The sequence below is a fragment of the Alcanivorax sp. genome (genome assembly GCF_051117345.1).
Taxonomy (GTDB): domain Bacteria; phylum Pseudomonadota; class Gammaproteobacteria; order Pseudomonadales; family Alcanivoracaceae; genus Alcanivorax.
In genome coordinates, this window is sequence record NZ_JBNPEC010000120.1 from 1 (window position 1) to 46,178 (window position 46,178).

Sequence of the window (46,178 nt, forward strand, 5' to 3'; positions counted from 1 at the left end):
CGTTCGGTAGCTGCGACGGATGATCTGATTCAGGACGGTTGCAACCTGGCCAGAATCACCCGCGCCCGCTCGGTCTGACTGTCACCGATGCCGGCATCGGCCATGCGCCTGTCCAGACTATCGATCTGACTCTCGCCAGTCTGCCAGTCACAGTGGATCTCACTGTGCCACAACAAACGGCATTCTTCCTGCCGTTGTTGGATTTGCTGCAGCGTCTGTTTGCTGTCGCTGAGTCGTTCGGCAAGACCGCGCCCCTGAGCATGCCGATTCTGACTCTGCCCACACAGGGCGTCCTGGGTTCTGGCCAGGGACTGCTCGTGGCGCAGGGTTTTCAGCTGGTCCGCCGCTTGCTGGATGAAGCGCTGGTATTCCGCTTCCTGCTGGTTGAGGGCAATGCCCTGTTGTTCCAGACGAGCCTGTTGCTGTTCCAGATCCGCCAGCCGTTTGCCGATATCCAGGGCCAGCGTTTCTTCGCTGGCAGCCAGGGCCTGACGGGCACCGTTTTCGTAATAGCCTATCTGACCGAGCAGCTCGTCGCTGCGACGGCGGTTAAGCTTTTGCTCGGCCATCAACCGCGCCAGCTGCCGGCGGGCATCACGCAGGGACTGTTCGGTTTCATAGAGCTGCTGGTCGAGCAACAGCATGTCGTTGGCATTGACGATCTGTTCCATGCTGACACGGGCCTGGCCGCGCATCAGGGTTTTCAGTTTATTCCAGGCGGTCGCCATGAGCATTCTCCTCGGGATTGTTATCGGTCTAATCCGTGTATTCCTTGAGCAGGCGTTCGGTCTTCGCCTCACTGATGCGGTTGATCAGTCGCCGTGCCTCGTGGTCGTCGCGCAGGGTCTTGGCTAGGGTGATGGTGGAGCCCACCACGAACATGATGCCCATCACCAGGTAGCCCTTGATCCACAGGTCAGTGGGCAGCCAGACGATGCCCAGAATCATCAGACCCAGGCTGATGCCAAAGGCCGCCTTCACGTAGAACAGCCAGCCGCCGGAATGGCGTTGAATCGCGCTCTCGTCCATGGGTGTTCCCTCTCGGTCTCTATCGTTGTTTGTTTAACGATGTTTAATAAACAGCATTGCTAAACATTGTTCAACAAACAGGGTGTTACCGATTATGTGGCGAGGTGTTCAATAGCAGGAGAGAGCAATAAAGCCAGGAAGGTCAGGCGCCTCCGGGGCGACGGCCCACCGGTCGGGCCGGGTTGCCGGCGACAATGGTCCAGGGTTCCACATCCCGGGTCACCACGGCACCCATGCCAACCACCGCATGGTCGCCAATGGTAACGCCATCAACAATGCCGACCCGGGCCCCGATCCACACATCCCGGCCGATGCGGATACCCTTCGAAGTCACCGGCTGCTCACGAACCAGACGGTCTGCGTCGAGACCGTGATTGAAGGCATAGAGGGTGCAGTAGGCGGCGATGCGGCTGTCGTCGCCGATGTGGATCCCGGCGGCCCCGCCATCCAGGGTCACATGGTGGTTGAGGCTGACCCGTTCGCCCAGACGGACCGGGCCATGAATAACACAATCTGCAGCGATCTGGCTGCCATCAGCCACGATAATGTCGCGACCCGGCTCAGCCAACAGTACCGCCTGGGGCGCCACAAAGCAGTCCTCCCCGAAGCGAACAGTCTCCAGCGCCATCAGGCTCTGCTGGATATCCCGCTGCCAGGGCTCTGCCCAGGCCCGGTGCTTCGCTTTCAGGCGACCGTACAACCAGGGCATGTAGGCCAGGCGTTTCTTGTGTTGTTCGCGGTAGTCGGGGTGAGTCATGGCACTCTCGATATATCCTAGGAGCGGCGCTTGAGCCGCGAATCTGCCTGCAGAGACCTCGCAAGTATGGTTCGCGGCTCAAGCGCCGCTCCTACAATTAACAATACGAGTTTAGCAGCCAGCCTGGAATGCAGTAGCATTGGCCGCAAATCATAAGGAGTAAGTGGCATGAAACAGCTTTGGGTTCTGGTGGGGCTACTGGTATTGAGCGGCTGCAAGACCATGGAAGGCGCGATGCCCTGGGTGGACATGGGTAACCAGATGGCCAAGAACGCCGGCTATGACACCGACTCGAAACTGGCCTCAGGCATCAAGGAAGCCCTGATCACCGGCACCGACCGGGCCAGTACCCAGCTCTCCCAGACCGGTGCGTTCAATCTGCAACTTCCCGCCGCCGCCCAGCCGGTGGCTGATACCCTGCGCCAGTTCGGCTTCGGCAGCTATGTGGACAAGGTGGAAACTGCCATGAACCGGGGGGCGGAGCAGGCGGTGGCGGAAGCGGCGCCGGTGTTCAAACAGGCCATCTCCAATATGAGCGTCAACGATGCCCTGGGGATTATTCGCGGCGGCGATACGGCGGCTACCTCCTATTTCCGTGGGCAGACCGAGAGCAGCCTGCGCCAGCGCTACCAGCCGATTGTGGAAGACAACCTGAAAAAGACCGGCTTCTACGACCAGTACAAGAGCCTGCTTGCGGTGTACGATAAGTTGCCACTCACTAACAAACCCAATATGAACCTGGAAAGCTACGTCATCGACAACAGCATGGACGAGCTCTATACCCGCATCGGCGAGCAGGAATCTCTGATCCGCCAGAACCCCATGCAGCAGGGCAGTGCGCTGATCGGCGCGGTGTTTGGTTCAGGCCAGGGCGAGTAAAGCGGGGGTTTTCGGTAGGAGCGTTGGCGATAACCCGTGGATCATGCTGCCCCTAGCTGTTTTGAAGCCGCTGTAGGAACGTAGCGTAGCGGAGTAACGCACGTAGTTCCGTGCGGCCCGAAGGGTGAGCGAAGCGAATAACTCCTCTCGAGGGGCGAACCACGCGTCAGCGTGGAAATCGCCCGCAGGGCGATCAGGAATATCAGAGCTTGGCAGGCTCCATCGGGGGGCCGCCAGCGACGCTCCTACAGAAAAAGTTCGTTACGCCACCTGCGCCGCCGTGAGCCGCGCAAACCGACCCAGGATGGTGCTGGCATCGTCGCATTCGCGCACTTCCGGCAGATGACTGTCCACCTGTTGCTGGGTGAGGCCCTCACCGCGCAAGGCCTGCAAGTAGGCGCGCATCACATCGGCGCTGAATTCCGGATGAAACTGCACTCCCCAGACCCGGTCCCCGTAACGGAAGGCCTGGCAGGCGTCGTGGCCGTTGCTGGCCAGCACCATGGCGCCGGGCGGCGGAGTCAGTACTGACTGACGGTGCACCACTTGTGCCCACGGGTGTCCGGCTATGGCGCCTAACAGGGCATCCTGTCGACCGGCGCCGGTCAATCGCAGGGCCACGGTGCCCACTTCCAGACCCATGGGGTTATCCGCCACTTCGCCACCCAGGGTGCGAGCCAGCAGCTGGTGACCAAAACACAATCCCAGGACCGGCACCTGCACAGCCTCGTGGACCAGGATGTATAACCAGCGCATCAACGTCCGCATCCATGGCGCCTGATCAGTCACCATGGCGTGAGAACCGGTAATGACCACACCCGCCAGTTCGCTCAGGGCAGGCAACGGCCCACCCCGTTGCGCATCAATCACCATGACACCGGTGGCCGACCCCAGTCCCCGGTGTATCCAGGCCTCGAAGTCACCGTAATGGGCGCTGATCTGCGGGAAGGTGCTGCCGGTCTTGATGATGGCGATGGGTTTGCTGTGATTCATGGCCTTTCCACCGTACTGTCCTTGTCTGGTTTCCTTTATACAGAGCAAGGGCTGTACCAACTTTTCAGGTGCTCTAAGCCTCTTTGTAGGAGCGTCGCTGGCGGCGCGATAAAAGACCAGGATCAAAAGCATTTTCACCACAGAGGACACAGAGATCACAGAGAAAAACCCGTCTTTTCCTCGGTGATCTCTGTGTCCTCTGTGGTAAATCCGTCTTTTCAGGTTTTGGGTTATCGCGCCGCCAGCGACGCTCCTACGGAAAAGGTTAAGGCGTTATCGGAGATCCCGATGTCGCGGGCAGGTGGTGAGGTGATCGTTGACCATGCCGGTGGCCTGCATGAAGGCGTAGACGATGGTCGGGCCGACAAATTTGAAGCCGCGTTTTTTCAGGGCCTTGCTCATGGTCTCTGCCACCGAGGTGGAAGCGGGCACCTCCTGCATGGTGCGGAAGTGATTGATCTGCGGGCTTCCATCGACAAAGTCCCAGAGAAAATCACTCAAGGTCAGGCCTTCATCACGCAGGGCCAGATAGGAGCGGGCGTTGCCGATGGTGGCAGCCACTTTCAGACGGTTGCGAATAATCCCCGCATCCTGGAGCAGGGCGGCTACCTTGTGGTCGTCGTAGCGAACGATCTTTTCCGCGTCGAAACCATCGAATACCTTGCGATAGTGCTCGCGCTTGCGCAGCACGGTAATCCAGCTCAAACCGGCCTGGGCGCCTTCCAGATTCAGGCATTCGAACAGGGCCCGGTCGTCGTACTCGGGGACACCCCACTCATGGTCGTGGTAGTGCTGGTAGAGCGGGTCATCCCCGCACCAGGGACAGCGGTCGTTCATCGCTTTTCTCTTCGGTTGTGTGGCAGTCAAAGGACGCTTCGTAATCGGCCAGGGTCTGGCCCGCGCGTACCGGGTAGCTATCTTCCAGGGTCTGCAGGATAACGATGCGGTCCACCCGGAAATGGCGGAAGGCACCACGCAGTTCGCACCAGCCCGCCAGGGTCCAACAGTGGCCCCAGAAATACAGCCCCAGGGGCCAGATCACCCTTTTGCTGTGCTGCTCTTGCAAATCCCGGTAATGCAGACGCACCTTGGCCCGTTCAGCGATGGCCTGCTGCAGCGGATCGAGCATGGCGCCAAGCATGCGCCGTTCCGGTAGCGGCGGGGCGCTCACCGGTGGCGTCATGGCGCGCAACTGGGCCGGCACCGCCATGGCCAGTTTTTCCTGCACCGCCCGCAGGGCTTGTGCCTGGCGCTGACCGGCCCAGCCCTGGGCCATGGCCAGGCCGGTGAGCAGGGCCTGCCATTCTTCCACGCTGAACATCAGCGGCGGCAGCTGGTAGCCCTCCAGCAACGCATAGCCTTTGCCCGCCTGGGAATAGATGGGCACGCTACTGGCGGAAAGGTGATCGATATCCCGATAGATGGTCCGTTCCGATACCGCCAACCGCTGCGCCAGTGCCTGGGCGGTGGTCCACTGGCTGGCTCCGATAATCTGCACGATCTGAAACAAGCGTTCCGCGCGTCGCATGATCCTTCCCTGTTATCGCACTGGTTATGCCTCTCTGGCCATCGACATTACCCGAGCCGGCCTGGTGCGTCATTCTACCGGTTCACTCCTGACACCCTGCTGTCAGTAGGGGTCCGGCCAGCGGTATCACCGGCCCGGTCGGCCCGGTATACTTGGCGGCTTTCGCGGCAATCGAACTCGAACAACAGGATTCAGCATGGCGGAACAACCGCAGACGGACATCATGACATTCCAGGGCCTGATTCTGGCCCTGCAACAGTACTGGGCCGAACAGGGGTGCGTCGTTGTACAGCCCCTGGATATGGAAGTGGGCGCGGGCACCTTTCATCCCTCCACCTTCCTGCGCGCCATCGGCCCGGAAAACTGGAACAGTGCCTATGTGCAGCCTTCCCGCCGGCCCACCGACGGCCGCTACGGGGAAAACCCCAACCGGCTGCAGCACTATTACCAGTTCCAGGTGGTACTGAAGCCGTCCCCGGACGCTATCCAGGAGCTGTATCTGGGGTCCCTGCGCATGCTGGGTTTTGATCCGCTGGTCCACGATATCCGCTTTGTGGAAGACAACTGGGAATCACCGACCCTGGGTGCCTGGGGTCTGGGCTGGGAAGTGTGGCTGAACGGCATGGAAGTCACCCAGTTCACCTACTTCCAGCAGGTGGGCGGCATCGACTGTTACCCGGTCACCGGCGAGATCACTTACGGCCTGGAACGTTTGGCCATGTACATTCAGGGGGTGGACTCGGTCTACGACCTGGTGTGGTCCGATGGTCCGTTCGGCAAGGTCACCTACGGTGATGTGTTCCTGCAGAACGAAATCGAGATGTCCACGTTCAACTTCGAACACGCCAATGTGGACGAGCTGTTCAAGCAGTTCGACCTGTTTGAGGGCGAATCCACCAAACTGATCGAGGCCGGTCTGCCGTTGCCCGCCTATGAGTATGTGCTGAAAGCCTCCCATACCTTCAACCTGCTGGATGCCCGCAAGGCCATCTCCGTCACCGAACGTCAGCGCTTTATTCTCCGTGTGCGCACCTTGGCCCGGGCCGTGGCCCAGGCCTACTTCGACAAGCGTCGTTCGCTGGGTTTCCCCATGGCGGATGCCGCCATCCGCGAGGAAGTGGAGACGGAATTGAAAAAGCAGGATGAAAAGGCCGCAAAACAGGCCGCCAAAAAGAAGGGGAAGCAATAATGTCCCGGGATTTGCTGATTGAACTTGGCACCGAAGAACTCCCCCCCAAGGCGCTGCCCACTCTGAGTGCGGCGCTGACGGAAGAATTTGTCCGCCAACTGGATGAAGCTGGCCTCAACCACGGTGAGGTAGAAAGCTTTGCCGCCCCGCGCCGTCTGGCCGTGCTGGTGCGTGGCCTGGATGACAAGCAGGCGGATCGCGACATCGAACGCCAGGGCCCGGCCGTGCAGGCCGCCTTCGACAAGGACGGTAACCCCACCAAGGCTGCGCAAGGGTTTGCGTCCTCACTGGGTCTGACCGTGGACCAGCTGGGTCGTCAGGACACCGGCAAAGGGGAGCGCCTGGTGGCGCAGATCACCGAGAAGGGCAAACCCGCCGCCGAGCTGATTCCCGACTTCTTTGCCCAGGCGGTACAGAAGCTGCCGATTCCCAAGCGCATGCGCTGGGGCAAACGCAAGGTGCAATTCGTGCGCCCGGCCCACTGGCTGGTGGCCCTGTTCGGTGACGATGTGGTGCCCTTCGAGCTGCTGGATCTGCAATCCGGTCGCACCAGTTACGGCCACCGTTTCCATGCCCCCGGCGCCATCGAGCTAGCGACTGCCAGCGAGTACGCCGAGCGCATGGAAAAAGACGGTCATGTGATCGCTGACTTCGCCCGCCGCAAGGCCCTGATTGAAGAACAGGCCATCGCCGCCGGTGAGGAAGCGGGCGGTACCGCGCAGATCGACCCGGACCTGCTCAACGAAGTCACCGCCTTGGTGGAATGGCCTCTCGCCCTGATGGGCAGCTTCGACCAGGATTTCCTGCGTGTGCCCCAGGAAGCCCTGATCAGCGCCATGGAAGAGCACCAGAAATATTTCTCGGTACTGGATGCCAACGGCAAGCTGATGCCGCGCTTCATCACCATCAGCAATATCCAGTCCAAGGACCCCCATCAGGTGATCCACGGCAACGAGAAGGTGATTCGCCCTCGTCTGGCGGATGCGGCCTTCTTCTACGACAACGATTGCAAGAAGACCCTGGCCCAGCACGGCAAGGGGCTGGCCAATGTGGTGTTCCAACAACAGCTGGGCACCGTGGCCGACAAGTGCGCGCGTATTGGGGCACTGGCTGCCATTATCGCCGAGCAGATCGGTGGCGATGCCGAGCAGGCAAAGCTGGCCGGCGAGCTGAGCAAGGCTGACCTGAACAGCGAGATGGTCGGTGAATTCGACACCATGCAGGGCATCATGGGTTTCTATCTGGCGCGCCTGGAAGGCCAGCCGGAAGAGGTGGCTCAGGCGCTCTACGAGCAATATCTGCCACGCTTTGCCGGCGACAAGCTGCCGCAGAGCAAGACCGGCATGGCCGTGTCGCTTGCCGACAAGATCGATACCCTGGTGGGCATCTTCGGCATCGGCCAGAAGCCCAGCGGTACCAAGGACCCCTACGCCCTGCGTCGCGCCACCCTGGGTGTGCTGCGTATCATCATCGAAAACCAGCTGGATGTGGACCTGCAGCACCTGCTGGAGAAGGCCGGTGACCAGCTGGAGCTGCGCATCAACCGCGCCGAGGCTGCGGAAGCGTTCGAGTTTATCAAGGGTCGCTACCGGGCCATCTACCAGGAGCAGGGCATTGCTACCCCGGTGATCCTGTCGGTGCTGGCCATCGACGATGCCTGCCGCAAACCGCTGGATTTCGATCGCCGGGTGAAAGCGGTTGCCGCCTTCCAGCCACGGGAAGAAGCCCAGGCCCTGGCCGCCGCCAACAAGCGGGTGTCCAACATCCTTGCCAAACTGGACAAGGCACCGCCGGAAGAAATCGACGGCGCCCTGCTGGAAGACGAGGCCGAGCAGACCCTCACCAACCTGGTAGTAGCCAGCTACGAGCAGTCCGAGCCGCTGCTGGAAAAAGGCGACTATCAGGGCGTGCTGGAAATGCTGGCTGAGCTGCGTGAGCCGGTGGATGCCTTTTTCGACACCGTCATGGTAATGGCGGAAGATGAAGCGGTGCGCAACAACCGCCTGGCCCTGCTGGCCTTCCTGCGCGACCTGTTCCTGAATGTGGCGGATATCAGTCTGTTGCAGGAGTGAATTGGCGCTTGCACGCAACACGCTTCACGCAAGTACGCTAGAAAACAAGGGCCGCTTTATAGCGGCCTTTGTTGTTTTTAAAAACGAAACAATGCTTTCCTGTAGGAACCCGGCCAATACCAGCAGAGGGCAAACACAGTGACGAGGTACGAGTAACGAGTTTCGAAAACCGGGGTTCGCTCCTCGCAACTCGTCACTCGCGACTTCCCCCATCGCCAGCAGGCTGGCTCCTACGGTTATTGCAGACAGGGATATCCATGAACAACCTCATCATCCTCGACCGCGACGGCGTCATCAACGAAGACTCGGACGCCTATATCAAGACCCTGGACGAGTGGATTCCATTACCGGGCAGCATTGACGCCATCGCCCGCCTCAGCCGGGCAGGCTATACCGTGGTGGTGGCCACCAACCAGTCCGGTATTGCCCGGGGCTATTTTTCGGTGGCGACGCTGGACACCATGCATGAACGGCTGGCGACTCTGGTCCGTGAAGCGGGCGGAGAGATGGGCAAGGTGTTTTATTGTCCCCACGGACCGGACGACGGTTGCGACTGCCGCAAACCGGCCCCCGGCCTGATCGACCAGATTGTTACCGAGTATGGCGATGTCACCGGCGCGCCCCTGATTGGTGATAGCCTACGTGACCTGGAAGCCGGGGTAGCCCGTGGTTGCCAACCGGTACTGGTATTAACCGGGAAGGGCGCAAAGACACAGGACAAGGGCTTGCCGACTGCGCTGGGTCATGTCGAAATCTACGATTCCCTGGCGGATTTTACGGATCATATTTTGAAGGATTAGGCATGACCCAGCACACGCATTATTCGCTGTCGATCAAGATCCGCAGCGTGCTTTTTTTTGTGCTGTATAACCTGGCCGGCATTATTCACAGTGTCTTCTGCGTCCTGATTGGCCCCTTCCTTCCCTACCGCCGTCGCTATAATTTCGTCAATCTGTGGACCGGCTTTGCCATGTGGCTGCTACAACGACTAAACGGCGTGCGCATTCAGGTGGAAGGGCGTGAGAATCTACCTTCCGGGGCTTTCGTGGTATTGGCCAATCACCAGAGCAGTTTTGAAACCTTTTATATGCAATTGCTGATCAAGCCACAGGCCACCGTGCTCAAACGCGAGTTACTGTGGCTGCCTTTCTTCGGCTGGGGCCTGGCCCTGCTCAAGCCCATTACCATCAATCGCAGCAATGGCAGTGCGGCACTCAAATCCGTACTGCAGCAAGGCAAGCAACGCTTGCAAGCGGGTATCCCCGTAGTGATTTACCCGGAAGGCACTCGTCAGGCACCGGGTACCCTGGGCAAGTTCAATCATGGTGGCTCCATGCTGGCCTGCCAGTCTGGCGTCCCGGTTGTGGCCATTACCCATAACAGTGGCAATTGCTGGCCAGCGCGTTCCTGGATGCGTTTACCCGGTACGATTACCTTGCGCATCAGCCCGCCGATTAGCAGTGACGGTAAAAAGGCAAAACAGGTTACCGAAGAAGCTGAAAACTGGATTCACCAGCATTACCCTCAATAGTTTTTAAAATCGTTTTTAAATTGCCCATCTGCCACGAGTTTAATTGCCTTTCCCGGGTAAAATAACTAGAGTTTGTGCCGCTGTTAATCATCGATAACAAGGGCTACTCAATGAGCATTAATCTTGATGAACTTTCCGTTGATGAACTGGAAAAACTGATCAAGCAAGCAGAAACCGCACTGGACAAGAAGCGCAAGGCAGAGCTGAAGAATGCTCAGGCGGTACTTGAGAAAATGGCCAAGGATCTGGGCGTTTCTCCGGAAGCATTGCTGAAGGATACCGCCAGCAAAAAGAAAACCACCCGCAAAAAAGCCGCCAAGAAGAAAACCGGTGTGCGTCGTCCGGCCAAGGTGAAATACCGCGATCCGAACGACAGCAGCAACACCTGGACCGGTCGTGGCAAGCGCCCACTGTGGCTGCAGGGCGCACTGGAGAAGGGCGCCAAGCTGGAAGATTTCGCGGTCGAGTAAACGACAACGTTTACCCAATACGCGACAAAAAAAGCGAACCCTGACGGTTCGCTTTTTTTATGGGCGGGCTTATTCCAGGTTACCCCCTTAACCCCGCCGGTAACCGGTTATTCGGCAATGTGCCTTCCTGGCCAACCGATGCCGTGAGCGCCTGACAGGCCGGAATCAATACCGTCACCATTGCCAATAGCAACAGGCCAGTGATACCCGTCAGCGGCAACTGGCTTAACAGGTTTGTCCTGCGACGCTTATGGCTGCAGTCATCCTTTTCCTTTTTCACCATGCGACTCCTTTCATCCCTAATCACCATAGAGGTTTTACCGGTCCTCACATTGCCGCCATATAGCAGCGGGCAGTCCGGGCAAAGAGAGTCCGGATAATTCTCGACACCTTTGTTCGGCCACCAGGGGCGCCGGCCATCATGAACGCCAGTTATGCTTACAAACTACACGCACACAGTTACAAATTGAATATTGTTCATAGCAGCTTTTACGATTGCAGACGGCGATCAGGAAGAAAGGGAAGCGAGGAGGGCGAAACAAAAAAGGGGCCAAACGGCCCCTTTTCCTTTTTCGTTACGACAAAAATGACTCTGTATCAGACATCCAGATTGGAGACCTGAAGCGCATTGGACTCGATAAACTTCCGACGCGGATCCACATCATCACCCATCAGGCAGGTAAAGATCTGGTCTGCGGCGATAGCGTCCTCAATGGTGACCTGCAGCATACGCCGGCTTTCCGGGTCCATGGTGGTTTCCCACAGCTGCTCCGCGTTCATTTCCCCCAGCCCCTTGTAGCGCTGGAAGCTGGTGCCACGGCGGGCCTGAATCATCAGCCAGTCCAGGGCGTCGGCGAAGTGCCGGATAGGGCGCTGCGTTTCGCCACGCTGGATATAGGCATCGGCGGCCAGCAGGCCTTCCAGGGTTTCCCCCAGTGCCTTGATCTTCTGATAATCCGGCGACTGCAGGAAATCCAGAGTGACACGGTATTCACGGGGTACACCGTGAGCGAGTACTTGCACACGTGGCAAGTACAGGCCACGTTCCTCGTCCCGAGCAGCGGTAATGGTAAAGGTCTGGGTCGCATCGGTAATGGCATCTACCCGTTTACCGAGAACCTGACACCAATCTTCCATGCCCGCCTGATCCTTCAGGCCTTCTTCGCTGACCGAAGGCATATAGATCATCTGCTCAAGCACTTCCTTGGGGAAAACCCGGGACTGACGATCAACGATCTTCATCACGTTGCGGTATTCCGCGATCAGTTTGGCCAGGGGCTCACCGCTGATTGGCGGCGCATCGTCACCGGGATAAAGGGCGGTTTTTTCCAACGCCAGGGTGGTCAAGTACTCCTCCATGGCCGGATCATCCTTCAGATAGGTCTCCTGCTTGCCTTTCTTGACCTTGTAGAGTGGCGGCTGGGCAATGTAGATATAGCCCCGTTCAATCAGCTCAGGCATCTGACGGAAGAAGAACGTCAGCAGCAGGGTGCGGATGTGAGAACCATCCACGTCCGCATCGGTCATGATGATGATGCGGTGATAGCGGAGCTTTTCAACGTTGTATTCGTCGCGGCCGATCCCGCAGCCCAGAGCGGTGATCAGGGTGCCCACTTCCTGGGAAGAAAGCATCTTGTCGAAACGTGCCTTTTCCACGTTAAGGATCTTGCCCTTGAGCGGCAGGATCGCCTGATTCTTGCGGTCGCGGCCCTGTTTGGCAGAGCCCCCCGCAGAATCACCCTCCACAATATAGAGTTCGGAGAGGGCAGGGTCTTTCTGCTGGCAGTCCGCCAGTTTGCCGGGCAGGCCGGCAATATCCAGGGCACCCTTACGACGGGTCATTTCCCGCGCCTTGCGCGCCGCATCCCGGGCACGGGCCGCATCGATGATCTTCGCGGAAATAGCCCTGGCTTCCTGGGGATTTTCCAGCAGATAATCCTGGAACAGCTCACCCATGGTCTGTTCGACCGCACTTTTCACTTCGGACGAGACCAGCTTGTCTTTGGTCTGGCTAGAGAACTTGGGATCCGGCACCTTCACGGAAATCACCGCGGTGAGGCCTTCACGGGCATCATCACCGGTGGGGTTGGCCTTTTCCTTCTTGAGCAGCCCTTCCTTCTCCATATAGCTGTTCAGCGTACGGGTGAGGGCAGCGCGGAAACCCGCCAGGTGAGTACCGCCATCCCGCTGGGGGATGTTATTGGTAAAGCAGAACAGGTTTTCCTGGTAGGAATCGTTCCACTGCATGGCCACTTCCACAGCGATGCCGTCTTCTTCCCGGTCGAACTGGAAGTGGAACACCTGGTTCAGGGGCGTCTTGTTTTGGTTCAGATAGCTGACGAAGGCACTCAAACCGCCGTCATACTCGAACACATCCTCTTCACCATTACGTTCGTCCAGCAGGTGAATACGCACCCCGGAGTTCAGGAAGCTCAGTTCCCGCAGACGCTTGGCCAGAATGTCGTAGTGAAACTTGATATTGGTAAACGTTTCCGGAGAAGGGCGGAAGTGAATGGCCGTCCCGCTACTGTCGGTATTGCCCACCACTTCCAGCGGCATCGCTGGTACACCGTGGCGGTAGAGCTGCTCGTGGACCTGGCCGTTACGGCGAATGGTCAGCTTCAGCTCTTCAGACAAGGCATTCACGACGGAAACGCCCACACCATGGAGGCCGCCGGACACCTTGTAGCTGTTGTCGTCGAACTTACCCCCGGCATGCAGCACGGTCATGATCACTTCGGCGGCGGACATGCCTTCTTCTTCGTGCATGTCCACGGGAATACCCCGGCCATCGTCCTGGACGGACACGGATTCATCCGGGTGGATAACCACCTTGATCTCGGAACAGTGACCAGCCAATGCTTCATCGATGGAGTTATCCACCACCTCGAAGACCATATGGTGCAGGCCAGTGCCATCATCCGTATCCCCGATGTACATGCCAGGGCGCTTGCGAACGGCGTCCAACCCTTTCAGCACCTTGATGCTGGATGAATCGTAATTTTTCTCCGCCATGGTATTTCCTTATTCACTCCCGGTGAGGGGCCGAAGCTGGCCATGTTCCACGTGGAACATTTTGCTCTCGATCGCCCGTAACGCTTGGTTCTGTTGCACCACAGCCTCCCATTGGGGCTGATCCAGTGCAGTAATCAGGGTCTGGTGACCGGTGGAGGCCAGATACCCCAGCATCTGATTACGGTGTTCTTCGTCCAGCTCTGCGGCCAGATCGTCTACCAGCAGGGTACACACTTTCCCCGCCTGGCTGATCAAGGGCAACTGAGCCAGCACCAGGCCATAGGCAACCAGCTTGGCCTGGCCCCGGGAAAGGCGATCTCGCGCCACCACTCCCCGGGTTTCAATACGAATATCGCTGCGATGAAACCCTGCCTGACTGAACCCACGCCGGATGTCGTCCGGACGGAGGCGAGACAGGGCATCTGCATAGCTCTCGTCTTTATGCAGTCCCGTCTGTAGCTGCACCCGGATTTTCAGCTCCGGTGCCAGATGAGACAACACTGTATCCAGCCCTGCCTGCAGGGCTTGCAGATAGCTACGACGCAACCCTTCGATTCTATCAGAAGTCTGCGCCAGTTGCTGGTCCCAAAACCCCAGTTCACGGGGGTTCGGACGCCCGGTACGGAGTAGGGCGTTCCGTTGCTTCAGGGCCGCAGAAGCAGTGCGCCATACCGGCATGAATTCATGTTCCACGTGGAACATTCCCCAGTCCATAAACCGCCGACGCAGGGCTGAAGCCCCAAAAACCAACTCCACCGACGTGGGGTGCAGGGCCAGGACAGGCAGCAGGCCGGCCACTTCACTCAGAGCCTTCGGGGTCTCCCCGTTGAGTTTAATGGCATCAATACCACCCGGAGTACGGCGAACGCCCAAGCGATGGCTCTTCTCGCCGGCCGCCACTTCTGCATACAGGGTGGCCGCTTGCGCACCGTCTCGGACCAGCCGGGACAGCCTGCCGCCACGGAACGACCGCCCCCCGCTACCAATGAAATAGATGGCTTCCAACAGGCTGGTCTTGCCACTGCCGTTATCACCAAGAATCACATTGAGGGAAGGGGAGAGGGCAATATCCAACTGGCGGTAATTGCGAAAATCTCCAAGCTGGAGACGGCTCAACATAGAAAGGAATCCACCCACAACAACCAGGGAAGCCGCCACAGCGGCAAGAAATGACTGCACCGATTGTAGCCCAGGGAGAGCGCAGGGGCGATGATACTAAAACCTGTTTCCACCACAGAGGGGCAGAGATCACGGAGGAAAACCATTTTCGCTCCAGAGACCACAGCATTCATTGGAAAAGCGTTTACTCTCAGTGTGCTCTGAGTCTTCTGTGGTAAATCATTCTGGGCAAAAAAATACCCGGCGCGATGGCCGGGTATTTAGGAGGAACAAGGAAGGGCTGCGGATCACAGCCGCATGGGCATGACAACATACAGGGCTGCCTTGCTCTCCGGGTCCAGCACCAGGGCACTGCTGTTGCTGTCACCCATTTCCAGCTCCGCCTGGGTACCAGCCATGGTGTTAAGCACGTCTAACAGGTAGCTGACATTGAAGCCAATCTCCAGGGGCTGACCATTGAAGTCCACGGATACTTCCTCTTCCGCTTCTTCCTGCTCCGGGTTGTTGGCCACGATACGCAGGCTGCCTTCAGACAGCTGCACCCGCACACCCCGGTATTTCTCATTGGACAGAATCGCCACCCGAGCCAGGGCCTGGCGCAGAGTTTCCCGGTCAGCAATGATGGTGCGCGAGCCTTCCTTGGGGATCACCCGGTCGTACTCGGGGAACTTGCCATCTACCAGCTTGGAGGTAAAAGTGATGGCGCCCACCACGATGCGAACATGGTTGCGGCCCACGGTCAGGCGGGCATTTTCACCGGCATCGCCCAGAATGCGAGACAACTCCATGACGCCTTTACGCGGCAGAATCACTGAGGCCTCTTCCACCGGCACATCCAGTTCCGCATCGCACAGGGCGAGACGGTGGCCATCGGTAGCCACGGCGCGAAGACGGCCCGGCTTCAGTTCGAACAGCATGCCATTGAGGTAATAGCGCACGTCCTGCTGGGCCATGGAGAAAGCGGTACGATCAATCAGGCTGCGCAACACGCCTGGCTGAATATCCAGGCTGGAACCGGCAGCGTCTTCTTCCAGGTTGGGAAATTCGGAAGCGGGCAGGGTAGAGAGGGTAAAACGGCTGCGACCAGAACGAACCAGCATGCGCTCACCATCCACCTCGAAACGGATGTCAGCTTCCGCCGGCAGGCTCTTGGCAATATCCACCAGCTTGCGGGCCGGCACCGTGGTTTCCCCGGCCTGATGCTCCCCCTCCAGGGGCAGGCGAGCCACCAGCTCCAGCTCCAGATCGGTGCCTGTCATGGAAAGCTGACCATCTCCCACTTCCAGCAGGACATTGGACAGCACCGGCAGGGTCTGCCGTTTTTCCACCACTGCAGCCACCTGTTGCAGGGGCTTGAGCAGTTGTTCTCTATTGATTGAGAATTTCATCGCGCTTTCCCGTTCTGGTTATTTGGGCCAGAGGCTCCCAGGCCCTTCCTTTACTATGCACCGAACCAGCCACTGGGTCGGGCTTCCCCGTCAGGACGTCAGCGTCCGTAACAGGCTCTGATAGTCTTCCTCGATTTCCGGATTGGATTCCCGTAGCTGCAATACCTTGCGACAGGCATGCAACACGGTGGTGTGATCACGGCCACCAAAATTTTCACCGATCTCCGGCAGGCTGTGGCTGGTCAATTCCTTGGACAAGGCCATGGCCACCTGGCGCGGTCTCGCCACCGAACGGGTCCGCCGTGGAGAGAGCAGGTCATTGATCTTGATCTTGTAGTACTCGGCCACCACACGCTGGATATTGTCGATGCTGATCTGCCGCGCCTGCAGGGCAATCAGATCCTTCAACGCTTCCTTGATCAGGCCGATATCGATCTGTGCACCGGTAAACCGCACATGAGCAATCACCCGGCGCAGCGCCCCTTCCAGTTCCCGTACATTAGAACGGATTCGTTGCGCAATAAAGAAGGCTGCATCATTGGGCAGATCGACCTTGGCTTCTTCCGCCTTCTTTTTCAGGATCGCTACCCGGGTTTCCAGCTCCGGCGGCTCCATGGGCTGGGACAGCCCCCAGCCAAACCGACTCTTGAGCCGCTCCTCGAGACCATCCACTTCCTTGGGAAACTTGTCACAGGTAAGAATGATCTGCTGGCCATTTTCCAGCAGCGCATTGAAGGTGTGGAAGAACTCTTCCTGGGACTGCTCCTTACCTGCAAAGAATTGAATATCATCAATCAGTAGCGCATCCACCGAGCGATAGAAGCGCTTGAACTCATTGATGGTCTTGTTGCGCAGGGCCGAGATCATGTCCGCCACAAAACGCTCACTATGTAGATAAACCACCTTGGCGTTGGGATTGCGTCGTAGCAATTCATTGCCCACCGCATGCATCAAGTGGGTCTTACCCAGGCCCACGCCCCCGTACAACAGCAGAGGGTTGTAGCCGTGGCTGGCCGGGTTCTCCGCTACCTGTTGGGCCGCCGCCGCCGCCATGCGATTGGACTTGCCTTCCACAAACGTAGCAAAGGTGAACCCGGTATTGAGATTGCTACGATGTTTGCGGGCACCTCCCAGCGCCGTAGGCTGCGGTTTACTCTCTGCCAGCTCCGGTGTGCGCATATGGCCAGAAGATGGCGTAGCGGGGCTCGCAGGGGCGGGAGATGATGACTGGGCTGACGGCGCAGGCATCCGGCTGGAGCCTACCTCCAGTCGCAACTGGGGAAGTGCGCCGGTTTGTAGCTCGCCCAGCACCTCGCCGATGCGGTCCATGTACTTGTCACGAACCCAGTCCACCACAAACCGATTGGGTGCAAACAGCGTCAGCTCGGCGCCATCGGCAGATGCAGCCACCTGTAATGGCCGAATCCACATATTGTACTGCTGTGACGGCAACTCATCCTCGAGTCGAGTCAGGCAGCGTTGCCAGAGCTCTTCAGACACGCACACGCCTTATTATCCTGAAACGATACTGTGCTCCGCCTCCCTCCACTGAGGCAGGAAGAACAAGAACACGGGGCCCGACCGCGACAGAAATCACAGTCCAGCGGCACTCTCAGGCCCTGAATCGTCTTTTATGAACTGAATGAAAATTCGGTCAATGAACCGGAATCGAGCCCGTCATTCTACCCCCTCCAAGCGATAACTATCCACAGGACAGCCAGGATTTTTCCGGCTTTATTTCTGTGGATAACTAGGGCCATAACCCTGTGTGGGGATACAGGTACAACCCGGTGGACAACTACAGGAACAACTTATACCCACATTTAATGACAGCTCGTCCCCTGCTCGTCCCCAGTACTTACACACAGTGGTACGCAAGTTATCAACGAGCTAAATTGTTGATTCAAATGGATTAAATCCACTTACCCACAAAAAACGGCTTCCCCTATAATAACCACTACTACAAAAAACATTTAAATATTTAAGTTCTATTAACAGTTCTCTCCAGCACGCCTTGAACTTGCCTGAAAAGCCGATTGACAGGGGATTTCGCTTTCCCTAGACTTGCCGGCCTTCCAATTGCTGTCTCATTCCATGGGGAAGACACCATGAAACGCACATTTCAGCCCAGCGTACTCAAGCGCAAACGTGCCCACGGTTTCCGTGCTCGCATGGCGACCAAAAACGGTCGCAAAATCCTGGCCGCTCGTCGTGCCAAGGGTCGTAAGCGGTTGGCTGCCTGAGCCAACCGTTTTACTCTGCCCTCCTGGCTGAGGTAACAGTGCCAACAAACCGGGCTTTTACCCGCCAGCACAGACTTCTCACCGGACCCCAATATCAGACCGTATTCGACCACTCCAGATGGAAGGTGGGGAATGCGGCGTTTCTGCTGTTGGCTTGTCCCAACCAGCAGGCTCTGCCCCGGTTGGGATTGGTGATTGGTCGCAAGCGCGCCAAACGTGCCGTCGACCGTGGCTGCGTCAAACGCAGAGCCCGGGAACAGTTCCGCTTGCGGCAGGCGCAGCTGGCAGGTCTGGACATTATTTTGCTGGTTCGCGGACGTGTGGATCACCCGGACCCTGCAGAAGTCACCGACCAGCTTGGCAAGCTATTCGACAAGCTGCTTGCTAAGTGCGGGCAAGCTTGAGAAACTGCGGCCCGTTTTTCTCGCCACAGAATAGTCTGTTATGGAAATCCAGCGCGCCCTTGTAATTACCGGCATTGCCATCGTTTCCTACCTGATGATTCAGGCCTGGCAACAGGATTATGCCAACCCGACCCAGCCAGCCCCCGTTGAGGAGGTTGCGCAGAGCGCGCAAGGCAATGGCGACGGACTCGACCTGCCTTCCCCCCAGGCAGACGATGTGGATAACGGTATTCCCTCTGCCCAGACAGAGCAGGTTGACGCCCCTTCTTCCGAATCCACTGAAACCACAGCTCGCCAGGAACGCATTCGGGTCAACACCGATGTGCTGCGGGTGGAAATCGATCCTCAGGGTGGCGATATCGTTCGCCTGGCATTGCCTGAGTACCCTCATCATGTGGATACCCCGGACCAGCCCTTCGTGTTGCTCGAGCAGGATGCCAGCCGCACCTATGTGGCCCAGAGCGGTCTGATTGGCAAGAACGGCACCGATTCCAGCGCCGGCCGTCCACGGTGGAGTGCAGCCAAACAGAGCTACCAGCTGGATGAAGGCACCCAGGAACTGAACGTGGACCTGACCTTGCGTCAGGATAATGGCGCCGAGCTGGTCAAGCGTTTCACCTTCGAGCGTGGCAGCTATCTGGTGCGTGTCAGCCATATTGTTCGTAACCAGGGCAACAGCGAGTGGTCCGGTGCCTTGTATGGCCAGATCAAGCGTGATGGCAGTGAAGATCCCGGCCTGTCCAATAGTGGTTTTATTCCCATGCCCACCTATCTGGGTGGCGCCTACTGGGACAGCGAAACGCCTTATAACAAACTCGATTTTGAAGAAATGGCGGAAAACCCGCTGGACCTGACGGTCCAGGGTGGCTGGCTGGCCATGGCGCAGCACTACTTTGTGTCTGCCTGGATACCCGATGCCCAGCAAAAAAACCATTACTCCAGTGTGCATCTGGAAAAGCGCGGCCAGTACCTGCTGCGCTTCGTATCGCCCACCATCAAGGTGGCACCGGGTGAAGAGAAAGTGCTCTACGCTGAGGTCTATGCCGGTCCCAAGCAGCAGGACAAGCTGGAAGCGATTAGCCCCGGCCTGAACATGACCGTGGATTACGGCTGGTTGTGGTTTATTTCCCAGCCGATCTTTGCCCTGTTGGTATTCCTGCAGAGTGGTGAAGTGTCCGTGTTCGGCATGGATATCGACATTGGAATGGGCGTCGGTAACTGGGGTGTGGCGATTATCCTGCTTACGCTCACTATCAAGGCGATCTTCTTCAAGCTCAGTGCCACCAGCTATCGCTCCATGGCGAAAATGCGCAAGGTGGCGCCGGAAATGCAGCGCATCAAGGAGCAGAACAAGAACGACAAGCAGAAAGCGCAGATGGAAACCATGAAGTTGTTCCAGCGCGAAAAGATCAACCCGCTGGGTGGTTGTCTGCCCATGCTGGTTCAGATGCCGGTGTTTATCGCGCTTTACTATGTGCTGCTGGAATCCGTGGAACTGCGCCAGGCACCGTTCTTCCTGTGGATCAACGATCTGTCGGTGATGGATCCGTACTTTGTGCTGCCGATCCTGATGGGCGCTTCCATGTTCCTGCAGACCCGTCTCAACCCGACCCCGGCTGACCCCATGCAGGCCCAGGTGATGAAGTGGATGCCGGTGGTATTCTCCGTGTTCATGCTGTGGTTCCCGGCGGGTCTGGTGTTGTACTGGCTGACCAACAACATTCTTTCCATTGCCCAGCAGTGGGTGATTACCCGCAAGATCGAAAACGAGGGATAACGGCCTCGAACCGCTGTTCTTCACAAACCGGCCGGGATTTCCCGGCCGGTTTTGTTTTATGCTGATGCTCCTTTTCCGGCCTTTCAGAATCACCTCATGTCGAATACTGCCCAGGACACCATTGTTGCGATTGCCACGGCGCCCGGGCGGGGTGGTGTTGGCGTGGTGCGTCTATCAGGGCCTCACGCTGAAGATATCGCTGGCAAGCTGGTGGGAGGTCGCTCACTGACCCCGCGAATGGCACATTTCGCCAGATTCAGGGATGCGGATGGCGAGGTTATCGATGAGGGGTTGGTGATTGCCTTTCCCGCGCCTCATTCCTTCACTGGTGAGGATGTGGTGGAGCTGCAGGGCCATGGCGGCCCGGTGATTCTGGACATGCTGGTGGCGGCCTGCATTGCCGCTGGCGCCCGCCAGGCCCGTGCCGGGGAGTTTTCCCAACGGGCGTTTCTTAACGACAAGATGGATCTGACCCAGGCCGAGGCCATTGCCGACCTGATTGATGCGGGTACCAGCGCTTCAGCTCGCGCCGCCCTGCATTCCCTGCAAGGGGTGTTCTCCGACGAAGTGAATCGTCTGGTGGAAGACCTGATTGGCCTGCGCATCTATGTGGAAGCGGCCATCGATTTCCCGGAGGAGGAGATCGACTTTCTTTCCGACGGTAAGGTAGCTGGGGATCTGCGCGACTTGCGCGCGCAGTGCCAGCGGGTACTGGAGGAAGCGAACCAGGGGCGCCTGGTGCGGGAGGGCATGACCCTGGTGATCGCCGGCAAACCCAACGCCGGCAAGTCGTCCCTGATGAACGCCCTGGCGGGGTTTGATGCCGCCATCGTCACCGATATCGCCGGCACTACCCGGGATGTGTTGCGTGAAGCCATTCAGCTCGATGGTATGCCGCTTAACCTGATCGACACCGCCGGGCTGCGTGACAGCGCTGACGTGGTGGAGCAGGAGGGGATCCGCCGTGCCTACGCGGAAATGAGGAAGGCGGATCGTTTGCTGGTCATGGTGGATTCCCGTGAGGGTGAGGTTAATCCACAAGATATCCACAGCTTGTTGCCGCAGAGTCAGCAGCAACTGGAAAACCTGGATCTGCCGGTCACCGTCGTGCTCAACAAGGCCGATTTGTCCGGCATGGCCACCGGCCGTCGTGATAACGGCAGCTTTGTGATCTCTGCCACCACCGCGGATGGTCTTGCTGATCTGCGCGAACACCTGAAAGCCGCTGCCGGCTATCAGGGGGAAGGGCAGAGCCGCTTCTCCGCGCGCCGCCGCCATATCACTGCCCTGGAGCTGGCTTTGGATGCCCTGGACAAGGGCGAGCAGCAACTGCATGGCCATGCCGCTGGCGAATTGCTGGCCGAAGACCTGCGCGCCGCCCAGAAGGCTCTGGAAGAAATTACCGGTGCCTTTACCGCGGATGATCTGCTGGGTCGGATTTTCTCTTCCTTCTGTATTGGTAAATAAAAGAACGCCATCACCACCATGGATTTAAGGTGGAACGCTCTCCGTCCGCAATAGTTACTCACAACCTTCCCGGTTGGCCAAATATCCCCATTCCTGACCAAAGCGCTCATCGCAGAAATGAGCGGCCAAGCCCTTTCAAATCAAAAGCCTATCCATGGGGTAAACACATAGTTTTGTTTTGAGCATTGAGTTGCATAACAGTTGCGCTAGGTTTGCTGGTGACTGACTGGTCATAAATGTGAACGGCTGTACATAAAACAATAACAACGCAATGAGGTGAGCATGCTCACCAGACTCAAGCATAGACACTGCATCAGCTTATCCCGGGTTTTGCTGGCTTTCCTTGCGGCTGTCCCGATGCCAGGTATGGCTGCACTGGAATCCCTGGATGAAGAAAGCCTCTCTCAGGTGACCGGCACGGGGCTGGCTATTGGTTTCGAGGATTTCCGCTGGCTGATCAAGCCCACCAGTTATTTTGAACAGGTGGGTTCTGATCCAGCAGGGAACACCACGTTGCAACGGGGAGATCTTCGCTGGTATGGGGTGAACATTTCCGGTGCGGGCGCCGGGGGTTTTCATTGGGATGAAAGCGGCGGAAATTTCGGTACGTCTTGTGATGCCTCCAGTCTGGGTTGTCCCCGTGGTGGGCTAATCAGTGATTTTGCTCCCCATGATAATCCTTACCTGTTACGGGCTTTCTCTCCCAGTGGTGTCAGCTACGATGGTTCTATTCTCAACAATGACCCCAATAACCCAGACAAGACGATCTATGAATATCTGGCGCCCAGTGCGCAGCCGGATTACACCTTTTCTTTCTGGGGGGAACTCGAGGTAGGGCGCACCGGTAATAACGATAACCTGACGGTGGGTACCCGCGATCTGCTGAAAACCCAGACCATCATCCGGGGTAATGCGGCCAATTCTGCCTTCCGTCTTTTCCAGTTCACCCAGCCGGGTAACGAAACCTTTGCCATTCTCTATCACAGTCGCCTGCAGGGAGACTTTCGATTTTCTGCTGCCCAACATGATGGTCCAGGTGCTAGCGATGTGGTGGGGCAGCCGGTGAGGTTTGATGCCCTTGAAGGTCTGCATTTTAAAAATGTGGACGCGTACGTTCCGCTGGGACAGCTTTACTATCAGGCGCTGACGCTGAATACAGTACCGTCACAAGACGGTAATTTCATTCTGGAAATTCCGCGTCTTCCCGATGTTCCTACTCATACAGCGGTTCATGATCATTTCTATTCCCTGGCGGTACCGGACAGTCCTGATGCCGGTTACATCACTGCCCGGGCAGCGTTATTGACCAATACCCCGGGGGCCACGCCATCCCATACGGTGGATGATTCCTACTTTGTCACCCATGGCTATTCACGTTGGGGGGACTGGTATCCCTGTCGAGGAATGGGTTGCCCGCCTATATCGACAACGCCTTCGCCGAATCGCAATGCCTACAACGATACCGATGACGGGATCTTCTTTCGAAAGTGTGAAAGCTGCGAGGACTTCGATGCGTTCGCTTACATGATCACGGCCGTGGATGTGCGGCCAGGGCAGGATCAGTACTCCTGTCCGGGAGGTAGCAATTGTGGTGATTATGCGCCGCGTGGGGGAACCGGTGGAGTTGCCGATCGCTACTATCGTCAGGCGGTTAACTGCACCGCCAATAATGGCAGTGACTATCAATGCGGGTATGGCGGTAGTTACAGCGTCAATGCAGGGGCTGATTACACCACGGTGAACAAGACCAATCCATCCACGCTGTTGGGGGTACCAGGTACCAATACTCTTCCTGTCATCCGCACCGGTGCAGCAAACCTGGGGGATGCCCGGGCCGAAGGTTTACAGGTGAATTACATGAAATTCACAAGCTATGGCGCGGGAAACTAGGGAAAGATGATGATAAAAAAAATAACAGCATTCCCTGAAAGAAATGGCTTTCTGGGAGCGATTTTACTCTTCTTCTGTGTAACACACGCGTTTGCGTTTAATACGGCTGGAATGAGCCCGCTTGATGATGATCAGATGAGATCGGTAACCGGACAGGGGCTGATTGTTTCCGACAAGATATCCGGTAGTGCATTAGCCAATCCGAATGCTTATTCAACACCATTCGAGTTTTACCGAATCGGTCTGGATGGTGAGCTTCAGCTTAATCTTAACGTTTCAAAGTTGCAGTTGGGATGTGGGGGTATCAACGACCATCTTTCCGGTCATGCAGGGTGCGATATCGATATTGATTACCTTAGCCTGATGGGACGAAAAGGAACCGATATCGGTGATCCTGGCAGTCCATTCACACTGGACAGACCTTACATAGAATTCGCGGTAAAGAATGATGATTCAACGACACTGCGTGAAATTGCCGGTATAAAAATAGGCGCCCAATCTGCTGACGGTGCGATCAGCGCAGGGCGCCGTTACTATTCAAACAACGCTGTCAATCAGGAAAATACCGCTTTCGCGACAACCTGTGATACAGCTGCTGTGACGGGCTCAGGTGTAGTCGGTTGCCATTCCGGGATAAACAGCGTCAGCGGTTTTCTGGGTTCAGAGCTTTCACTGACCATGGATATCGAAGCCAGGTTGCTGAGTATCTTTACAATAAGAGCAACAGGTTGCACTGGCAGAACCAGTATTGGCCATGATGATTGTGGTAATAATCTTGGTGATGCTCTATTTGTGGATCTGGCAGGCACCAGGATGCAAACACTAGGCTTACAAGCTGCTGAATTGAAGACGAATAATCTTGAGTTCCTGGGCGGAAATTGTGGCTTTTTCAACCCTCTGGCCTGTGCCGCCGAAGCAGTAATGGACACGGTTTTTGCCAGCCTCAACACAGATCTTCGTAACGTACACAAGCTGACATTTGAAGAGGCTTCCGACTTTTTCCTTTCTTTTCAGCGAGAGCCGATCGCTTACCCCAGGTACAGCAAGATGACGCCCATACAAGAGCTGCCCCCCGGCGCTTTTGATATCTGTGCCACAGGGAATGCCACCCCCCGTTGCTCAAGTGGTTATGCGGTGCCAGCAAATACCGGTTGGTGGCTCAATGCACCGTCAGTAAAACTGCTGGATGTGTACAACCCCAATGCAGATCTGGGTAACCGCGGCATTGATGAGGCCATTGCCTTGCTGGGAGCGCCGGGCTTGCTACTGGAGCATCCGGAGTTTGATCTGGCGCCCAAACAAAACTGCTACGGCAGCACAATGTTTTGCTGAAAGAGGAAAGGAGATGTCCGGCTACGAAACGTCATCAAAAAATATCACTCCTTTTATCCTGGTGTTGTTGGTGCTGTTCGCTTGGGGTTATCCGATTAAGGGGAAAGCGGATGCCATGACACCAATGGACGACAATGAGCTGCAGTCGATCAGTGGTGGCGATGCCATTCAGCTAACCTTGCGGTTGCGCAACAATGTGGGAAAAGACAACACACCGGATATGGCCTGCGGCGGTACCCCTGATCCCTGCAGGCTGGGGCTGGAGTTTGTGGCACGTGAAGGAAACTGGCTGGTGTTGAAGGATTTTTACGGCAGTCTGGCGATTGAAGATGCCCGACTGGAGGGCGCCTTTCTCAGTAATACCGGTTCCAGTTACCGGGACCTGAGTCGTTTTGAAGATGCGGACGGCAACTGCCTGCTTTCCCCCTGTAACCCGGATGGCCTGCCGGCAATCCAGCTTGATTACCCCTTCGCCAAGGGGCCGGGTGAATATCAGGACATGCGGACCTTTCTGAATATCGGGCGCTTGGCAATAGAAGTTGACGATGGCTCCACCCCCGGGTTCATGCTCGATAACAATCCCGGTAGTGCACTGGCATTCCGTATGAGTGATTCGGCCAGCACTAACGGGGACATGCAGATGCGTTTTGACGGGAGGGCGTTTCTGTATGGTTTCTGATAACCGACCTCTGCTGATTCTGACGCTATTGCCACTTTCTTCTGCGGCCATTGCCATGACACCGATTGATGACAGTGGTCTGGCTGATATTCGTGGTCAGGACGGACTCACCGTCAATTTGCAAAGTAGCGGCGCCATCCAGGCCCAACAGCTGAACTGGATAACAGATAGCGGCAACGCACAGGCTGGAACCTGTAGTGGCGGCGTCACCGATCAGCATGCCTGCACACAACTGAATGGTCTCACCCTGCAGGGAGACGGCAACCCGCTAAGCGCACAACTGCAACTGGATGTGGGGAGTGATGGCAACGTTCCTCTGTTGGCATTGCAGTATGGCTGGCAACCTTCCTTGTTCACCCTGGACGGGATGACCCTGCAAACCGGGACCAATCCTGCTTATGCGGGGCACTCTCTGGGCCAGGTCGGGTTGTATTCGCAAGGCAACCTGACGCTGGTGAACCAGGGGATCTTAAGCACGAATGGCCAGCATGCCAGTCTGGACTTTTCCATGACCGGTGACTGGATATACCGACAGGGCGGAGCCGGTAGTGCGGAGATGAGCATTGGTAATCTGATGGTACAGAACCGGTTTACCAACGGCCCGGCCGGGGGGCATGTGCCCGCCAGGGGCACTATCGGGATCGACAACAACGGCTTGTTGCTGGAAGCGGATCATACCTATACCGCCTTGCAATTCGACCTGATGTACAAGGCATCGCCGGGGAATTTTGATCGCTCGGGGCGCCAGCCGCTACTGCACGGTGCCTGGCTCGGCGGCCTGAAAGATGCCCGGGTGCAGGTGTCTGCCGGTGGGCTCGGTTACGGCTATATTGGGACCTCGCCCAATGGCCATTGGGATTACGCCGGGACCAATACGACCCGTTCCGAAGGGCTGACGATTCAGACCCAATGGGATTACGACACGGATTTCCAGCTTCGACTGGGCCATGCGGACGGTGACCGTACCCGCATGGAGCTGGTGAACTGGCGCCGACTGGGCAATGGCCCCGGCCCCATGTTCGCACTGGATGCCATTCTGGATGTGGTGCAGAACAACACCGGGCCGGCAGGCCTGTGCTTTGGGGGCGGCTTTAGCAGCGGGCAGCCGGATAGCGGGTTGTGTACCAGTGCGGGGGGCGTGTTTCACCCTACCCGGGTAGCGGCCGGTGAATCGGCCTTTGCCGTCCTGCTGCGCAATGGTCATCTGCATGCCTACAGTGAACAGTTGACGGTCACCAACCCCACCAGTGGCTGGTCGGATAGCTATGACTGGGGGATTGTTCTCACGCTGGGCAAGCTGGATGCGGATATCCTGGCGTATCCCCAGGGGCCCACCGGCAATGTGGGGCTGCGGGCAGACGCTACCGTCATGGTGCAATCACCGGGATTCTGGGACGCGGCCAATAGTGCAGATCCGTTGGTGCGTGCGGCGGCGGCGGATAACTGGCAAACCCATTCCCATTTTCTGTTCGCCGATACCTCCAGCGAGGTTGCGGTGGGCCTGTTGAATAATGACCTGTTGTGGGAAGCGCGGGACCTATATCTGACGCTCGGCGATACCGATCCGGCATTTCCGGATCTGGCCTCAGGGATCATGCTGCGTACCGATACCCTGTCTCACTATCAAGTACGAGGCCTGCTGGGGGCGGGTAGTCTCAGCGATCTGGGTGGAGCCACTGCCAATGTGGCGCTGTGGGATTTCAATTTGTCCGCTGACCAGTTCCGTTTCGTACTTTACCCGGCCACTGCCGATGGTCTGGCAACCCTGGGCTTTGATGGCTATATGAATCTGGACGGCAATGCGTATTTGTCACTGGCAGAGGTGTCCAGCCCCCAGTCAGCGTTCCGGCTATCCAATGTCAGCGGCAGCATCGGCTGGCGTAACGGCAATGTGGTGCTCAAATCCGGTGATCAGAACAGTGACGGCTTGCCCAGCCTGACCATCGAAAATGAATTGTTGCTGGGGCAGAGTGCGGACTTTGGTCAGAGTGGTGGTGGTAACCCGCTGGTGGGACAGGTGGGATTCGGCGATCAGCAGTATGGTCGCATCGCCATGCCCGGTGGCACCTGGCACAGTGAAATCATTGCCAAGGTGCCGCCACCCTAGGTCAGCACAAAATGCGCCACACCCTGATCCAGAAAACGGATCAGCATACGGTAGCTGTCCAGATCAAAGCTGGCATTCGCATCCGGCGTAATTGCGGCGGATTCTGGTTGACGCTGCAGGGTGGTGAGATGACACCACTGATCAATCAGATGGTAGTCGGTTTGTTGGCGGCTCTCTTCACGAATCACCAGCATTCCAGAGTAAGGCCAGGCATGGATATGCTGGTCTTCAAGCGTTTCCTGCAACCGCTGGTTATGGCTGTCTCTCGTTTTCCTGCCGCAACAGGCGCCTTTGCAGCGGCCCAGCTGATAAGCAAAACAGGCGCCCTGGCGCCCCGCTTCCAGCCCGCAGATCCGCGGGCAAAGCCCGGCGTCGCGCACTTTGCTGTCCAGCAGGTTTTTTGCCTGGCGGGGGCTGCGAAACAGGCCATAACTGTCCTGTTGCCAGCCGTCGTCATCCACCAGCGGCCGGTATAAAACCGGAACCAGAAAACCGTGAATATCGGTTTCCAGCCGCCAGGTGTGTAGTTGACGATAACGTCGCTGGCGGCGGTTGAAGATGGGTTGGCGTTGCTTGATTTCCCGGTTTTCCAGCAGCAATGCGCCCAGTTCGCCGGCGGTGACCTGATGCTCGATGCGCCGAGTGAGGTGACATAGCCGCCCTTCCTTCTTATCCCGATGCCGGGCCGAAAAATGGCTTTTTACCCGTTGCCGCAGGTTGATGCTTTTTCCCACATAGAGCAGTTCGTCCTGCTCGCCAAAAAACCGGTAAATGCCGGGGAGGGCGGGTAGGTCAGCAAACAGGGCTGGATCGACAGCAAAGGAATCAGGATGTGCGCGCATGCCTTTAGTATCCATAGACAAACGCCATGATGTGGTGAAAGCGGGATGGATGAACTGACATTTTTCCCGTGCCATGATGGAGAAAATTCATTGCCAGGAGGCAACCATGAGCGGCCACGACACCGACACCCGTATCGAAACCGATTCCCTGGGCGAGGTGCAGGTGCCCAAAGCCGCTCGTTGGGGCGCCCAGACCCAGCGAGCGGTGGATAATTTTCCCATCAGCGGTCGCCCGTTGCCGCAGCGCTTCATTCTTGCGGTGGTACGTATCAAGCGCTGCGCAGCGGAAGCCAATCTCAAGCTGGAACAATTACCGGCGGACAAGCAGGTCGCCATTGTCGGTGCCTGTAATGATCTGCTCGATGGCCACCATCTGGATCAGTTTCCGGTGGATATTTTCCAGACCGGTTCCGGCACCAGCACCAACATGAACGTAAACGAGGTGATTGCCCACCTGTGTGCAGACGCCGGGGCCGAGATTCATCCCAATGATGATGTGAATCTGGGGCAGAGCAGCAACGACACGATTCCCACCGCCATCCATGTGTCCTCGGTACTGGCTGTCACCGAACAATTACTCCCCGCTCTGGAACATCTGATCGCGACCCTGGGGCTGCGTGCCCGCGAAAGCCGCGAGTTGGTCAAGACCGGTCGTACCCATCTGATGGATGCCATGCCGGTGACCGTGGAACAGGAAATGCAGACCTGGGTGCTGCAATTGCAGGATGCCAGCAGCCGCCTGACCCGGGCCCGGGATGAACTGTTGGCCATTCCGCAGGGCGGCACCGCGGTGGGCAGTGGTATCAATGCCCATCCGAATTTTGCCACCACCTTTGCGGATCAACTGGCCGATGAAACCGGCCTGGCTTTCCAACCCTTGCCGCATCCCTTTGTGGCCCAGAGCGCCCTGGATGGGCCGCTGAATCTGTCCGCCGCCCTGCGCGGGCTGGCAGTGGTGCTGATGAAGATCTGTAACGACCTGCGCTGGATGAACTCCGGGCCCATTCATGGCCTGGGCGAATTGCAGCTACCGGCCACCCAACCCGGTTCCTCGATCATGCCCGGCAAGGTGAACCCGGTGATCTGCGAATCGGTGACCATGGTGGCGGCCCAGGTGATGGGGCTGGATCAGGCCAATGCAGTGGCGGCCCAGAGCGGCAACTTCCAGCTCAATGTGATGCTGCCGCTGGTGGCCAGCAACCTGCTGGATATGACCGCCTGGCTGGGCAACAGCTGCCGTAACCTGGCCGACCGGGCCATCACCGGTATGACCTTCAATGAAGACCGCCTGGCAGAGGGCGTGGGCAAGAACCCGATTCTGGTCACCGCCCTGAATCCGGTGATCGGCTACGAGAAGGCCGCGAAGATTGCCAAGGAGGCCTTCGCCAGTGGTCGCCCGGTGATCGATGTGTCCGAGGAACAGTGCGATCTGTCACGGGACGAGCTGGAAAAACTGCTGGACCCGAAAACCCTGACCCGCCCCTGAATGGGTAGGGTGCACTGAGCCTCAGCCGAACTGCACCATTGACCACTCCCCGGTGCAGTTCGCCTGCGGCTCAGTGCACCCTACCTATCCTTCAACGCTTGGTGCTTTTATCCCTAGACACCGCGTCTACACCGAGTAGTATTTTGTTACCTCAGGCGCAGCTGAACGGATGACCCGTGCGGGGGACTGTGTCAGTCTTGAACGCCTTACATACTCACAGGTATGGACGTGTTGCCACGCCCATACCGGCAGAATAACAAGGTAACGGAGCCACTATGAGCAGTAACCTCACCATCCAGCGTACCCCCTCCGCCGTGGAACCGCCGCTGGTGATCAACCGTATTCTCGAAGCGGGCGTGCAAAAGGCGCCGGAACAGACCATCACCTACGGGGACCGGGATTTTACCTACCGGGAATTTGAAGAACGGGTACACCGTCTGGCCGGTGCCCTGGCTGCCCAGGGCATCAAGCCCGGCGATACCGTGGCAGTGATGGACTGGGACACCAACCGTTACCTGGAAGCCTTCTTCGCCATCCCCATGATGGGTGCGGTGCTGCACACCGTGAATGTGCGCCTGAGCCCGGAGCAGGTGCTCTACACCATCAACCACGCCGAGGATGACGCCATCCTGGTGAACAGCGAATTCCTGCCGATCCTGGAAGCCATCAAGGATCGCATCGAGCCGGTGAAGACCTACATCCTGCTCGACGACGACGGTGTAAAAAGCAGTGATGCGCTGCCCCTGGCTGGCGAGTACGAAGAGCTGCTGGCCAAGGCACCGGCCCGTTTCGAATTCCCGGAGCTGGACGAAAACACCCGCGCCACCACCTTCTACACCACCGGCACCACCGGCCTGCCCAAGGGCGTGTACTTCTCCCACCGTCAGCTGGTGCTGCACACCTTCGCCGGCCGCTCCTCCATGGCCGGTGTGGGCCAGGGGCGTTTCAACGAAGACGACGTCTACATGCCGATCACCCCCATGTTCCATGTGCATGCCTGGGGTATTCCCTACATGGCCACCCTGATGGGCGTGCAGCAGGTGTACCCGGGTCGTTACGAGCCAGCCTCCCTGCTTAAATTGCTGGTCACCAAGAAGGTCACCTTCTCCCACTGCGTGCCCACCATCATCCAGATGTTGTTGCAGGCGGAAGCGGCCAAGAGCATCGACCTGAGCGGCTGGAAAGTGATCATCGGTGGCTCCGCCCTGCCCAAGGCGCTGGCCATGGGCGCGCTGGAACGCGGCATCGATATCTACACCGGCTACGGCATGAGCGAAACCTGCCCGCTGCTGACCCTGGCGCAACTGACCCCGGAACTGGAAAAGGCCGACCTGGAAACCCAGGCGGACTACCGCACCCGCACCGGTCGCCCGGTGGCCATGGTGCAACTGCGCATCGTCGATGCGGAAATGAACGACGTGCCCCACGACGGCAAGAGCCAGGGCGAAGTGGTAGTCCGTGCCCCGTGGCTGACTCAGGGCTATCTCCACGACAAGGAAAAATCCGAAGAGCTGTGGGCCGGCGGTTGGCTGCACACCGGTGACGTGGCGGTAATGAGCGAGGATGGCTGGCTGAAGATCGTCGACCGCATCAAGGATGTGATCAAGACCGGAGGCGAGTGGGTATCCTCCATCGACCTGGAAGGGATGATCCTGCAGCACGCCGGCGTTGGTGAATGTGCCGTGGTCGGTGTGCCCGACGAAAAATGGGGCGAGCGCCCGGTGGCCCTGGTGGTCAAGAATGGCGATGCGGATGAAGCGGGCATCAAGGCCCTGATGGCCGACTACGCCGACAAGGGCATCATCAGCCGTTACGGCATCCCCGATCGCGTTATCTTCGTGGATGAGCTGCCGCGCACGTCCGTAGGCAAGCTGGACAAGAAGAAGATGCGCGCCGAAATGGTGTAACGCCTCCAGGCGTCACGCTACCGAAAAGCCCGCCACCCGGCGGGCTTTTTATTGGCGAACAAAGCAGGCCATGATCAAAAGCCTTTTTACCACAGAGGGCACAGAGCTCACCGAGAAAAGAAGATTGATCGTGACGTGTAGTGTGGCTGCTGGGCCAGCTTGTCGGCGATGGTGGTTGTGGTGCAGTTCGCCTTGGGCTCAGTGCACCCTACGCAATCTGTGGCGGCAGGCAGGATTCAGATTGCAGGTGCTGCCATCCGCCAAACGAGCCGGTTCCTGCAAATTTTCGATGAACCAAAAGCACTGGGGTTTTCTCGGTGAGCTCTGCGCCCTCTGTGGTGAAAGCGCCGTTGGTTTTTCGCTCCTACAGCAAGAATCTGCGCGAAAAATGAATTTACTTCATAATTGCCTGTCACTTTAACCTGGACCCGTGATTTCAGCGTGGATGCATGGCGTAAGAGTTTGTTGTCACAGGGGGTTTTCTGAAGAAGCGTCGTATCAGGGAATACGATCGACTGAAGAAAATGTTCTGTGGCGGCAAAGGCTTGCGTCAGGCGCCGCGATGAAGTCACGGATCCAGGTTTTACGCTCCCTCTACAAATTGCTTGCATAATTGAGCGCTAGACTTCCCCTACGGCTTGTTGCGAATAACACTTTGGAGACGTTCATGAAGCGGATTATCGCCGCCTTGATACTGGTGGTGCTGGTAGGTGCTGGCCTCTGGTGGGCCCTGGCGCCAGCGCCGGCACCCATGGGGCAGCGACCGCCCACGGTGGTCAACCTGGCGCCGAGCATCGAACGTTCCCTGTTTGACCGGGTGGAAGCAGTGGGGACAGCCCGCGCTGCCCAGGCAGTGACGATCCTTAGCGAAGTTCCCGGCCGGGTAGCGAAGATCCATTTCCGCCAAGGGCAGAAGGTGGAGCAGGGCAAGGTGCTGGTCACCCTGGATGACCGCAATGCCAGCGCCGAGCTTGCCCGCAGCGAGGCGGAATACCAGCGCGCTCTGAATGATTTCCAGCGCGGCCAGAAACTGGTCAAGAGCCGTGCCATTTCCCAGTCCGAAGTGGATAGCTTCCGCACCACTCTGGATGGTGCCAAGGCCAGCCGCGATGCCGCCCGGGCCAACTTCAACGACCACACCATCCGCGCCCCCTTTGCCGGCGTGGTGGGCTTGCGTCAGGTGGATGCGGGTGGCTACCTGCAAACCGGCGATGCCATCACCACCCTGGATAACCTGGGGTATATCGAGGTGGATTTTCAGGTGCCGGAACGCTACCTGGCTCGGCTGGTCTCCGGCCTGCCGGTGCAGGCCCGCAACGAAGCGTTTCCGGATCAGGTGTTCGAAGGCAACATCACCGATCTGGATTCCAGAGTGAGTACGGCGAGCCGCAGCCTTACTGCCCGGGCGCGGCTGGAAAATCCCCAGGATCGAATTCGCCCCGGGCAATTTCTGCGCGTCTCCGTGCAGCTGGCCGAGCGCGATGCCCTGCTGGTCCCCGAGCAGTCGATCATTACCCAGGGGGCGCAGAGTTATGTGTTCACCGTCACCGCTGACAATACCGCCGAGCGCCATCCGGTCACCCTCGGTGGCCGTCGTGACGGCTGGGTGGAAATCACCAGCGGCCTGACCGGCAAGCCGGACGTGGTGGTCAACGGTCATTCCCGTCTGGGCAGCGGCCAGGCCGTGCAGGTGCTGGATAACCCGGAGGCCTTGCTGCCGGGACAGCGGGCCCTGCTGAAGCCTGCTTCGCCGGACGCCGATAAGGCGGACAACGAGGCCGCTGCATGATTCTTTCCGATATCTCCATCAAGCGGCCGGTCTTCGCCACCGTTATCAGTCTGCTGATCGTGGTATTCGGCATCAGCGCCTTGATGAAACTGTCGGTGCGCGAATACCCGGACATCGATCCGCCGGAAGTGTCCATCTCGGTGGACTATGCTGGCGCCGCGCCGGAAGTCATTGATACCCAGATTATCCAGGTGATCGAAGGGGCCGTGGCCGGGGTGGAAGGGGTTCGCAAGATCGAATCGCGCAGCCGGCTGGGCTCCGCCCGTACCAGTGTGGAGTTCAATCTGGACCGGGATGTGGACGTGGCTGCCAACGACTTGCGTGATGCGGTGTCGCGGGTGCTCAACCGGCTGCCGGAAGAGGCGGACACCCCGGTGATCGCGAAATCCGACGCGGATGCCCGACCCATCATCTGGGTAACGCTGACCAGTGGCACCCTGGCCCCTCAGGAACTCACCGACTTTGCCGAACGCTCCCTGGTAGATCGTTTCGCGGTGCTGGACGGGGTGTCGGAAGTCTTCATCGGCGGCGAACGCCGCTACGCCATGCGCGTCTGGCTGGACCGCCAGAGCATGGCCGCCAACCAGGTCACGGTCACCGATATCGAACAGGCCCTGCGCAGCAACAATGTGGAGTTGCCGGCCGGGCGGCTGGAATCCCAGTCCCGTGCCTTTACCGTGCGGGCGGACAATCGCCTGTCCTCGGTGAACGAATTTGAGGATCTGGTGGTACGTCGCCAGGGCAATTACCTGCTGCGCGTGGGCGATGTGGCCCGGGTGGAGCTGGGCGTGGAAAGCGATGATACCGTGTTGCGCGCCAACGGCGAGACTGCCATTGGCCTGGGTATCATCCGCCAGTCCAAGGCCAATACCGTGGCGGTGTCCGACAACGTGCAGGCGGAAATCGAGGCGGTGAGGAGCAGCTTGCCAGCGGATATCAGCCTGGATGTGAACTACGACGAATCCCTGTTTATCCGCGCCTCCATCAAGGAAGTGCTGGTTACCCTGGGCATTTCCGTGGTGCTGGTGATCGCGGTGATCTTCGCCTTTCTGGGTAATCTGCGCGCCACCCTGATTCCGGCGGTGACCATTCCGGTATCCATCATCGGTGCCTTTATCGGCCTGGGCATCATGGATTTCTCCATCAATGTGCTTACGCTGCTGGCGCTGATCCTGGCCATCGGCCTGGTGGTGGATGATGCCATCGTCATGCTGGAAAACATCCAGCGTCGTATCGATGAAGGGGAGAGTCGCCTTGTCGCCGCTTACCTGGGTGCCCGTCAGGTGGCCTTTGCGGTGGTGGCCACCACCCTGACCCTGGTGGCGGTATTCGTGCCGATCTCCTTCATGGGCGGCGACGTGGGCCGCCTGTTTGGCGAGTTCGGTTTTACCCTGGCCTCGGCGGTGATCATTTCCAGTATCGTCGCCCTTAGCCTGGCGCCCATGCTCTGTTCCCGCTGGTTGCACCGGCATAGCGTCAGGGAGCTGCAAGGTGAGGGCAATGCGCTTGAGCGCGGTCTGCAAAAACTGAACAACGGTTATGCCCGCAGTCTGGCAGCGACCCTGGGTAAGCCCTGGCCGCTGGTGGTGGGCTGCGTTGTCTTGTGCGTGGTGGCGCTGCTGGTGTTCCGCGGCCTGCCCCAGGAGCTGGCGCCCACCGAAGACCGCGGCGTCTTTATTATCCCCGCCTCGGCACCCCAGGGTTCAACCGCCGAATACAGCCTCCACCATGTGAAGGAAGTGGAAAAGATCATGGCGCCGCTGGTGGAAAGCGGCGAGGCAGAACGGGCGCTGTCCATCGTCGGCTTCCGAGGCGTTACCGAGCGAGCCTTCAGCATTGTGCGGCTCAAGGACTGGGGTGAGCGGGATCGTAAGCAACAGGAGATCGTCAACGAAGTGCGCGGCAAGCTGTCCCAGGTGGCAGGTCTGCGCGCCTTTGCGGTGAACCCGCCGGGGCTGGGTCAGAGTGCCTTCAACCAGGCCCTGGAAGTGGTGGTGGCCGGGCCGGATTATGATCAGGTGCTGGCCTGGAGCGAGACGCTCATGCAAGCCATGGAAGAGAACCCGGGGCTGACCAGTATCGATACGGATTTCGAACAGACCCAGCCCCAGCTCGATGTGAAACTGGACCGGGAGCGGGCCGCCGATCTGGGCATCACCGCCACCGATGTGGGTCAGACCCTGCAAGCCATGTTCGCTACCCTCACCGCGTCCACCTACGTGGACCGGGGTCGTGAATACGATGTGCTGCTGGAAGCAGAAAAACGCAACAGCCAGGGCCCCGACGATGTGTTGCCAATTTATCTGCGCGCAGCCAATGGTGAGCTGGTGCCGTTCTCTAGCGTGGTGGAGCTGACCACCACCGGCGATGCGCCGGAATTGCGCCGGGTGGACCGGCTGCCGGCCATCACCCTGTCCGCCAACCTGGCGGACGGCTATGACCTGGCCACGGCTATGACCTATGTGGAAGAGCAGGCTCGAGAGCGCCTGCCCCTGGACGCACGTATCGGTTACAAGGGCATGGCCGAAGAACTGCAGGAATCCGCCGCGGCGATCCTGATTACCTTTGCTCTGGCGCTGGTGATTGTGTTCCTGGTGCTGGCCGCCCAGTTTGAAAGCTGGATACATCCGCTGATCATCATGCTCACCGTGCCCCTGGCCCTGGCCGGGGCGGTACTGGCGATCTGGGTTACCGGCGACAGCCTGAACATCTACAGCCAGATCGGCATGATCATGCTGCTGGGGCTGATGGCCAAGAACGGTATCCTGATTGTGGAATTCGCCAACCAGCTGCGAGACCAGGGGCTGGCGGTGAAAGAGGCCGTTTATCAGGGCGCCATCGTGCGCTTCCGCCCGGTGCTGATGACCGGGGTGTCTACCATCTTCGGCGCCATCCCGCTGGTGCTGGCCACCGGCGCCGGCGCGGAAAGCCGCTTCACCATCGGCGTGGTGATTCTCGGCGGCCTGCTCTTTGCCACCGTGCTGACACTCTTTATCATTCCGGTGTTGTACCAGTGGCTGGCGCCGTTCGCCTCACCGGCGGATGCGGTGAAGCAGCAGCTGGATAAAGAGATGGGCCAACCGCAGGAGTAGGAGCGTCGCTAGCGGCGCGATCCAGATGCCGTGCTACTAGAGGGGTCGGAGTTGCAAGCTACAAGCTACAAGGCGCGAGAAAGTGGGGAGCTGCATTACAGGCTGTGCCCGCGACCTCACAGCTTGGGGCGCGGAATCCATTCTCTTCAGGTTGGCTACGTGACAGTTTCGCGTTGCAGCTTGTAGCTTGTAGCTTGCCGCTGTATTCATGAGCGATTACGAACTGATCCGCAGCAAACGCCGCAGCCTGGAGCTGCGTGTGCTGGAAGATGGCCGCGTGCAGGTGCGGGCGCCGCAGCGGGCGTCGTTGCGCATGGTGCAGGCGTTTGTGGACAGTCGCCGCCAGTGGATTCGTAGTCAGCAGCAGCGCCAGGCCAGCCGGCCTCGCCAGCGGTGGCAGGATGGTGCGTCGTTCCCGTTCCGGGGACAGCCGCTGACCATGGATGTGTCCGCCGGGCGAAGCGCGGTGGCCGTGTCCGGTGGCTACCTGCAGATTCGGGTAGCGGACCCAGACAGCGAGGCGGTGGTCCAACAAACGCTGGAAGCCTGGCTGCGCAAGCAGGCGCGATCCCTGTTTGAAGACAGCATCACCCGCCAGTTTCCCTGGTTCGCCACTCAGGGCTATTCACGGCCCGCATTGCGGGTGAAGAAAATGCGTACCCGCTGGGGATCATTGTCGGCCAAGGGCTATATCAACCTGAACATGGCCTTGCTGCAGTATCCGCCGGCGGCGCTGGATTACGTGGTCATGCACGAATTGTGTCACCTGCAACACATGGACCACGGCCCTGGCTTCCATGCCCTCATGGACGCCCGCATGCCCGACTGGCGCCAACGCAAACAACTCCTCGACCAGCCGTATTATCAGCCCTGAAGACAACCATCACACCTCCCCCGTAGGAGCGTCGCTCGCGGCGCGATTCCATGCGGCTCCTACGGAGAGTGGGCTACAACCAGACGGCATACCAATAGGGGTAATCTTTAACGCTATTGACCAAACCGGCACGAAGCGGGTTAGCGACGATATAGCGGGCGATTTGCAGGATGTCTTCTTCCTGTCTGAGGGCGTGGTCATGAAATCCCCGCTGCCAGACGGATTGCCCAATAGCGCGGGCAGTCTGGCTCTTTAGCATCCCCACTGTCTGTGAAAGGGAATGTTTACCGGATAACTCCAGCAACCAATGAAAATGGTCCGGCATCACCACAAAGCATAGAGACTGGCTGGCGCCTTGTTGGTCCAGGTTGAGGAAATTACGCGAAAGCAGTCTTGCCCTGTCGGTATTCTCAAACCAGGGAATCCGGTTTCGGGTGACAGCAGTGATCAGGTAGTGCTGATGCGGTTGTGAGCAACGACCACGTCTCAGCTTGAATCCATGATGTAGCGAGTCCATGGATGCAAGCGTGATTAACGATAGCCTGGGGAAAAAGCGTTAGCCGCGGAAAAGGCTGTAGGTAATGATCGTGCCTTTCCGTAGGAGCGTCGCTGGCGGCGCGATTCCGAACGTTGGGTTATCGCGCCGCCAGCGACGCTCCTACGGAAAGGATGGGCTTCGTTGTTTTGCCAGGCATAAAAAAAGCCCGCCGAAGCGGGCTTTTTCTTGCTAATGCAATCGCTTATTCAGCAACCACGTTAGCGGCCTGCGGACCTTTTGGGCCCTGCTGGATCTCGAAGGAAACCTTCTGACCCTCGGCCAGGGTTTTGAAGCCTGAGCCGGTAATTGCGCTGAAATGAACGAATACGTCCGCACCACCATCGTCCTGAGAAATGAAACCAAAACCCTTGGACTCGTTAAACCACTTCACAGTACCTGTAGCCATGTGAATCTATACCTCGAAACTATTACTTTGAGTGTTGCTTGCAAACCATGTTGGGCGGTGTTCGGAGACAACTTCAGCTTCACGCAGGGAAGACAATTACCAAACTAATCCACGGCCATAATTCGCAGCCATTTCCGACTTTACCCTCCTTTTTTGGCGAGCACCACCCCTTTTTATGGCCGGTTAAACCGGCAGTTATAACGCCGTTGTCACAAAGCGAACGACCATGCTGTGCTGCTCGCCAGGGCCCAGCAGCAGGGCGTTGTCGAGGACACGGGCAGTTTCAATGCAGAGCATTCGCTGCCAGGCATCGCTGGCGAACTGGGTCAGGCGACGGCTTTTTTCTACCCAGGGATTCCACACCACCGCGGAGCGACTGCCGGAGGCTGACAGGGTCACCCGGCGCTGCCAGCCGGGATCATCAATATGCAGGATGTCGGGAAGCTGTAGATACAGTCGGTCGGTCTCCCCGAGGAAAGTCAGAAGGTTTTCCTGGCGATGGGATTGCCAGTCATCCAGCGCGTCCACATAGGGGCATGTCTCCAGGCCGTGTACCGTTACCTGGCGACAGTCAGAGACCGCAAAGTAACTGTGCAGGGCCTGGCTGATCCATACCGGCTCGGTGCCATGATTATGGTTGTTCAGCGCCAGACGCAGACTATCGTCCAGGCGCACGGTCAAGGTGGGTTCCACGGGGGGCAAGGATTGCCGGTCGGCCAGGTCCGACAGGCCGAAGGTCAGAGTGATGCCGTCGGTGTCTTCCTGCGTGTGGTGCAGTGTCCAGGGCTGCTGACGGACCAGGCCGTGGGCGGGGGGCTCTGCCAGTGCATATTGCTGGCGGATCGCGGCAGGATTAAAGGCCAGCGCGCCGAACCAGGGCCAGCATACCGGCACCCCGCCGCGCACGCCTTGGCCCTTGTGATAGGCCGCTTCCTCACTGAGCCAGATCAGTGGATGCTCGCCATCTCGTTGATACGCCAGCACCTGGGCACCCTGTTCGGCGATCACCAGGGTCTGGTTGCGGTGACGAATTTCCCAGCAGGACAAGTCGCCGCGGGTGATCTGTGTGACGGTTGCGGTCATATCCTCTCCGCGAAATGTAGGAGCGTAGCGAATAACGTCGTTGGCGGCGCGATAACCAGAGTTTCGAGTTGCGAGAAGCGAGTCACGAAAGGCAACCCTCGATACAGCCGCTCAGAGGATATGCTTTTCGAAACTCGCTTCTCGTGTCTCGTTACTGCTTCAATCGCGCCGCCTACTCGCAGAGCACAGAGAGCGACGCTCCTACGGTGAGGCGTGGCTATTTAATCCCCGCCGCAATCTCCAGCTCACGGATGGACTGCTCCAGATAATCCAGCAGTCGCTGCATGGAAGGCAGGGTACGACGGCAGGCGATCAGGCCGAATTCCAGCTGGTCCTGATAGCTGGTCAGGGTGATGTTAAGGGCGATGCGGTCCAGCACGATGGACACCGGGTACATGCCTTTCAGCTTGGCGCCGTTCCAGTACAGCGGCTCCTTCGGGCCGGGCACATTGGAGATCACCACATTGAAGGCCCGCCATTTCGGTGCCAGCCCGGTAAGCAGGTTGAGGCCGGTGGGTGCCATGGTCAGGGCGGTGAAATTAAGGATTTCCTCCGGGCTCATCTGCGAGAAGCGCTCTTTCGCTTCCTGTACCGAGTCGTGTACCACCCGTAGCCGGTTGGCCGGGTCGCAGATGTGGGTGCCCAGGTTGGCCAGGATCATGCCGATCTGGTTACCGCCAGCACTGTCATCCTGGCGCAGGCTCATGGGTACCATGGCAATCAGCGGCTCGTCGGGCAGGGCGTTCTGGCTGATCATGTACTCACGCAGGGCATGGCCGCACATGGCCAGCACCACCGTATTGACGGTGCAGCCGAACGCCTTGGCGATGACTTTCAGCCGTGCCAGCGAATAACTCTGTGCGGCAAAACGGCGTGACCCGGTAATGGTCTGATTGAGCATGGTGTCCGGGGCCTGGAAGATGGACACGTAGTTCTCATCCTTTTTGGCCTTCTGGCTGACCTTGTAAATTTCCCGGGCCAGCCCCGGCACGGTGGCCGCCTGTTTGCTGATGCCGGTGGTGAGCCGTGCCAGGCTGGAGGCCACATCCACCGGATTGCTGGGCAGTGAACGGCTGCGTTTTTTCGGCTGATAGGCCCACACCGGCGGCAGCTCCCGTTCATCCGGATCGGTGGACAGGGCACGCATGCCCATGCGCATGGCGGAGATACCATCCACCACGGAATGGTGAATCTTGGTATAGAGCGCGAACTGGCGACCACGGATGCCTTCGATCAGGTGGGCTTCCCACAGGGGGCGTTCCCGGTCCAGCAGGTTGGAATGCTCGGCGGAGACCAGCGACAGCAGCTCACGGATACGGCCGGGCTTGGGCAGGGCCTCGTGGCGGAAGTGATGATCGATGTCGAAGTGCTTGTCCTCGGTCCAGTAGTACTGGCCCAACCGGCGTGTCAGGCGATGGTTGAATGGTGCTACCGGGGAGCAGTAGTCGCGCATATGCTGGGCGAGCTCGCTGACATATTTCGGGCCTGCATCTTCCGGGAAGGAAAACAGCTGCAGACCGGCTACATGCATGGGCTGCTGGCGTTTTTCCAGCCACAGAAAAAGTTGGTCCACCGGACTAAGCGCTTTCATAGATTCCCCTTCGTCATTTTTATATCCCTGAACACAACTGCTACCTGAAATGGCAATGCACTCTCCATGCCAGCTGTGCAGGAAAGATCATAGTAGCAAAGCCCAGTTCGGGTCACTGTGTGCAAGGTGTAAATTGGCGGGCGATGCGGTAAATGCCGCTGTTTGTCTCATTGATAAGTGGCATTGTGTTCGGGAAAATGGTGGCACCTATCCACCTTGAAGACCGATTTAGGTGTTGGCAAGTCAGGCTGGCGATCGTTCCGCTTTGTACTGACGCTGTGGCAATCTGGCGATCAATCGGGGCTTCGGGACTACGAAATACGCCCTACATTCACCAGAAAAATACCGAACATAGATCATATTGATTATGTTTATGGGTCTACTGCCTCTAGAATGCGCCGCATCGGTAGACCGGCATGTGTTCTGTCTGGCATGAGCAGGGTTGCCCCTCCCGGTATCGATAAACCAATTTGTTAATCAGAGGTTCACCATGTCATACACCAAAGACATCGAAGCACTTAGCTCCGTGATTGGTGCCAACAGCACCTGGAAAGACATCAATCCGGAATCTGCTGTTCGCATGCGTCTGCAAAACCGTTTTAACACGCATCTGGACATCGCCAAGTACAACGCCAAGATCATGCGTGAAGACATGGCGGCCTATGACGCTGACAACTCCAAGTACACCCAGTCCCTGGGTTGCTGGCACGGTTTCATCGGCCAGCAGAAGATGATCTCCATCAAGAAGTACTTCGGTGGCACCAAGCGTCGTTACCTGTACCTGTCTGGCTGGATGGTTGCTGCCCTGCGTTCCGAGTTCGGTCCGCTGCCTGACCAGTCCATGCACGAGAAGACCGCTGTCGCTAGCCTGATCGCTGAACTGTACACCTTCCTGAAGCAGGCTGATGCCTGGGAACTGAACCACCTGTTCCGCGCTCTGGATGATGCCAAGGACGCTGGCGACGCAGCCAAGCAGAAAGAAATCATCGACAAGATCGACAACTTCGAAACCCACGTTGTGCCGATCATTGCCGACATCGACGCTGGCTTCGGTAACCCGGAAGCCACCTACCTGATGGCCAAGCAGATGATCGAAGCGGGTGCATGCTGCATCCAGATCGAGAACCAGGTTTCTGACGAGAAGCAGTGTGGCCACCAGGACGGTAAAGTGACCGTTCCTCACGCCGACTTCCTGGCCAAGATCAACGCCGTTCGTTACGCCTTCCTCGAGCTGGGTGTTGACGATGGTGTGATCGTTGCCCGTACCGACTCCGAAGGTGCTGGCCTGACCAAGCAGATCGCTGTAACCAACGAGCCGGGTGACTTGGGCGACCAGTACAACTCCTTCCTGGAAGGCGAGTACATCGAGTCTGCTGACGAGATCAACAATGGCGACGTGGTAATCAAGTCCAACGGTAAGCTGCTCAAGCCGACCCGTCTGGCTTCCGGCCTGTTCCAGTTCCGTTCTGACACCAACATCGACCGTGTTGTTCTGGACTGTGTCACCAGCCTGCAGAACGGCGCTGACCTGCTGTGGATCGAGACTCCGACCCCGAATGTCGAGCACATCAAACTGATGGTTGATCGCATCAAGGAACAAGAGCCGAACGCCAAGCTGGTTTACAACAACAGCCCGTCCTTCAACTGGACCCTGAACTTCCGTCAGCAGGTATTCGATGCCTGGGAGAAGGAAGGCAAGGATCTGTCCGCCTACGACCGCGCTGGTCTGATGAGCGTGAAGTACGACGAAACTGAACTGGCTGCCGTAGCTGACGAGTGGGCCAAAGAGTTCCAGGCCAAGGCTTCCCGTGAAGCCGGTGTATTCCACCACCTGATCACTCTGCCGACCTACCACACCGCTGCTCTGTCCACCGACCAGCTGGTAGAAGGCTACTTCGGCGAAGAAGGCATGCTGGCCTACGCCAAAGGTGTTCAGCGTCAGGAAATCCGTCGCAACATCGCTACCGTGAAGCACCAGGACATGGCCGGTTCCAACATCGGTGATGACCACAAAGAGTACTTCTCCGGTGAAGCTGCGCTGAAAGCTGGCGGTAAAGACAACACCATGAACCAGTTCGAGAACAGCTAAGTCTCGATAGATTCTGGTAAGTCTTAAAAGGCGGCCTCCGAAAGGGGGCCGCTTTTTTTGTGTATGGAGCCGCATTTATCTAGTGCAAAGCTGTAATTAAGAAAGTAAGTTGAAAAAATATTTCTATAGATGGCTGATCAAGCCATCCAATCAATATAAAAAACCTTATAAAGGTGGGGTATGTATTTTTTCCGTGAGGGAGTTTTTGTTGGGGAGATCTATGAATCTGAAATGGAGGGGCTTCCTAATGATAACCAGAACAGCCTTTTAGGGTCAGTGAAAATAATAGAAAAGAGAGGTGGGGCTATTAGGTTTACTTCTCCTGAAGTGGAGAATGTAGAAGAAGTTTTCAGGAAATTGGGAAATTTTTATAAAAATAAAAACCACTCAAACAATAGAGCCGACAACTTGGATTTTTATTCTTTTGGCGTTTATGAGAAGTCAGATATTGAAGAAATTTATAATTTACAGGGTGGTGTTTGTTATTACACAAGAGCCCCGGTGACAAAAAATCCAAAAAATTTTTCTATCGATCATATTGTTCCTGTTACTAAAGGAGGGGGTTCATGGCCAGGAAATTTGGCTATATCAACGATAGATTTCAACAGAGAAAAGCATAACCATTCTAAAAGGAAAATGTTTTCCATATTAGAAAAGCGATACGGTAAAGACTGGCTCGAAGAGCAAAAAGAGTTTTGCAAAAAAATTGATAAAGCAAGAAGAGTGATCGACAAGAGAAGAAGGGAAATTGTTTTTGCAAAACTGGCAGGGGTAGAGCAGGATCTGCAGAAAGAGTTTCCCAAAGAATATATAGAATATGGCGTTTGGGATGAAGAAGTTGTTCTGTATGTTAATAATGCAAGCGTTAAGTTTTCAGCTGGTTTTTTAAGAAATAAAAAGAAAGCCTATTCATTTCATTATTTGAGTGGGGTAATCAAAGCTATCCAATAAAAAAGGGCGACCCGAAGGCCGCCCTTTTTTGTGCCTGACGTCCGTGTAGCGACGTCGCAGCCTCTCCTTATTCGTAATCGAAGGAGAAGTGTTCCGGCTTCAGCTGCATGGTGCTCTTGGTCGGCTTCAGCGCGGCATCCGCGTGGGCCTTGGCAGAGGGCAGCATGCGATCGAAGTAGAACTCGGCGGTGGCCAGCTTGGCCTGGTAGAACTCCGCCGGCTCTGCGCCACCGTTTTCCAGCTTGTCTTTGGCAACACCGGCTTGCAGGGCCCAGAAGTAGGCCATCATGGCGTAGCCGCTATACATCAGGAAGTCGTAGCTGGCGGTGGAAACGATATCGCGGTCCTTGGAGGCCACCAGCATGATGCGGGTAGTCAGGTAGTTCCACTCGGCGGCGATCTTCAGCAGCTTCCAGGCGAACGGGCGCAGCTTGGGATCACGCAGGTTCTTGGTGCCGAAATCCACCAGCTTCTTGCTGAAGTCACGAACACACTTGCCCTTGGTCAGCAGCAGTACCTTGCGGCCCAGCAGATCCAGCGCCTGGATGCCGGTGGTGCCTTCGTACAGGGTGGAGATGCGCGCGTCACGGACGATCTGTTCCATGCCGTGCTCTTTGATGTAGCCGTGGCCACCGAATACCTGCATGCCGTCGTTGGCCACTTCCAGACCTTTCTCGGTGAGGAAGCCTTTCAGGATCGGGGTCAGGAAGCCCAGCTCGTCATCCCACTTCTGGTACTCTTCGTCGTTATCAGCCTGGGCAGCGCTGATCATCTTGTCTGCGTACTGGGCGGCGAAGTAGATCATGGCGCGACCGCCCTCAGCGATGGCCTTCTGCTTGAGCAGCATGCGGCGCACGTCACCGTGGTGGATCAGGCTGTCGGCGATGGCATCCGGCTCTTTCTTGCCAGACAGGGCGCGCATGGACTTACGCTCCTTGGCGTAGGTCAGGGCGCCCTGATAGGACAGCTCGGCGTGGGCCAGACCCTGGATGGAGGTGCCGATACGCGCGGTGTTCATGAAGGTGAACATGCACTCCAGGCCCTTGTTCTCCGGGCCGATCAAAAAGCCGGTGGCCTCGTCAAAGTTCATCACGCAAGTGGCGGACGCCTTGATGCCCATTTTCTTTTCCAGGGAACCACAGCTGACACCGTTGTCTTCACCGATCTTGCCCGGCAGGTACTTGGGCACGATGAACAGGGAGATACCACGGGTGCCTTTCGGCGCATCGGGCAGGCGGGCGAGAACGATGTGGACAATGTTCTCGGTCAGATCATGCTCACCGGAAGAGATGAAGATCTTGGTGCCGGAAATCTTGTAGGAACCATCTTTCTGCGGCTCGGCCTTGGTTTTCACCTGGCCCAGATCCGTACCGCATTGCGGCTCGGTCAGACACATGGTGCCGCCCCAGAGACCTTCGGTCATGGGGACCATGTAGTCCTGGAGCTGCTGCTCGGAACCGTGCATCTGGATGGTGTTCATGGCACCCATGGACAGGCCCGGGTACATGGTGAAAGACCAGTTGGCGGTGGCCATCATTTCGGACTTGATCAGACCCAGGGATGCGGGCAGGCCCTGACCGCCGAATTAAACCGGGTGGCTGAGACCCAGCAAGCCGTCGGCCAAGCACTCGTACTAGGCCTCCTTGAATCCTTGCAGCGTG

Annotated in this window: 37 protein-coding genes and 1 pseudogene; 21 read left to right on the plus strand and 17 right to left on the minus strand. The window is 57.8% G+C overall.

The window, feature by feature from the left end; all coding sequences use genetic code 11:
* Window positions 1-29: 29 nt before the first annotated feature.
* From ACFE0K_RS07835 to ACFE0K_RS07845, 3 genes are all read right to left on the minus strand, one after another.
* Complete coding sequence (locus ACFE0K_RS07835) at window positions 30-728, minus strand: PspA/IM30 family protein (RefSeq protein ID WP_434535535.1); 699 nt, start codon at window positions 726-728, stop codon at window positions 30-32.
* A 28-nt stretch (window positions 729-756) separates the two neighbouring features.
* A complete protein-coding gene (locus ACFE0K_RS07840) occupies window positions 757-1,029 on the minus strand; it encodes a YiaA/YiaB family inner membrane protein (RefSeq protein ID WP_290536940.1) in 273 nt (90 codons plus the stop codon).
* A gap of 142 nt (window positions 1,030-1,171) precedes the next feature.
* Window positions 1,172-1,786, minus strand: a complete 615-nt coding sequence (locus ACFE0K_RS07845; RefSeq protein ID WP_434535536.1) for an acyltransferase — start codon at window positions 1,784-1,786, stop codon at window positions 1,172-1,174.
* A 168-nt stretch (window positions 1,787-1,954) separates the two neighbouring features.
* On the opposite strand from ACFE0K_RS07845, the gene ACFE0K_RS07850 reads away from it, so the two are divergent.
* Complete coding sequence (locus ACFE0K_RS07850) at window positions 1,955-2,665, plus strand: DUF4197 domain-containing protein (RefSeq protein ID WP_434535537.1); 711 nt, start codon at window positions 1,955-1,957, stop codon at window positions 2,663-2,665.
* Between the two features lie 261 nt (window positions 2,666-2,926).
* On the opposite strand, the gene ACFE0K_RS07855 is transcribed toward ACFE0K_RS07850, so the two are convergent.
* From ACFE0K_RS07855 to ACFE0K_RS07865, 3 genes are all read right to left on the minus strand, one after another.
* Complete coding sequence (locus ACFE0K_RS07855) at window positions 2,927-3,658, minus strand: glutamine amidotransferase (RefSeq protein ID WP_434535538.1); 732 nt, start codon at window positions 3,656-3,658, stop codon at window positions 2,927-2,929.
* A 273-nt stretch (window positions 3,659-3,931) separates the two neighbouring features.
* Entirely contained in the window at window positions 3,932-4,495 is a 564-nt protein-coding gene (locus ACFE0K_RS07860) for a DNA-3-methyladenine glycosylase I (protein WP_434535539.1), read from the minus strand.
* Complete coding sequence (locus ACFE0K_RS07865; RefSeq protein WP_434535540.1) at window positions 4,464-5,186, minus strand: helix-turn-helix transcriptional regulator; 723 nt, start codon at window positions 5,184-5,186, stop codon at window positions 4,464-4,466. The genes ACFE0K_RS07860 and ACFE0K_RS07865 overlap by 32 nt, the downstream gene beginning before the upstream one ends.
* Before the next feature lie 196 nt (window positions 5,187-5,382).
* Between ACFE0K_RS07865 and glyQ the strand changes: the two genes are divergently transcribed.
* The 5 genes from glyQ to ACFE0K_RS07890 all read left to right on the plus strand — a co-directional run bounded on the left by glyQ (window position 5,383) and on the right by ACFE0K_RS07890 (window position 10,448).
* On the plus strand, window positions 5,383-6,375 hold the full coding sequence (gene glyQ, locus ACFE0K_RS07870; protein WP_434535541.1) for a glycine--tRNA ligase subunit alpha: 993 nt from the start codon (window positions 5,383-5,385) through the stop codon (window positions 6,373-6,375).
* Complete coding sequence (glyS, locus tag ACFE0K_RS07875) at window positions 6,375-8,447, plus strand: glycine--tRNA ligase subunit beta (RefSeq protein ID WP_434535542.1); 2,073 nt, start codon at window positions 6,375-6,377, stop codon at window positions 8,445-8,447. The genes glyQ and glyS overlap by 1 nt, the downstream gene beginning before the upstream one ends.
* 257 nt (window positions 8,448-8,704) lie before the next feature.
* A complete protein-coding gene (gmhB, locus tag ACFE0K_RS07880; RefSeq protein ID WP_434535543.1) occupies window positions 8,705-9,247 on the plus strand; it encodes a D-glycero-beta-D-manno-heptose 1,7-bisphosphate 7-phosphatase in 543 nt (180 codons plus the stop codon).
* Window positions 9,248-9,249: 2 nt separating this feature from the next.
* On the plus strand, window positions 9,250-9,978 hold the full coding sequence (locus ACFE0K_RS07885) for a lysophospholipid acyltransferase family protein (protein ID WP_434535544.1): 729 nt from the start codon (window positions 9,250-9,252) through the stop codon (window positions 9,976-9,978).
* 110 nt (window positions 9,979-10,088) lie between these two features.
* Window positions 10,089-10,448 carry an H-NS family nucleoid-associated regulatory protein gene (locus tag ACFE0K_RS07890; RefSeq protein ID WP_434535545.1) on the plus strand — a complete coding sequence of 120 codons (360 nt, stop codon included), beginning with the start codon at window positions 10,089-10,091 and terminating at the stop codon, window positions 10,446-10,448.
* A 79-nt stretch (window positions 10,449-10,527) separates the two neighbouring features.
* On the opposite strand, the gene ACFE0K_RS07895 is transcribed toward ACFE0K_RS07890, so the two are convergent.
* The 5 genes from ACFE0K_RS07895 to dnaA all read right to left on the minus strand — a co-directional run bounded on the left by ACFE0K_RS07895 (window position 10,528) and on the right by dnaA (window position 17,470).
* Complete coding sequence (locus ACFE0K_RS07895; protein WP_434535546.1) at window positions 10,528-10,731, minus strand: hypothetical protein; 204 nt, start codon at window positions 10,729-10,731, stop codon at window positions 10,528-10,530.
* A gap of 314 nt (window positions 10,732-11,045) precedes the next feature.
* The gene (gene gyrB, locus ACFE0K_RS07900; protein ID WP_434535547.1) at window positions 11,046-13,463 is read right to left on the minus strand and encodes a DNA topoisomerase (ATP-hydrolyzing) subunit B; all 2,418 of its coding nucleotides are present in this window, start codon (window positions 13,461-13,463) and stop codon (window positions 11,046-11,048) included.
* Window positions 13,464-13,472: 9 nt separating this feature from the next.
* Window positions 13,473-14,582 carry a DNA replication/repair protein RecF gene (gene recF / locus ACFE0K_RS07905; protein WP_434535548.1) on the minus strand — a complete coding sequence of 370 codons (1,110 nt, stop codon included), beginning with the start codon at window positions 14,580-14,582 and terminating at the stop codon, window positions 13,473-13,475.
* A gap of 287 nt (window positions 14,583-14,869) precedes the next feature.
* The gene (gene dnaN, locus ACFE0K_RS07910) at window positions 14,870-15,970 is read right to left on the minus strand and encodes a DNA polymerase III subunit beta (protein ID WP_035245693.1); all 1,101 of its coding nucleotides are present in this window, start codon (window positions 15,968-15,970) and stop codon (window positions 14,870-14,872) included.
* 90 nt (window positions 15,971-16,060) lie between these two features.
* The gene (dnaA, locus tag ACFE0K_RS07915) at window positions 16,061-17,470 is read right to left on the minus strand and encodes a chromosomal replication initiator protein DnaA (RefSeq protein ID WP_434535549.1); all 1,410 of its coding nucleotides are present in this window, start codon (window positions 17,468-17,470) and stop codon (window positions 16,061-16,063) included.
* 608 nt (window positions 17,471-18,078) lie between these two features.
* On the opposite strand from dnaA, the gene rpmH reads away from it, so the two are divergent.
* The 8 genes from rpmH (at window position 18,079) to ACFE0K_RS07955 (ending at window position 27,869) form a co-directional block, all read left to right on the plus strand.
* The gene (gene rpmH, locus ACFE0K_RS07920; RefSeq protein ID WP_011590025.1) at window positions 18,079-18,213 is read left to right on the plus strand and encodes a 50S ribosomal protein L34; all 135 of its coding nucleotides are present in this window, start codon (window positions 18,079-18,081) and stop codon (window positions 18,211-18,213) included.
* Window positions 18,214-18,251: 38 nt separating this feature from the next.
* Window positions 18,252-18,617, plus strand: a complete 366-nt coding sequence (gene rnpA / locus ACFE0K_RS07925; RefSeq protein WP_434535550.1) for a ribonuclease P protein component — start codon at window positions 18,252-18,254, stop codon at window positions 18,615-18,617.
* 40 nt (window positions 18,618-18,657) lie between these two features.
* Window positions 18,658-20,394 (plus strand): membrane protein insertase YidC, encoded by a 1,737-nt coding sequence (gene yidC / locus ACFE0K_RS07930; RefSeq protein ID WP_434535551.1) that lies wholly within the window; start codon window positions 18,658-18,660, stop codon window positions 20,392-20,394.
* Window positions 20,395-20,490: 96 nt separating this feature from the next.
* The gene (gene mnmE / locus ACFE0K_RS07935; RefSeq protein WP_434535552.1) at window positions 20,491-21,861 is read left to right on the plus strand and encodes a tRNA uridine-5-carboxymethylaminomethyl(34) synthesis GTPase MnmE; all 1,371 of its coding nucleotides are present in this window, start codon (window positions 20,491-20,493) and stop codon (window positions 21,859-21,861) included.
* A 366-nt stretch (window positions 21,862-22,227) separates the two neighbouring features.
* Window positions 22,228-23,751: a hypothetical protein gene (locus tag ACFE0K_RS07940; protein WP_434535553.1), complete on the plus strand. Its 1,524-nt coding sequence runs from the start codon at window positions 22,228-22,230 to the stop codon at window positions 23,749-23,751.
* Window positions 23,752-23,757: 6 nt separating this feature from the next.
* On the plus strand, window positions 23,758-25,083 hold the full coding sequence (locus tag ACFE0K_RS07945) for a hypothetical protein (protein ID WP_434535554.1): 1,326 nt from the start codon (window positions 23,758-23,760) through the stop codon (window positions 25,081-25,083).
* A 13-nt stretch (window positions 25,084-25,096) separates the two neighbouring features.
* Window positions 25,097-25,762: a hypothetical protein gene (locus ACFE0K_RS07950; protein ID WP_434535555.1), complete on the plus strand. Its 666-nt coding sequence runs from the start codon at window positions 25,097-25,099 to the stop codon at window positions 25,760-25,762.
* Window positions 25,752-27,869: a DUF6160 family protein gene (locus ACFE0K_RS07955; RefSeq protein WP_434535556.1), complete on the plus strand. Its 2,118-nt coding sequence runs from the start codon at window positions 25,752-25,754 to the stop codon at window positions 27,867-27,869. Before ACFE0K_RS07950 ends, ACFE0K_RS07955 begins: the two co-directional genes overlap by 11 nt.
* Here the strand turns inward: ACFE0K_RS07955 and ACFE0K_RS07960 are convergent.
* Window positions 27,866-28,711 carry a GIY-YIG nuclease family protein gene (locus ACFE0K_RS07960; RefSeq protein WP_434535557.1) on the minus strand — a complete coding sequence of 282 codons (846 nt, stop codon included), beginning with the start codon at window positions 28,709-28,711 and terminating at the stop codon, window positions 27,866-27,868. The genes ACFE0K_RS07955 and ACFE0K_RS07960 overlap by 4 nt on opposite strands.
* 106 nt (window positions 28,712-28,817) lie before the next feature.
* Here ACFE0K_RS07960 and ACFE0K_RS07965 point away from each other — a divergent pair, with 106 nt between their 5' ends.
* From ACFE0K_RS07965 to ACFE0K_RS07985, 5 genes are all read left to right on the plus strand, one after another.
* Complete coding sequence (locus ACFE0K_RS07965; RefSeq protein ID WP_434535558.1) at window positions 28,818-30,197, plus strand: class II fumarate hydratase; 1,380 nt, start codon at window positions 28,818-28,820, stop codon at window positions 30,195-30,197.
* A 275-nt stretch (window positions 30,198-30,472) separates the two neighbouring features.
* Window positions 30,473-32,104 carry a fatty acid--CoA ligase gene (locus ACFE0K_RS07970; RefSeq protein WP_434535559.1) on the plus strand — a complete coding sequence of 544 codons (1,632 nt, stop codon included), beginning with the start codon at window positions 30,473-30,475 and terminating at the stop codon, window positions 32,102-32,104.
* Between the two features lie 667 nt (window positions 32,105-32,771).
* Window positions 32,772-33,893 carry an efflux RND transporter periplasmic adaptor subunit gene (locus ACFE0K_RS07975; RefSeq protein WP_434535560.1) on the plus strand — a complete coding sequence of 374 codons (1,122 nt, stop codon included), beginning with the start codon at window positions 32,772-32,774 and terminating at the stop codon, window positions 33,891-33,893.
* Window positions 33,890-36,985, plus strand: coding sequence for an efflux RND transporter permease subunit (locus tag ACFE0K_RS07980; protein WP_434535561.1), 3,096 nt, complete (start codon window positions 33,890-33,892; stop codon window positions 36,983-36,985). Before ACFE0K_RS07975 ends, ACFE0K_RS07980 begins: the two co-directional genes overlap by 4 nt.
* 208 nt (window positions 36,986-37,193) lie before the next feature.
* Window positions 37,194-37,859: a M48 family metallopeptidase gene (locus tag ACFE0K_RS07985; protein WP_434535562.1), complete on the plus strand. Its 666-nt coding sequence runs from the start codon at window positions 37,194-37,196 to the stop codon at window positions 37,857-37,859.
* A 73-nt stretch (window positions 37,860-37,932) separates the two neighbouring features.
* Here the strand turns inward: ACFE0K_RS07985 and ACFE0K_RS07990 are convergent, their stop codons facing one another.
* From ACFE0K_RS07990 to ACFE0K_RS08005, 4 genes are all read right to left on the minus strand, one after another.
* On the minus strand, window positions 37,933-38,376 hold the full coding sequence (locus ACFE0K_RS07990) for an REP-associated tyrosine transposase (protein WP_434535563.1): 444 nt from the start codon (window positions 38,374-38,376) through the stop codon (window positions 37,933-37,935).
* A 223-nt stretch (window positions 38,377-38,599) separates the two neighbouring features.
* Entirely contained in the window at window positions 38,600-38,803 is a 204-nt protein-coding gene (gene cspE / locus ACFE0K_RS07995; protein ID WP_011590014.1) for a transcription antiterminator/RNA stability regulator CspE, read from the minus strand.
* A gap of 195 nt (window positions 38,804-38,998) precedes the next feature.
* Window positions 38,999-39,886 (minus strand): D-hexose-6-phosphate mutarotase, encoded by an 888-nt coding sequence (locus tag ACFE0K_RS08000; protein WP_434535564.1) that lies wholly within the window; start codon window positions 39,884-39,886, stop codon window positions 38,999-39,001.
* Between the two features lie 217 nt (window positions 39,887-40,103).
* Complete coding sequence (locus ACFE0K_RS08005) at window positions 40,104-41,477, minus strand: WS/DGAT/MGAT family O-acyltransferase (protein ID WP_434535565.1); 1,374 nt, start codon at window positions 41,475-41,477, stop codon at window positions 40,104-40,106.
* A 490-nt stretch (window positions 41,478-41,967) separates the two neighbouring features.
* On the opposite strand from ACFE0K_RS08005, the gene ACFE0K_RS08010 reads away from it, so the two are divergent.
* Entirely contained in the window at window positions 41,968-43,566 is a 1,599-nt protein-coding gene (locus ACFE0K_RS08010) for an isocitrate lyase (RefSeq protein WP_434535566.1), read from the plus strand.
* A gap of 180 nt (window positions 43,567-43,746) precedes the next feature.
* On the plus strand, window positions 43,747-44,517 hold the full coding sequence (locus ACFE0K_RS08015) for an HNH endonuclease (protein WP_434535567.1): 771 nt from the start codon (window positions 43,747-43,749) through the stop codon (window positions 44,515-44,517).
* Window positions 44,518-44,584: 67 nt separating this feature from the next.
* On the opposite strand, the pseudogene ACFE0K_RS08020 reads toward ACFE0K_RS08015, so the two are convergent.
* Window positions 44,585-46,178, minus strand: a pseudogene (locus ACFE0K_RS08020) (acyl-CoA dehydrogenase C-terminal domain-containing protein); the annotation flags it as partial.

Coding starts and splice junctions, on each gene's coding strand:
- ACFE0K_RS07940 (WP_434535553.1), top strand. CDS start 22,228: ATGGCTGCACTGGAATCCCTGGATGAAGAAAGCCTCTCTCAGGTGACC.
- ACFE0K_RS08000 (WP_434535564.1), bottom strand. CDS start 39,886: ATGACCGCAACCGTCACACAGATCACCCGCGGCGACTTGTCCTGCTGG.
- ACFE0K_RS07985 (WP_434535562.1), top strand. CDS start 37,194: ATGAGCGATTACGAACTGATCCGCAGCAAACGCCGCAGCCTGGAGCTG.
- ACFE0K_RS07835 (WP_434535535.1), bottom strand. CDS start 728: ATGGCGACCGCCTGGAATAAACTGAAAACCCTGATGCGCGGCCAGGCC.
- mnmE (WP_434535552.1), top strand. CDS start 20,491: ATGTCGAATACTGCCCAGGACACCATTGTTGCGATTGCCACGGCGCCC.
- ACFE0K_RS08015 (WP_434535567.1), top strand. CDS start 43,747: ATGTATTTTTTCCGTGAGGGAGTTTTTGTTGGGGAGATCTATGAATCT.
- recF (WP_434535548.1), bottom strand. CDS start 14,582: ATGTTGAGCCGTCTCCAGCTTGGAGATTTTCGCAATTACCGCCAGTTG.
- ACFE0K_RS07960 (WP_434535557.1), bottom strand. CDS start 28,711: ATGCGCGCACATCCTGATTCCTTTGCTGTCGATCCAGCCCTGTTTGCT.
- ACFE0K_RS07865 (WP_434535540.1), bottom strand. CDS start 5,186: ATGCGACGCGCGGAACGCTTGTTTCAGATCGTGCAGATTATCGGAGCC.
- rpmH (WP_011590025.1), top strand. CDS start 18,079: ATGAAACGCACATTTCAGCCCAGCGTACTCAAGCGCAAACGTGCCCAC.
- ACFE0K_RS07945 (WP_434535554.1), top strand. CDS start 23,758: ATGATGATAAAAAAAATAACAGCATTCCCTGAAAGAAATGGCTTTCTG.
- ACFE0K_RS07990 (WP_434535563.1), bottom strand. CDS start 38,376: ATGGACTCGCTACATCATGGATTCAAGCTGAGACGTGGTCGTTGCTCA.
- ACFE0K_RS07845 (WP_434535536.1), bottom strand. CDS start 1,786: ATGACTCACCCCGACTACCGCGAACAACACAAGAAACGCCTGGCCTAC.
- ACFE0K_RS07840 (WP_290536940.1), bottom strand. CDS start 1,029: ATGGACGAGAGCGCGATTCAACGCCATTCCGGCGGCTGGCTGTTCTAC.
- ACFE0K_RS07965 (WP_434535558.1), top strand. CDS start 28,818: ATGAGCGGCCACGACACCGACACCCGTATCGAAACCGATTCCCTGGGC.
- ACFE0K_RS07970 (WP_434535559.1), top strand. CDS start 30,473: ATGAGCAGTAACCTCACCATCCAGCGTACCCCCTCCGCCGTGGAACCG.
- ACFE0K_RS07950 (WP_434535555.1), top strand. CDS start 25,097: ATGTCCGGCTACGAAACGTCATCAAAAAATATCACTCCTTTTATCCTG.
- ACFE0K_RS07885 (WP_434535544.1), top strand. CDS start 9,250: ATGACCCAGCACACGCATTATTCGCTGTCGATCAAGATCCGCAGCGTG.
- ACFE0K_RS07850 (WP_434535537.1), top strand. CDS start 1,955: ATGAAACAGCTTTGGGTTCTGGTGGGGCTACTGGTATTGAGCGGCTGC.
- ACFE0K_RS07955 (WP_434535556.1), top strand. CDS start 25,752: ATGGTTTCTGATAACCGACCTCTGCTGATTCTGACGCTATTGCCACTT.
- ACFE0K_RS07895 (WP_434535546.1), bottom strand. CDS start 10,731: ATGGTGAAAAAGGAAAAGGATGACTGCAGCCATAAGCGTCGCAGGACA.
- cspE (WP_011590014.1), bottom strand. CDS start 38,803: ATGGCTACAGGTACTGTGAAGTGGTTTAACGAGTCCAAGGGTTTTGGT.
- ACFE0K_RS08010 (WP_434535566.1), top strand. CDS start 41,968: ATGTCATACACCAAAGACATCGAAGCACTTAGCTCCGTGATTGGTGCC.
- dnaN (WP_035245693.1), bottom strand. CDS start 15,970: ATGAAATTCTCAATCAATAGAGAACAACTGCTCAAGCCCCTGCAACAG.
- ACFE0K_RS07855 (WP_434535538.1), bottom strand. CDS start 3,658: ATGAATCACAGCAAACCCATCGCCATCATCAAGACCGGCAGCACCTTC.
- glyQ (WP_434535541.1), top strand. CDS start 5,383: ATGGCGGAACAACCGCAGACGGACATCATGACATTCCAGGGCCTGATT.
- yidC (WP_434535551.1), top strand. CDS start 18,658: ATGGAAATCCAGCGCGCCCTTGTAATTACCGGCATTGCCATCGTTTCC.
- gmhB (WP_434535543.1), top strand. CDS start 8,705: ATGAACAACCTCATCATCCTCGACCGCGACGGCGTCATCAACGAAGAC.
- ACFE0K_RS07980 (WP_434535561.1), top strand. CDS start 33,890: ATGATTCTTTCCGATATCTCCATCAAGCGGCCGGTCTTCGCCACCGTT.
- ACFE0K_RS07860 (WP_434535539.1), bottom strand. CDS start 4,495: ATGAACGACCGCTGTCCCTGGTGCGGGGATGACCCGCTCTACCAGCAC.
- glyS (WP_434535542.1), top strand. CDS start 6,375: ATGTCCCGGGATTTGCTGATTGAACTTGGCACCGAAGAACTCCCCCCC.
- ACFE0K_RS07890 (WP_434535545.1), top strand. CDS start 10,089: ATGAGCATTAATCTTGATGAACTTTCCGTTGATGAACTGGAAAAACTG.
- gyrB (WP_434535547.1), bottom strand. CDS start 13,463: ATGGCGGAGAAAAATTACGATTCATCCAGCATCAAGGTGCTGAAAGGG.
- ACFE0K_RS07975 (WP_434535560.1), top strand. CDS start 32,772: ATGAAGCGGATTATCGCCGCCTTGATACTGGTGGTGCTGGTAGGTGCT.
- ACFE0K_RS08005 (WP_434535565.1), bottom strand. CDS start 41,477: ATGAAAGCGCTTAGTCCGGTGGACCAACTTTTTCTGTGGCTGGAAAAA.